This window comes from Pseudomonas sp. 86_A (assembly GCF_017491705.1).
Lineage (GTDB): Bacteria > Pseudomonadota > Gammaproteobacteria > Pseudomonadales > Pseudomonadaceae > Aquipseudomonas > Aquipseudomonas koreensis.
The window spans coordinates 1-57,671 of sequence record NZ_JAFGYS010000015.1 but is presented as its reverse complement, the minus strand read 5'-3'; the positions used below and the strand labels follow the sequence as shown (position 1 = coordinate 57,671).

The window sequence follows — 57,671 nt, the reverse complement described above, 5'->3', positions numbered from 1 at the left end:
ACCGAAGAAACGCGCTCGTTCAGGCCGAGCATGCGCTTGACCTCAGCCACTGGTTTTTCCAGCAGGTTGGCGATTTCTTCGGGTGAGGGTTCGTGATCGAGCTTTTGCGTCAGCTCCCGTGCAGCGCGCAGGTACACGTTGAGCTCCTTGACCACATGGATCGGCAACCGGATGGTCCGGGTCTGATTCATGATCGCGCGCTCGATGGTCTGACGAATCCACCAGGTCGCGTAGGTCGAGAAACGGAAGCCGCGCTCGGGGTCGAACTTTTCCACCGCGCGGATCAAGCCGAGGTTGCCCTCTTCGATCAGATCCAGCAGCGACAGCCCCCGATTGACATAACGCCGGGCGATCTTCACGACCAGCCGCAGGTTACTTTCAATCATGCGCTTGCGCCCGGCAGGGTCGCCACTTTGCGACAGACGCGCAAAATGAACTTCTTCCTCCGGGGAGAGCAGTGGGGAAAAGCCGATTTCGTTGAGGTACAGCTGCGTGGCATCGAGTGCCCGAGTGTAGTCGATGTACTTGTGTTGTTTAAGTGAAGCGGAGTGTTTGGATTTGGAACGAACGGAAGGTGGAGCAGCCCCTTCATCATTCGACATCGAAGATTCCGAATCGATGCCGGTCTCCATAAGGAGAACCTCATCGTCGATGTCAAACTCCGGCACTTCTTTACTGAGAGCCATTGTTATAGTCCTTTGGTGAGTTCGACCCCAAGCTCAAGCGACGCCTTTATCCTTGGCAGCGCTGGAGCCTGTCCCCTCTACGCGACGGAACAGGCTGGCCTCAAATCAACGTTTGGGCAGGAACTGCAGCGGATCTACAGGTTTACCTTGGCGGCGAATCTCAAAATGCAGTTTCACCCGGTCTGTACCCGTTGACCCCATTTCGGCAATTGTCTGTCCGACCTTGACCTGCTGCCCCTCCCGTACCAACAGCCTGCGGTTATGTCCGTAGGCACTGACGTAGGTTTCGCTGTGTTTGATGATGACTAATTCGCCGTAGCCCCTTAAGCCACTCCCGGCGTAAACCACCGTCCCATCAGACGCAGCTAAAACAGGCTGTCCCAAATCTCCGGCGATATCAATTCCTTTATTCAAACTACCGTTTGAAGAGAATTTTCCAATCAGAATGCCATTAGATGGCCATCCCCAGCCGGTCGGGGCTGGCCCCGGTGGAGGCAGTGGAGCCGCGGTCGATTTGTTGGCGACGGACGGTGCAGCCCCCGCAGAACCGGCACCGGAACCGGTCACCGTGGTGGTCGTCGTGCCATTTGCCTGGCGCCGGATTACCGTGGTTTTGCTCGACGAAGACGGCGAAGAGCTGCTGCCGCTGGCTACTGTTGCGGGTGTTGAACCGCTGCGACCATCGAAGCGAATTGTCTGACCCGGATGGATCGTATACGGCGTAGGAATATTGTTCCGCGCCGCGAGGGCTTTGTAGTCCCAGCCGTAGCGAAAAGCGATGGAAAACAGCGTATCGCCCGGACGGACTACATACTGCCCGGTCGTGACGGCCGGACGCTGGGCCGCCGCGTTGTTGCGATCGACCACGCGCACGTTACTCGACTTGGTGCTGGAGCAACCGACCAGCAAGGTGCTCAATACAAGGCCAGTCACCAGGCGCTGAAAGCTCGTGTTACCCATACGCTGCGCAATGACTGTGAGACTCACCCGCCGCTCCCTTTGTGGTGGCTGAAATATGTGGAATGCCGTATTGCGGCACGTAGTGTCGCAAGTATAACGGGCCGAACAGGCTTTACCGTTAAAGATGCGAAAACGCTTCACGCACACGTTTGCCCTTGGACAATCCGCTACGTTTAAACCCTCGCTGCCGGTGTAAGACCGAGTCCTGCGAAAGGAATTCAGCGCCGCTTAACAAATGCTCAGGCCAGTGGGCCATTGAGCAGTGGCACGAAGCGAACCGCTCCCAGAACGTGACGGGAAAAGCCATGTTCTTCACGCACGATCAGCATCAGTTGTTGCACTTCCCCCGAGCCGACCGGAATCACCATCCGCCCACCCGGTGCCAGTTGATCGAGCAACGCCTGCGGCACATCCGTCGCGACCGCAGTGACGATGATGCCGTTGTAAGGCGCCAGTGCCGGCCAGCCTTCCCAGCCATCGCCCCAGCGGAACACCACGTTGCGCAGGTTCAGCTCAACCAGGCGTTCCTTGGCGCGGTCCTGCAAGACCTTGATCCGCTCGACCGAAAATACCCGCTCAACCAGTTGCGACAGCACCGCCGTCTGATAGCCCGAACCGGTACCGATCTCCAGCACCTTGTCCAAAGGCCCGGCCTCCAGCAGCAGCTCGCTCATGCGCGCCACCATATAAGGCTGGGAGATGGTCTGGTTGTGGCCGATCGGCAGCGCAGTATCTTCGTAGGCGCGGTGCGCCAGCGCTTCATCGACAAACAGATGACGCGGCGTACGGCGGATCACTTCCAGCACCTTGGCGTTGGACAGGCCTTCTTCATAGAGACGCTGGATCAGACGTTCGCGCGTGCGCTGCGACGTCATGCCGATGCCGCTGCGCATTCTGTCTTCGTGTTCACGAGCCATCAGCGCAGTCCCTCCAGCCAGCCGTCCAGACTTCTGAAGGCGTCGTTGAAGGTGCGATCGAGCAGCAACGGCGTAATCGACACATAGCCCTGCATCACCGCATGAAAGTCAGTACCCGGGCCACCATCTTCAGCATCGCCGGCGGCGGCAATCCAGTAACCGGCCTTGCCACGCGGGTCGACCACTTTCATCGGCGCTGCCGCGCGGGCGCGATGGCCCAGACGCGTCAGTTGAATGCCACGGATGTGATCGATCGGCAGATTGGGGATGTTCACGTTCAGCACCGTGCGCGGCGGCAGGTCCAGCCCGGCGTGGGCCTCGACCAGTTTGCGCGCGAAATGGGCCGCTGTCGCCAGATTGTCCACCTGCCGCGAACACAGCGAGAACGCAAACGACGGACGTTCAAGGAAGCGCCCTTCAAGAGCGGCCGCCACGGTGCCGGAATACAGCACGTCATCGCCCAGATTGGCGCCGAGGTTGATCCCGGAAACCACCATGTCCGGCTCGCGCTCCAACAGGCCATTAAGGCCCAGATGCACGCAGTCGGTCGGCGTACCGTTGAGGCTGATGAAACCGTTGGCCAGGTATTGCGGGTGCAACGGACGGTCGAGCGTCAGCGAACTGCTGGCGCCGCTTTTGTCCTGCTCCGGGGCGATAACCACGCATTCGGTGTAATCCGCCAGCGCAGCATAAAGCGCGGCGAGACCGGGTGCTGTTACCCCATCGTCGTTAGAAATCAGAATACGCATGGGCTGTCCGTCTGCCCCACCGGCACCAGATCAACGAGTTCGCGCACCAATACAGTGGCGAAGCATCCGGCCGGGAGGACGAATTCCAGTTGCAGAATGTCAGGCTGGGGATAATGCCACGACAACCCGCCAATGGGCAGCCGCAGGATGCGACGTTCGTGGTTCATTCCGGCATTGATCAACCAATCGCGCAGATCCGCTTCACGCTCGGCGATCCCCTGCTCCAGTTCATGGACAGCCCCGGCGGCCGGTGAGTCACCTTCGCCCCACTGCGGTCCGGTCGGGTGCAGGTCGAGAATCGCCAGGCGCGGATCGCTGCATTCGGCTTCACCGGCCGGGAAAAAACTGCGGCTGTCGGTGAACGCCAGCAGATCGCCGACCTGCGCCTGCTGCCAGGTGCCGTCGGCAACCCGCGCGGCCAAGACCTGATTGAACAGAAAGCTGCGCGCTGTCGAGAGCAAGCGCGAGCGTACATTGCGCTGCTCCGGCAACGCCTTGCGCGCCGCCCAGGCACGCGCATCAACGACGTTGCCGCCGTCATGGCCGAAACGCTGGGCGCCGAAATAATTGGGAATGCCTTGTTTGGCGATCAACTGCAGCCGCTGTTCGATCGCCTCCTTGTCGCCGGCGAACTGGGTCAGACGCAACGTAAAGCCATTGGCCGAATGCGCACCGCGTTGCAGCTTGCGCTTATGGCGCGTGGTCCTGAGGATCTTCAGCGTGTCGTTTTCCGCCGCCGATAAATCCGGATCAGCCTTGCCCGGCAGCTGCACGCTGAACCACTGGCGGGTCAGCGCCTGACGATCCTTGAGCCCGGCATAACTGACGGTACGCAGCGACACGCCGGCGGCCTTGGCAATCCGCCGCGCCGCTTCTTCGGTGTTCAGGCCACGCTTTTCGACCCAGATCCACAGGTGTTCGCCATCGCCACTGAACGGGATATCGAGCACTTCATCGACCTGAAAATCTTCGGCGATGGCTTTCAGTACCGCGGTACCAAGGGGTTCGCCATAGGCGCGCGGGCCGAGCAATTGCAGTTCGTTCATGCGCGCAGCAACAAGGCAACGGAATGCACGGCAATACCTTCTTCGCGACCGACAAAGCCCAGCTTTTCGGTGGTGGTAGCTTTCACGTTCACTTGGTCCAATTCAACTTGAAGATCGGCGGCGATCAGCGCACGCATCGATTCGATATGCGGCGCCATTTTCGGTGCCTGGGCGACGATGGTGTTGTCGACGTTGCCGACTTTCCAGCCCTTGGCGTGGATCAGCGCGACCACATGCCGCAGCAGCACGCGGCTGTCGGCGCCCTTGAATTGCGGGTCGGTGTCCGGAAAGTGTTTGCCGATATCGCCCAGCGCCGCGGCGCCGAGCAAGGCATCGCTCAAGGCGTGCAGCAGGACGTCACCGTCGGAGTGAGCGAGCAGCCCGAAGCCGTGTGCAATACGCACGCCGCCCAGAGTAATGAAATCGCCTTCAGCGAAACGGTGCACATCGTAGCCGTGGCCAATACGCATAAAAAAAACGCCCCGATTTTTGTCAGGGCGTGATTCTACCCGCTTTGTCAGGCATTAGGCGCCTAGAGCGCGTGCGTGATGCTGCAAGTGGTCGTCAATGAAGCTCGCGATGAAGAAATAGCTGTGGTCGTAACCCGGTTGCAGACGCAGCGTCAGCGGATGCCCCGCTTGTTTTGCCGCTTGTTGCAGGGCTTGCGGTTTGAGCTGGTTTTCCAGGAAATCATCGCGATCGCCCTGATCGACCAACAACGGCAGTTTCTCGTCGGCTTCCGCGATCAGTGCGCAGGCATCCCATTCTCTCCATTTCGAACGGTCTTCGCCCAGGTAACGGGAAAAGGCTTTCTGGCCCCACGGGCAATCCATCGGATTGTTGATCGGCGAAAACGCCGACACCGACTGGTAACGCCCCGGATTGCGCAGCGCACAGACCAACGCTCCGTGGCCGCCCATGGAATGGCCGCTGATGCTGCGTTTGTCCGACGCGGGGAAATGTGCTTCAACCAGTGAAGGCAATTCCTGCACGACATAGTCATGCATCCGATAGTGCCGCGACCACGGCTCCTGCGTGGCATTCAGGTAGAACCCGGCGCCGAGGCCGAAGTCCCAGGCGCCGTCCGGATCACCCGGCACGTCCGGGCCACGTGGGCTGGTGTCCGGTGCCACGATGATCAGGCCAAGTTCGGCCGCCATGCGCATCGCCCCGGCCTTCTGCATGAAGTTCTCGTCCGTGCAGGTCAGGCCCGACAACCAGTAAAGCACCGGCAACTTGCCGCCCTGCTCTGCCTGCGGCGGCAGGTACACGGCAAACACCATGTCGCAGCCGAGCACCTCGGAGCGATGGCGATAACGCTTGTGCCAACCGCCGAAACTTTTCTGACAGGAGATGTTTTCCAGACTCATGGGGATACTCCCAGCTGCAAGCGGCAAGCTCCGAGCTTCGAGACAAGGCAAAAGCGCACTTGCTTGCAGCTTGAAGCTTGTAACTTGCCGCTGCTTTTAGAAATGAATGACGGTACGGATGCTCTTGCCTTCGTGCATCAGGTCAAAAGCCTTGTTGATGTCTTCCAGGCCCATAGTGTGAGTGATGAAAGTATCCAGCGGAATCTCGCCGCTCTGCGCCATGTCGACGTAGCTTGGCAGCTCGGTGCGACCACGCACGCCGCCGAACGCCGAACCGCGCCAGACACGACCGGTCACTAACTGGAACGGACGGGTCGCGATTTCCTGACCGGCACCGGCCACGCCGATGATCACCGATTCGCCCCAACCCTTGTGGCAGCATTCCAGCGCGGCGCGCATCAGTTGCACGTTGCCGATGCATTCGAAGGAGAAGTCGACGCCGCCGTCGGTCATGTCGACGATCACTTCCTGGATCGGACGATCAAAGTCTTTCGGGTTGACGCAATCGGTAGCGCCCAGTTGCCTGGCGATTTCGAACTTGGCCGGGTTGATGTCGATGGCAATAATCCGCGCAGCCTTGGCTTTCACCGCACCGATGACAGCCGACAGACCGATGCCGCCCAGACCGAAGATCGCCACGGTGTCGCCCGGCTTGACCTTGGCAGTGTTGAGTACCGCACCGATACCGGTGGTTACGCCGCAACCGAGCAGACAGACCTTTTCCAGCGGCGCATCCTTGGAGATTTTCGCCACGGAGATTTCCGGCAGCACGGTGTACTCGGAGAAGGTCGAGGTGCCCATGTAATGGAAAATCGTTTCACCCTTGTAGGAAAAGCGCGAAGTGCCGTCCGGCATCAGGCCTTTGCCCTGGGTGGAGCGAATCGCCTGACACAAGTTGGTCTTGCCCGACTTACAGAATTTGCACTGGCCGCATTCCGGGGTGTACAGCGGGATCACGTGATCACCGACGGCGACCGAGGTCACGCCTTCGCCGATGGCTTCAACGATCGCCCCACCTTCGTGACCGAGGATCGACGGGAAGATACCTTCCGGGTCAGCACCGGACAGGGTGTAGGCGTCAGTGTGGCAAACCCCGGAAGCCACCACGCGCAGCAACACTTCACCGGCCTTGGGCATGGCGACATCGACTTCTACGATTTCCAGCGGCTTCTTGGCCTCGAAGGCAACGGCGGCGCGCGACTTGATCATGCTGACTCTCCAGTGAATCCATTGAATAAAAAACCAGACAGGCAGTGTAGTACAGCGCGTTCTGATGAATAATCCGGACAAAAGCAAAACATTATTGCCATACAGGGATAATCCCGATGTCCGAAAACCGCTGGGAAGGTATCGACGAATTCGTCGCCGTTGCCGAATGCAGCCAGTTCACCGCCGCGGCGGAACGTCTTGGGGTGTCTTCATCCCACATCAGTCGACAAATCGCACGGCTGGAAGAGCGTTTGCAGACACGTTTGCTCTACCGCAGTACCCGCCGCGTCACCCTGACCGAAGCCGGACAGACCTTTCTGCAGCATTGCCAACGTCTGCAGGACGGTCGCGAAGAAGCCCTGCGCGCGGTCGGCGACCTGACCAGCGAGCCCAAAGGCATGCTGCGCATGACCTGCGCCGTGGCGTATGGCGAGCGGTTCATCGTGCCGCTGGTGACGCGTTTCATGGGGCAATATCCGCAATTGCGCGTCGACATCGAACTGAGCAACCGCCAGCTCGATCTGGTGCATGAGGGGCTCGACCTGGCGATCCGGCTCGGCCGACTGCAGGATTCGCGACTGGTCGCCACGCGGCTGGCGCCCCGGCGCATGTACCTGTGTGCGTCACCGTCCTACCTGGAACGGTACGGTCGCCCACACAGTTTGTCGGAACTGAGTCGACACAATTGCCTGATCGGCAGCTCGGACCTGTGGCAACTGGAACAGAACGGGCGGGAATTTTCCCAGCGGGTACAGGGCAACTGGCGCTGCAACAGTGGGCAAGCGGTGCTGGATGCGGCGCTGCAAGGGGTCGGTTTGTGTCAGTTGCCGGACTATTACGTGCTCGAGCATTTGCACAATGGCGCGTTGATCTCGTTGCTGGAGGCGCATCAGCCGCCGAACACCGCGGTGTGGGCGTTGTATCCACAGCAGCGGCATTTGTCGCCGAAGGTGCGCAAGCTGGTGGATTTTTTGAAGGAAGGGTTGGCTGTGCGACCGGAGTATCAGGAATGAGTATTGGGTTGGCTGTAAATGCGCTATCGCGAGCAGGCTCACTTCTACAGGGGAACGCATTTCAAAATGTAGGAGTGAGCCTGCTCGCGATGGCGATTCAACAGGCGCCACAAAAATTCAGCGGCGGTTAGCCCAGCGCTGACGCAACCACTCCAGGTCTTCCGGCCGGGTGACCTTGAGGTTGTCCGCCCGCCCTTCGATCAGACGCGGCGCCAGACCGGCCCATTCCATCGCCGAGGCTTCATCGGTAATCACCGCATCCGCCACCAGACTGTCAGCCAAGGCCCGATGCAAGGCACCGAGGCGAAACATCTGCGGCGTATAGGCCTGCCAGATCACACTGCGATCCACGGTTTCAACCACACGACCGTGCTTGTCGACGCGCTTGAGCGTGTCGCGTGCCGGCACAGCGAGCAGACCGCCTACCGGATCATTCGCCAGCTCAGCCAGCAGCTTATCGAGATCATCGCGACTCAGGTTAGGCCGTGCCGCATCGTGCACCAGCACCCAGTCTTCGTCATCGGCACCTTGCGCATGCAGATGCAGCAAGGCGTTGAGCACCGACCCGGACCGCTCCGAGCCGCCCTCGACGCGCTGAATCCGCGAATCGCTGGCGCACGCCAGGCTCGGCCAATAAGGATCATCAACAGCCAGACTGACCACCAACCCCTTGAGGCTCGGGTGATCGAGGAAACAGCCGAGGCTGTGTTCGAGAATTGTGCGCCCGCCCAGTTGCAGATATTGCTTGGGACGGTCCGCGGCCATTCGGGCACCGACGCCCGCGGCAGGAATCACGGCCCAGAAGGCCGGCAGGGAATCGATCATTGGGCCAACTGGTAAAGGGTTTCACCGTCCTTGACCATGCCCAGCTCGTGACGAGCCCGTTCTTCAACGGTCTCCATGCCTTTCTTCAGCTCGCTGACTTCGGCGTCCATCACCCGATTGCGCTCCAGCAGGCCTTCGTTCTCGGCGTGCTGATCAGCAATCTGCTGCTTCAGCTCGGCGACCTGCGCCAGACTGCCATTGCCCACCCACAGGCGGTACTGCAGACCGGCCAGCAGCAAGAGCAAAACGAGAAACAACCAGTAAGGACTGCGCATCGAATATCAGGTATCCAGTGAAAAAAGACAGCCACGCCAAAACTTTGAAACGTCTGATAGCACGAAGCCTGGAAGATCCAGGCTTGTGCATATAAGGCATCAGATTAGTGGCAAATCCATCGCTGTCACGACTTTTCCGACACAATCCGGTGTCTTTTTACCATCTACAACTTAACCGCGAAACTCGGAGCGACCGTTGTACTTGGCTTTGCCATTCAACTGCTCTTCGATACGCAGCAGTTGGTTGTACTTGGAAACGCGGTCGGAACGGCACAGCGAACCGGTCTTGATCTGGCCAGCCGAGGTGCCCACGGCCAGGTCGGCGATGGTCGAATCTTCGGTTTCGCCCGAACGGTGCGAGATCACCGCGGTGTAACCGGCAGCCTTGGCCATCTGGATGGCTTCCAGGGTTTCGGTCAGGGTGCCGATCTGGTTGAACTTGATCAGGATCGAGTTGGCGATCTTTTTATCGATGCCTTCTTTCAGGATCTTGGTGTTGGTCACGAACAGGTCGTCACCGACCAGTTGGGTCTTCTCGCCGATCTTGTCGGTGAGGATCTTCCAGCCAGCCCAGTCGGACTCGTCCAGACCGTCTTCGATCGAGATGATCGGATAACGTTCGGTCAGGCCTTTCAGATAGTCGGCGAAACCTTCAGCGGTGAACACCTGGCCTTCGCCGGAGAGGTTGTACTTGCCGTCTTCGTAGAACTCGCTCGCTGCGCAGTCCAGCGCCAGGGTCACGTCGGTGCCCAGCTTGTAACCGGCGTTGGCCACGGCTTCGGAGATCACTTTCAGCGCGTCTTCGTTGGACGCCAGGTTCGGTGCGAAACCGCCTTCGTCGCCAACGGCGGTGCTCAGGCCACGGGCCTTCAGCACAGCTTTGAGGTGATGGAAAATCTCGGTGCCCATGCGCAGACCTTCCGAGAAGGTTTTGGCGCCAACCGGCTGCACCATGAATTCCTGGATGTCGACGTTGTTATCGGCGTGCTCGCCACCGTTGATGATGTTCATCATCGGAACCGGCATCGAGTACTCGCCCGGGGTGCCGTTCAGGTTGGCGATGTGTGCGTACAGAGGCAGGTCCTGATCCTGTGCAGCCGCCTTGGCCGCAGCCAGGGACACCGCGAGGATGGCGTTGGCGCCCAGGGTTGCCTTGTTTTCAGTACCGTCGAGCTTGATCATCGCGTGATCCAAGGCTTTCTGGTCGCTTGGGTCGGTGCCCAGCAGCAGATCGCGGATCGGACCGTTGATGTTGGCTACCGCCTTGAGCACGCCCTTGCCCAGGTAACGGCTCTTGTCGCCATCACGCAGCTCGAGCGCTTCACGCGAGCCAGTGGATGCACCGGACGGCGCGCAAGCGCTGCCGATGATGCCGTTGTCGAGAAGCACGTCCGCTTCCACGGTGGGATTGCCACGGGAGTCGAGAACTTCACGACCTTTGATGTCGACGATTTTTGCCATTGTTGTAAACACTCCAAAGTTGACGAAAACGACGCAGCTAGAGGAAATCTTTTTACCGTCGGCAAGTGGTGTGCAGCGGGCAGCTTGCAGACGACAACGCACCCGCCCGAGGGCAGGTGCGACAAATCGTGCGGTACTTTACCGGAGAAATGAGGTTTACGCGGTTTCTACCGTCGGAAAACTCTTCACCAGTTCGTCCAAAGCTTTGAGCTGGGCCAGGAATGGCTCCAGTTTGTCCAGACGCAAGGCGCAAGGGCCGTCGCATTTGGCGTTGTCCGGATCCGGATGCGCTTCGAGGAACAGACCCGCCAGCGACTGGCTCATGCCCGCCTTGGCCAGATCGGTGACCTGTGCACGGCGACCGCCGGCGGAGTCGGAACGACCGCCAGGCATTTGCAGCGAATGGGTCACGTCGAAGAATACCGGGTACTCGAACTGCTTCATGATGCCGAAGCCGAGCATGTCCACCACGAGGTTGTTGTAGCCGAAGCTCGAACCACGTTCGCAGAGGATCAGTTGATCGTTACCCGCTTCCACGCACTTGTTCAGGATGTGTTTCATTTCCTGAGGCGCGAGGAACTGGGCTTTCTTGATGTTGATCACAGCGTTGGTCTTGGCCATCGCGACGACCAGGTCGGTCTGGCGCGACAGAAAGGCCGGCAGCTGGATGATGTCGCAGACTTCAGCGACGACCGCAGCCTGGTCAGGCTCGTGGACGTCGGTGATGATCGGCACGCCGAAGGCCTGTTTGATGTCCTGGAAGATGCGCATGCCCTCTTCCAGGCCAGGACCGCGATAAGAGGTCACAGAAGATCGGTTGGCCTTGTCGAAACTGGCCTTGAACACGTAAGGGATACCGAGTTTCTCGGTGACCTTCACATACTCTTCGCAAACCTGCATGGCCATGTCGCGGCTTTCCAGCACGTTCATGCCGCCGAACAGCACCATGGGTTTGTCGTTGGCAATCTCGATGTCGCCAACGCGGATGATCTTCTGTGCCATCGGGGATTACGCCTTCTTCTGGTGTTGTGCCAACGCTGCCTTGACGAAACCGCTGAACAGCGGGTGACCGTCACGTGGCGTCGAGGTGAACTCAGGGTGGAACTGGCAAGCGACGAACCATGGATGATCCGGGGCTTCGACGACTTCAACCAGCGCGGCGTCAGCGGAGCGACCGGAGATCTTCAGGCCGGCTTCGATGATTTGTGGCAGCAGGTTGTTGTTCACTTCATAGCGGTGACGGTGACGCTCGACAATCACATCCTTGCCATAGCAATCGTGCACCTTGGAACCGGCTTCCAGCAGGCATTCCTGAGCGCCCAGACGCATGGTGCCGCCCAGATCGGAGGATTCGGTACGCACTTCAACCGCGCCGGTGGCGTCTTCCCACTCGGTGATCAGACCCACGACCGGATGGCCGCTGGCGCGATCGAACTCGGTGGAGTTGGCGTCTTTCCAGCCCAGCACGTTACGGGCGAACTCGATGACCGCCACTTGCATGCCGAGGCAGATACCCAGGTACGGCACCTTGTTTTCACGAGCGTACTGAACAGCAGTGATCTTGCCTTCAACGCCACGCAGACCGAAGCCGCCCGGTACCAGAATCGCGTCGACACCTTCGAGCAGCGCAGTGCCCTGGTTCTCGATGTCTTCGGAATCGATGTAACGCAGGTTGACCTTGGTACGGTTGGTGATGCCGGCGTGACTCATCGCTTCGATCAGCGACTTGTAGGCGTCCAGCAGCTCCATGTACTTGCCGACCATCGCGATGGTGACTTCGTGCTCTGGATTGAGCTTGGCATCGACGACCTTTTCCCACTCGGACAGGTCGGCGCCGTTGCATTGCAGGCCGAAACGCTCGACGACGAAATCGTCCAGACCCTGAGCGTGCAGCACGGCCGGGATCTTGTAGATGGTGTCGACGTCTTCCAGGGAGATCACCGCACGCTCTTCAACGTTGGTGAACAGGGCGATCTTGCGACGCGAAGACACATCCACCGGATGGTCGGAGCGGCAGATCAGCACGTCTGGCTGCAGGCCGATCGAACGCAGCTCTTTCACCGAGTGCTGGGTTGGCTTGGTCTTGGTCTCGCCAGCGGTGGCGATGTACGGAACCAGCGTCAGGTGCATCAGCATCGCGCGCTTGGAACCGACTTCCACGCGCAGTTGGCGGATGGCTTCGAGGAACGGTTGCGATTCGATGTCGCCAACGGTGCCGCCGATTTCGACCAGGGCCACGTCGGCATCGCCGGCACCCTTGATGATGCGACGCTTGATTTCGTCGGTGATGTGCGGAATCACCTGGATGGTTGCACCCAGGTAGTCACCACGGCGCTCTTTGCGCAGCACGTGCTCGTAGACACGGCCGGTGGTGAAGTTGTTGTTCTGGGTCATGGTCGTGCGGATGAACCGCTCGTAGTGGCCCAGGTCCAGGTCGGTCTCGGCGCCGTCGTGGGTGACGAACACTTCACCGTGCTGGAACGGGCTCATGGTGCCCGGGTCGACGTTGATGTACGGATCCAGCTTAAGCATGGTGACCTTAAGCCCCCGCGCCTCCAGGATGGCCGCCAATGAAGCCGAGGCAATGCCTTTCCCCAATGAAGAAACAACACCGCCCGTGACGAATATGTAGCGCGTCATGAAAAACCCTAGAAGTCTGCGTTAAAGCGGTACGAGCCGCCGGGGAAAGCGAAGGAAGGCCGAAGCCCCCGATCACCTGCATTAATCACAGTGCACCTTTCAAAAAAACCGCCGCGTTGGGACAGACCGGCAGGTGAAACACCGGTACGTTGCTCGCTACACATTTTTTGGAATCGCCCAGCAAAGACTGCTTGGTAATCGGCAACTCCTGCAATTCAGGCGAATCCACAGAAGTTGTATCAAGAAGGGAGCGTAGTCTACCGGAATGCCCCTTTCATCTCAAACCTTGATCTTCGTCTGTTGGCTGCCAATGCAATTTCCAGCCGTGTGGCCCATGCCAGTCAAGGCCCGGCAGGTTCGCCACGGCGAGCAATTCGGCGCCGCGAAACAGCAGCGGCAATCTGCCACGGACGAAGGCCGGCACCGCGCGCTCATTGAGCAGGCGCTTGAGATCGCGGTGGCCGCGCTCTGCCAGATACATCACTTCGCCGCCCTGCCGATAGCGAATCTGCAACGGCCCGACGGGAGTCTGCCCGCTGAACATGACACGCCCGTTATTCGGCAGGCGTAGCGCTGTCGACGGGTCATGCCACTCGGCGCCGGACGCTGGCGCGTGCAGCCAGTCGCCGCTCAGCCACCATATCCGGCCGGCGCTGCGATGCAACTCGCCATCGGCCAGACGCCAGACCGGGGACGCATCGTTGGCGGCGTCGCACAGGCTTGTCCAACCCGACCAATGGTCAGTGTCCGGCAGTCGGGTCAGGGGTTCGAGCCAATGGCTGAGCGCATTGCGCTGACGAGCGGCGGACAGGGTGGCCAGCGGCGCCAGTTCCAGTGACGGCAGGCCCAGCCATTGGAACTCGCCAGGCGTGGCGGCTTGCGCCAGATCGATTTGCGCCAGCTCGTCGAGCAAGCCTTGCGCCTCGCGCAGATGCGCCGCGCTACGGGCCATGCTCGCCTGCGCTTGCGGCCAGCGCTCGGCCAACCGAGGCAGCACCTGATGACGCAGGTAATTGCGCGAGAACTGCCGATCTTCATTCGATGGGTCTTCGATCCAGCGCAACTGATGCGCGCCAGCGTAAGCCTCAAGTTCGGCACGCGTGACGTCGAGCAATGGCCGCAGCAGCGTGCCCTGCCCCAACGGGCGCTGCGCTGGCATCGCCGAAAGTCCGCGAACGCCGGCACCGCGCATCAAGCGAAACAGCAGGGTTTCGGCCTGATCATCACGGTGCTGCCCGGTCAGCAGCAGGTCACCCGCCCCGGTCAGCGAGGTGAACGCCGCATAACGCGCCTCCCGCGCCGCCCGCTCCAGGCTGGCGCCGGGTTGCACCGTCACCCGAACGACCTGCAATGGGACGCCCAGCGCATCGCAGAACAACTGACAATGCTCCGGCCACGCATCAGCCGCAGCCTGGAGGCCGTGATGGATATGGATGGCGCTGAGCGCAGGGAGTGATTCGGTTTTTGCCAGATCGGCAAGCAAGTGCAGCAGGACGGTGGAATCGAGACCACCGGAAAACGCGATGCGCCAATGAGCGGCGTCGCGCCAAGGCTCAAGGTTGCGCAAAAGCCGTGAGGGCAAATCAATCATGGACTGACCCATACCTTTCTCTTGCCCCAAACAAATGTAGGAGTGAGCCTGCTCGCGATCGCGGTGTAACAGCCAACTCATCCGTTGAATGTTACGCCCTCATCGCGAGCAGGCTCACTCCTACAGGGTATTGCGTGTTTCGGTTAGAGACCGTAGCTCATCAGTCGATCGTAACGGCGCTTGAGCAGCGCTTCGTTGTCGAACTTCTTCAGCATCGCCAGTTGCGAGCTCAGTTCGGCACGGATCGAAGCTGCGGCAGCGGCCGGGTCACGGTGGGCGCCGCCCAGTGGCTCGCCAATCACCTTGTCGACAATACCCAGGCCTTTCAGGCGCTCGGCGGTGATGCCCATTGCCTCGGCAGCGTCCGGCGCCTTCTCGGCGGTTTTCCACAGAATCGACGCACAACCTTCTGGCGAGATCACCGCGTAGGTCGAGTATTGCAGCATGTTCAGCTGGTCGCAGACGCCGATGGCCAGTGCACCACCGGAACCACCCTCACCGATAACGGTGGCGATGATCGGGGTCTTCAGGCGCGACATCACGCGCAGGTTCCAGGCGATGGCTTCGCTCTGGTTGCGCTCTTCAGCGTCAATCCCAGGGTAGGCACCCGGGGTGTCGATGAAGGTCAGGATCGGCATTTTGAAGCGCTCGGCCATCTCCATCAGACGGCAGGCCTTGCGGTAGCCTTCCGGACGCGGCATGCCGAAGTTGCGGCGCACCTTCTCGCGTACTTCACGGCCTTTCTGGTGACCGATGATCATCACTGGCTGGTCTTCCAGACGTGCCACGCCGCCAACAATGGCCGCGTCGTCGGAGAAGTGACGGTCGCCGTGCAGTTCGTCGAACTCGGTGAAGATGTGCTCGATGTAGTCCAGGGTGTACGGGCGTTTCGGGTGACGCGCCAGACGAGCGATCTGCCAGCTGGTCAGCTTGCCGAAGATGTCTTCGGTCAGCGTGCGGCTCTTGTCCTGCAGGCGGGAGATCTCATCGCCGATATTCAGCGAATTGTCATTACCGACCAAGCGCAACTCTTCGATCTTGGCTTGCAGGTCGGCGATCGGCTGTTCGAAATCTAGAAAATTCGGGTTCATAGGCGTCCGTCTTGGGTCGTGTCCCAAATGAGCTTGGGCCGGCCGGTTGTCTATTCGCGCCCTACCTTAAGGGAGAGGCGCGCTGAGGTCGAGATTAAAAATTCAGGTTGCGGGCAAGCGCAATGATGGCACCTGCCGGTCAACGGTATTGGAGGAAGACGTTGTCTCGCCCGAACTGGTCACGCAGGGCTTGAATCAAGGCATCCGCCGGGTCGATTCGCCAAGTCTCGCCAAACTGCAGCAAGGTCTTCGCATCGGGGCTGGTGTACTCCATGGTGATCGGGCACGCCCCGCGGTGACGCTTGAGCAACTCACCCAACCAGCGTAGCTGATCGCCCTTCAGGTCTTGAGTCTGCAGCTTCAAACGCAGGCTCTCGGCCAGATTGGTGCGCGCATCCTCCATGCTCATCACACGCTTGACCCGCAGGCGCAGGCCGCCGGAGAAGTCGTCGTTGCTGACCTCGCCTTCGACCACCACCATCGCATCGGTCTGCAACAGCGACTGCGCGGAGTGGAACGCATCGGCGAACAGCGACGCTTCGATCCGCCCCGAGCGGTCATCGAGGGTGATGAAGCCCATCTTGTCGCCCTTCTTGTTCTTCATCACCCGCAGGGCAATGATCATCCCCGCCACGGTTTGCGTATCGCGAGCCGGTTTCAGGTCGATGATGCGCTGACGGGCGAAACGGCGGATTTCGCCTTCGTATTCGTCGATCGGATGACCGGTCAGGTACAGGCCCAAGGTGTCTTTCTCACCCTTGAGGCGTTCCTTGAGGGTCAGCTCCTTGGCCTTGCGGTGGCTTGCATACACGTCGGCATCGGCTTCGACGAACAATCCGCCAAACAGGTCGGCATGGCCGCTGTCATGGGTGCGAGCGGTCTGTTCGGCAGCCTTGATCGCCTCTTCCATTGCCGCCAGCAGCACGGCGCGGTTGCGGTCGATGTTGGCCTGATAAGCCTTTTGCTCGTCATGGAAGTACGGCCCCAGACGATCCAGCGCGCCACTGCGGATCAAGCCGTCCAGCGTCCGCTTGTTGATGCGCTTGAGGTCGACCCGGGCGCAGAAATCGAACAGATCCTTGAACGGACCTTCCTGACGCGCCTCGGTGATGGCTTCCACCGGACCTTCACCGACGCCTTTGATCGCGCCAAGGCCATAGACGATGCGGCCGTCGTCGTTCACCGTGAACTTGAACTCCGAAGTGTTCACGTCCGGCGCGTCGAGGCGCAGTTTCATCGTGCGCACTTCCTCGATCAAGGTCACGACCTTGTCGGTGTTGTGCATATCCGCCGAGAGTACCGCGGCCATGAACGGCGCCGGGTAGTGGGCTTTCAGCCAGGCGGTCTGGTAGGACACCAGGCCGTAGGCGGCGGAGTGGGATTTGTTGAAGCCGTAACCGGCGAATTTCTCTACCAGGTCGAAAATGTTACCGGCCAGGTCGGCGTCGATATTGTTGGTCGCGCAACCCTCAATGAAACCGCCGCGTTGCTTGGCCATTTCCTCGGGTTTCTTCTTACCCATGGCTCGCCGCAGCATGTCCGCACCACCGAGGGTATAACCGGCCATGACCTGGGCAATCTGCATCACCTGTTCCTGATACAGGATGATGCCATACGTCGGCGCCAATACCGGCTTGAGGCCTTCGTACTGGTAGTCCGAGTGCGGGTACGCCAGTTCGGCGCGACCGTGCTTACGGTTGATGAAGTCGTCCACCATCCCGGACTGCAGCGGGCCCGGGCGGAACAGCGCTACCAGTGCGATCAAGTCTTCCAGGCAGTCGGGCTTGAGCTTTTTGATCAGCTCTTTCATGCCGCGCGATTCAAGCTGGAACACCGCCGTGGTTTCGGCTTTTTGCAGCAGCTTGTAGGTCGGCTTGTCGTCGAGCGGGATAAACGCGATGTCCAGCGGCTCTTCGCCGACCTTGGCGCGGTCGCGGTTAATGGTTTTCAGCGCCCAGTCGATGATCGTCAGGGTCCGCAGGCCAAGGAAGTCGAACTTCACCAGACCGGCCGCTTCCACGTCGTCCTTGTCGAACTGGGTTACCAGGCCGTCACCGGCCTCATCGCAATAAATCGGCGAGAAGTCGGTCAGTTTGGTCGGCGCGATCACCACACCACCAGCGTGCTTGCCGACGTTACGCACCACGCCTTCAAGCTTGCGCGCCATCTCCCAGATTTCCGCCGCTTCTTCATCGACCTTGATGAAATCGCGCAGGATCTCTTCCTGTTCGTAGGCTTTTTCCAGGGTCATGCCGACTTCGAACGGAATCATCTTCGACAGACGATCCGCCAGGCCGTAGGACTTGCCCTGCACCCGCGCCACGTCACGCACCACAGCCTTGGCGGCCATGGAACCGAAGGTGATGATCTGGCTTACCGCGTTGCGGCCGTATTTCTCGGCCACGTAGTCGATCACCCGGTCACGACCGTCCATGCAGAAGTCGACGTCGAAGTCGGGCATCGAGACCCGTTCCGGGTTAAGGAAACGTTCGAACAGCAGGTCGTATTCCAGCGGATCGAGGTCGGTGATCTTCTGCACATAAGCCACCAGCGAGCCGGCACCCGACCCCCGACCTGGCCCCACCGGCACGCCGTTGTTCTTGGCCCACTGGATAAAGTCCATCACGATCAGGAAGTAACCGGGGAACCCCATCTGGATGATGATATCCAGCTCGAAATTCAGCCGGTCGACGTAGACCTGACGCTTGGCTTCGTAGTCTTCGGTGGTGTCCTTGGGCAGCAGCACCGCGAGGCGCTCTTCGAGACCTTCGAAAGACACTTTGCGGAAGTATTCGTCGATGGTCATGCCATCGGGAATCGGGAAGTTGGGCAGGAAGTGCGTACCCAGCTTTACTTCGATGTTGCAGCGCTTGGCAATCTCAACGGTGTTTTCGATCGCGTCGGGAATGTCGCTGAACAGCTCGGCCATTTCCTCGGCGCTTTTGAGGTATTGCTGATCGCTGTAATTCTTCGAACGCCGCGGATCGTCGAGGGCGCGGCCTTCGCCGATGCACACGCGGGTTTCGTGGGCCGCGAAGTCTTCCTGCTTGATGAAACGCACATCGTTGGTTGCCACCAGCGGCGCGCCGAGCTTGTCGGCCAGCGCCACGGCGCCGTGCAGTTGCTCTTCATCGTTGGGGCGATTGGTGCGCTGGATTTCCAGGTAGAACCGATCCGGGAACACCGCCATCCAGTCACGCGCCAGAGCCTCGGCCTCGGCCGGGTTACCGCCGATCAGGGCCATGCCGATCTCGCCTTCTTTGGCGGCGGACAACATGATCAGGCCCTCGTTGGCCTCGGCAACCCACTCGCGCTCGACGATGACCATGCCGTTGCGCTGGCCCTCGATGAAACCGCGGGAAATCAACTCAGTGAGATTTCGATAGCCCTTGGCGTTCATCACCAACAGGCTGAGCCGGCTCAGCGGTGCGTCCGGATCCTTGTTCGACAGCCACAGGTCGGCGCCGCAGATCGGCTTGATGCCTGCGCCCATGGCGTTTTTATAGAATTTGACCAGGGAACACATGTTGTTCTGATCGGTGACCGCCACGGCCGGCATGTTCATGCCGGTCAGCGCCTTGACCAGTGGCTTGATCCGCACCAGCCCGTCGACCAGGGAGTATTCAGTGTGCAGGCGTAGATGAACGAATGAAGCCGGCATAGTGATCCTGTCCAGTTACATAGAGACAACAAGGCCCGGATTGTACCGGGCCTCGAACAAAACATCAGCCTTGCGACTAAACCTGCGTCAGGCCTTCGAGCGCCTCGTAAGCCTGACGCACCGGGGCGAACGAGCGCCGGTGAATCGGCGTCGGCCCCAGCCGTGCCAACGCTTCCAGATGAACGGGCGTCGGGTAGCCTTTATGGCCGCCGATGCCGTAACCCGGATAGATCAATTCGAACGCCGCCATCTCGCGGTCGCGGCTGACCTTGGCCAGAATCGACGCCGCGGCAATTGCCGGGACCTTGCCGTCGCCCTGCACCACCGCTTCGGCGCGCATTGGCAATTTCGGGCAGCGGTTACCGTCGATCATCGCCAGTTTCGGCTGCACATGCAGCCCGGCCACCGCACGCTGCATGGCGAGCATGGTGGCGTGGAGGATGTTCAGCTCATCGATTTCTTCGACTTCGGCGCGGGCGATGCACCAGCTCAGGGACTTCTCGATGATCTCGTCGTAGAGCTTCTCGCGCTTGGCTTCGGTGAGTTTCTTCGAGTCGTTGAGACCGAGGATCGGCCGGTTCGGATCGAGGATCACCGCCGCCGTCACCACCGCACCGCACAACGGGCCGCGACCGACTTCGTCGACACCGGCCACCAGATCTTCAACTTCGGCGACCAGGGTGAAATCCAGGCCCATTTGCATCGTCTTGCTCATTATTTCTGACCGACCAGGTTGAGGACGGCATCCGCCGCCTGATTGGAAGCGTCCAGCCGCAACGTGCGGTGAATTTCGTCGAAGCCACGGGTCTGCTCTTCGCCACCGTCGATCAGCGGTGACAGGGTCTGTGCCAGAGCCTCGACTGTCGCATCATCCTGCAACAATTCCGGCACCAGCAGGCGCTGGGCCAACAGGTTCGGCAGCGACACGTAAGGGCTCTTGACCATGCGCTTGAGAATCCAGAACGTCAGTGGCGCCAAGCGATACGCGACGACCATCGGCCGCTTGTACAGCAACGCCTCAAGCGTGGCAGTGCCCGAAGCGATCAATACCGCGTTGCACGCCGCCAGGGCCAGATGGGATTTGCCGTCGAGCAAGGTTACCGGCAAGTCACGACCCGCGAGCAGTTCTTCGAGCTGCACGCGACGTTCGGCATTGGCACACGGTATGACAAAGCGCAGCCCCGGACGCATGGCCCGCAGGCGCTCGGCCGTGTCGAGGAACAACGCGCCCAGACGCCCGACTTCACCGCCGCGACTGCCCGGCATCAAGGCGACCAGCGGCCCATCCGGCAAGCCCAGTTCGGCCCGCGCAGCGGCACGATCGGCCTCAAGCGGAATGGTGTCGGCCAACGTGTGACCGACGAACCGTACCGGCACGCCTTTCTCTTCGTAGAATTTTGCTTCGAACGGCAACAGCGTCAACATCAGGTCGCAGCCTTCGCGAATCTTCAGCACGCGCTTCTGCCGCCACGCCCACACTGACGGGCTGACGTAGTGCACGGTCTTGATCCCGGCCTGACGCAACTTGAGTTCGATATTGAGGTTGAAATCCGGGGCATCGATGCCGATGAACACATCCGGTTTCTCGGCAATCAACGTGGCGATCAGGTCCTTGCGGCGCTTGAGCAACTCGCGCAGCCGCCCGAGCACTTCCACCAGCCCCATGACCGACAGGCGCTCCATGGGGAAGTAGGACGTCAGCCCCTCAGCCTGCATCAACGGGCCGCCGACGCCGATGAACTCGGCTGTCGGGTGTTGCGCCTTGAGCGCGCGCATGAGGCCGGCGCCCAAAATATCACCGGAAGCTTCGCCCGCTACCAGCGCAATACGCAGACTGGCCATGATCAGCGGGTGATGCCGCGGGTCGACGACTGGATCGAGTCACGGAACACCGCGACTTCCGGGAACTGCGCAGAAGGTTCGGCGAGTTCGGCCAGCGCCTGCTCGACGGTCAGCCCTTGGCGATAAACGGTTTTGTACGCACGGCGCAGGGCGTGAATGGCGTCTTCACTGAAACCGCGACGACGCATGCCTTCGAAGTTCATGCTGCGCGCTTCAGCCGGGTTGCCGAACACGGTCACGAACGCCGGAACGTCCTTGCCGATGGCGGTGCCCATGCCGGAGAAGCTGTGAGCACCGATATGGCAATACTGGTGAACCAGAGTGAACCCGGAAAGGATCGCCCAGTCATCGACGTGCACATGCCCGGCCAACGCTGTGTTGTTGACCAGAATGCAGTGGTTGCCAATGACACTGTCATGCCCGATATGGGCGTAAGCCATGATCAGGTTGTGATCGCCCAGGGTGGTTTCCGAACGATCCTGCACCGTGCCACGGTGAATGGTCACGCCTTCGCGAATGACGTTGTGGTCGCCAATCACCAGACGGGTTTCTTCGCCTTTGTACTTCAGATCGGGCGTGTCTTCGCCTACCGAGGAAAACTGGTAGATGCGGTTGTGCTTGCCGATTCGGGTCGGGCCTTTGAGGACCACATGCGGCCCAATCACGGTACCCTCGCCGATTTCCACACCTGCGCCGACGATCGACCACGGGCCGACCTCGACGCCGTCAGCCAGAACGGCCGACGGATCGATGATTGCGCGAGGGTCAATCAAACTCATAGTTTGCGTTCCGCACAGATGATTTCAGCCGAGCAGACTGGCTTGCCGTCAACCGAAGCCTGGCACTCGAACTTCCAGATCTGACGCTTGCAGCTGATGAACTTGGCTTCGAGGATCAACTGGTCACCTGGCAGAACCGGCTGACGGAAGCGCAGCTTGTCGGAACCGACGAAGTAATACAGGGTGCCGTCTGCAGGCTTCACATCGAGCATTTTGAAACCGAGGATCCCGGCAGCCTGGGCCATCGCTTCGATGATCAGCACGCCCGGCATGATCGGATGCGCCGGGAAGTGGCCGTTGAAGAATGGCTCATTGATGCTGACATTCTTGTAGGCGCGAATGCGCTTGCCTTCAGTGTCCAGTTCCACCACCCGGTCCACCAGCAGGAACGGGTAACGGTGAGGCAGGTATTCGCGAATCTCGTTGATGTCCATCATTTCGGGGGGAAGCCTATGTAAAGATTGGGAGCGCGACTGACGCGCACTCCTCTAGCAAATCAAGGAGGCAGTCTAGAGGCTGTGCACACTTGATATGGAAATGGTATCAGCCATCAGATGAAGCATTGCCGCCGGGGGTCACTTCCCCAACGCGCTTTTCCAACTGCTTCAAACGTCGCGCGAGGTCATCGAGCTGACGGATGCGTGCCGCGCTTTTGCGCCATTCGGCCGCTGGTTGCATGGCTGTGCCGGAAGAATAGGCACCCGGCTCGGTAATCGAGTGGGTCACCATGGTCATCCCGGTCAGGAAAACGTTGTCGCAAATATCGATATGCCCCACCAGGCCAACGCCACCGGCGAGCATGCAGTGCTTGCCGATTTTGGTGCTGCCGGAGATACCCACGCACGCCGCCATGGCGGTGTGATCACCGACCTGGACGTTGTGGGCGATCTGGATCTGGTTGTCGAGCTTCACGCCATTGCCGATCACGGTATCGGCCAGCGCACCACGGTCGATGGCGGTATTCACGCCAATTTCCACATCGTCGCCGATGGTGACACCGCCAATCTGGGCGATCTTCTGCCAGACACCTTTCTCGTTGGCGAAGCCGAAGCCTTCACCGCCGAGCACGGCACCGGACTGGATCACCACACGCTTGCCGATGCGCACGTCGTGGTACAGCGTTACCCGCGGCGCGAGCCAGCCGCCCTCACCGATTTCACTGCGGGCACCGATGACGCAATGCGCCCCCAGGGTAACCTGCGCGCCGATTCGCACACCGGCCTCGATCACCACGAACGGGCCGATGCTGGCGCTTGGATCAACCACCGCATCCGGCGCAATCACCGCTGTGGGATGAACACCCGCAGTGGCTTTTGGCTTGGGATCGAACAGGTGCGAGATGCGTGCGTAAGCCAGGTAAGGATCCGGCACTAGCAGCGCATTGCCGGCAAAACCGTCGGCATCCGCCTCCTTGAGCAATAGCGCAGCCGCCTGGGAACTTGCCAGGTATTTGCGATATTGAGGATTTGCCAGAAAGCTCAACTGAGCTGGGCCAGCCTCCTGCAAGGTGGCTAGCCCAGTAATTTGCGTCTCGGGGTCGCCACGCAGGGTGGCGCCGAGGAACTCGGCCAACTGGCCGAGCTTGATGGTCACGGTCATGGGTTACTTCAGCTGATTCATGCGCTCGATAACCTGGCGCGTGATGTCGTACTGAGGTTTGACATCGATCACTGCGCCACGCTCGAACACCAGGTCAAAACCACCTTTCTTGATGACTTCTTCCACTGCGCTATCCAGCTTCGGCTTCAGTTGCTTGAGCATTTCGCGGTCGGCAACAGCCTTGGCTTCGTTCAGCTCCTTGGACTGGAACTGGAAGTCACGGGCCTTTTGCTTGAATTCAAGCTCCAGACGCTCACGCTCGCCCTGCTGCATCTTGTCGCCACCGGCCATCAGACGGTCCTGAATACCCTTGGCGCTGCTTTCCAGCGTCTTGAGCTTGGTCAGTTGCGGACCGAACTTCTTCTCGGCATCCACGGCGTATTTCTTGGCCGCGTCGGATTCCAGCAGCGCCATCTGATAGTTCAGAACAGCGATTTTCATGTCGGCGAACGCCGGGCCTGCCACCAGTACGGAGGCCAGGAGAACCAATTGAGTCAACTTACGCACGATGCACTCCTACAAAATCCATTGTCGTTATCTTGGGTCAGACGCTTAGAACGTCTGGCCGAGGGAGAATTGGAACACTTGAGTTTCAGCGTTATCCGGTTTCTTGACCGGCATCGCCAGAGCAAAACTCAGAGGACCCAGTGCGGTGACCCAGGTCACACCCACACCAACGGAACTGGCCATGTTGCTCAGGCTGATGTCGTTGCACTTGGTGTTGGACGTCGAACCATTTGCGTTGGTGGTGTCCTTGCACTGCGAATCGAAAACGTTACCCACATCCCAGAATACCGAAGTACGCAGGGAGCGCTGATCCTTCACGAACGGCAGCGGGAACAGAACCTCGGCACCACCCTGGATCAGCACGTTGCCACCAAACGGCAGCGGATCCTGATCCGGGTCAATCGATGTGCCTGGGTTGGTACCACGACTCGGGGTACTGCGAGGACCCAGGGTGCTGTCCTTGAAGCCGCGAACCGAGTTGAAACCACCAGCATAGTAGTTTTCATAGAACGGCAAGCCGTCGGTCGAACCATAACCGTCGCCATAACCCAGCTCGGTGTGCAGACGCAGGGTGTAGTTTTCGGTGATCGGCTGGAACAACTGACCACGGTAGTCGAGCTTGTAGAACGACAGGTCGCTGCCCGGAATCGTGGTTTCCAGCGTCAGGCTCTGGGAACGACCACGGGTCGGCAATACGCCTTTGTTCAGAGTCGACTCGGACCAGCCGGCCGACGCCTTGAAGTTCAGATACTGGTCGCCTTCCTTGTTAACGAAGTCGAAGATCTCGTCAACGGTGTACTGGCCCGTCTTGATCTTGTCCTGTTGAGCGGACAGACCGAAGGTCAAACGCGAAGTCTCGCTGATCGGGTAGCCAACGTTGACGCCGGCACCCAGGCTGTCTACCGCGTAGCTGGCTACGTCGATATTGAGATCTTTGTAGTCGGTGGTGCGATAGAACGCGTTGTAACCCAGGCTCACGCCATCGGCGGTCCAGTAGGGGTCAACGTAGCCGAAGTTGTAGCGGCTCTGGTATTCGCTGCGAGTCAGGCCGACGCTGACGCGGTTACCGGTACCGAGGAAGTTGTTCTGGGTGATCGAACCACCGAGGATCAGACCGGCACTCTGGGCGAAACCGACGCTCGCGGTGATCGAACCGGACGCCTGTTCTTCAACGGCGTAGTTCACGTCCACCTGGTCGTCGACACCCGGAACAGCCGGAGTCTCGACGTTTACCTCTTTAAAGAAGCCCAGACGCTCAAGACGGGTCTTGGACTGATCGATCAGGTAAGTCGAAGCCCAGCCACCTTCCATCTGACGCATTTCGCGACGCAGCACTTCGTCTTCGGACTTGGTGTTGCCACGGAAGTTGATCCGGTTGACGTAGGCACGCTTGCCCGGATCCACAGCAAACAGGATGTCCACGGTGTGATCGTCGTCGTGCGGCTGAGGTACGCCGTTGACGTTGGCGAAGGTGTAACCCTCGTTACCCAGGCGACGGGTGATCAGCTCGGACGTGGTGGTCATCAGCTTGCGCGAGAACACCTGGCCTTTCTGCACCAGCAGCAGGGACTTGATCTGGTCTTCAGGGACTTTCAGGTCACCGCTGAGTTTGACGTCACGGACGGTGTACTTCTCGCCTTCGGTGATGTTGACGGTGATGTAGACGTGCTTCTTGTCCGGGGTGATGGACACCTGAGTCGAAGCGATGTCCATGTTGATGTAGCCACGGTCCAGGTAGTAGGAACGCAGACGCTCCAGGTCACCGGACAGCTTTTCACGGGCGTACTTGTCGTCGTTCTTGAAGAACGACAGCCAGTTGGTGGTCTTCAGCTCGAACAGGTCGATCAGGTCGTCATCAGGGAAGACCGTGTTACCGACCACGTTGATGTGCTGGATCGCAGCCACGGTGCCTTCGTTGATCTTCACTTTCAGCGCAACGCGGTTGCGCGGCTGCGATACCACTTCGGTATCGACCGTAGCCGAGTAGCGACCCTGTGCAACGTACTGGCGTTGCAGCTCGTTACGAACACCTTCGAGGGTGGCGCGCTGGAAGATTTCACCTTCAGACAGACCGGACTGTTTGAGGCCCTTCATCAGGTCCTCGGTGGAGATCGCCTTGTTGCCCTCGATCTCGATACTGGCGACGGACGGGCGCTCGACGACCGTGATCACCAGAACGTTGCCTTCGCGGCCCAGCTGGATATCTTGAAAGAAACCGGTTTTGAACAACGCACGAGTGGATTCCACCAGGCGACGATCATCCGCCTGCTCGCCGACGTTCAACGGCAAGGCACCAAACACGCTACCCGCGGAGACCCGCTGGAGGCCGTTGACGCGAATATCAGAGATAGTGAAGGACTCGGCGTGAACTTCGGCGATCATCAATACGGTGAGAACCGCAGTTAGCAGCAGACGTTTCATGAAGTCCTTTCTTATTCCAACTGGCAATAAACAAACTGCCGCAAAATGCGGCAGATTCGCAATTCAGCGAAGCTTTACAGTCGACCCAGATCATTGACCAGAGCAAGCAACATCACTCCGACCACCAAACTGATACCGATCTGCACCCCCCAACCTTGCACCCGATCCGACAAGGGACGACCACGCGCCCACTCAATCAGATAAAACAACAAATGCCCCCCATCCAGTACAGGAATGGGCAGCAAATTCAGAACGCCCAGGCTAATACTCAGATAAGCAAGGAAATTCAGGAAATCAGCAACGCCCGACTGGGCAGAAGCGCCCGCCACTTTAGCAATGGTTATCGGTCCACTCAAGTTTTTTACCGAGAGCTCGCCGAACAGCATTTTCTTCAGTGAGTCCAGCGTCAGCACGCTCATGGTCCAGGTACGACGGGCACCCTCGCCAATCGCGGCCAGCGGACCATAACTGACCTCGCGGATCATTTCCGGCGGCCAGTCTACGGCCTTTACCCCTGCCCCGAGATAACCGCTTGGCGACTTGCTTTCGCCGCGCGCTGCCAAGGTCACCGGGATGTCGATTTGAGCACCGTCGCGCTCGATGCGCAGCATGATTTTGGTATCAGGACGCGTACGAACGGTATCCACCACCTGCTGCCAGTCATTCAGCGCCTGGCCGTCAAGCGACAGCAGACGGTCACCGGTTTTCAGACCAGCGGCTTGCGCCGGGCCTTTCGGATCAAGTTCAGCCAGCACCGGCGGCAGGGCCGGGCGCCATGGGCGAATACCCAGCGAGCGGATCGGATCGGGCTCGTCAGCGCCTTTGAGCCAATGGTCCAGCGCCAACTCACGAGGCGTGTCTGCGGTCGAACCCTGCTCGCGCACGAGCAATTGCAGGGAACCGCTTTCCCCCAGACGACGCACCAGCTGCAGATTGACGGCGGCCCAGCCGGAGGTCGGTTCACCATCGATAGCGACGATTTCCTGGCCGGCACTCAAACCGGACCTGGCCGCGATGCTGCCGGACTCGACAGCCCCGATAACCGGACGAATCTGCTCGCTGCCGAGCATCGCCAACACCCAGAAGAACACCAGGGCCAGCAGGAAATTGGCGATCGGACCCGCCGCGACAATGGCGATACGCTGGCGAACCGATTTGCGATTGAAAGACTGATGAAGCTGATCAGCCGGTACTTCGCCTTCACGCTCATCGAGCATTTTGACGTAGCCACCCAGCGGAATCGCGGCGACGACAAACTCAGTGCCCTGCTTGTCGTACCAGCGCAACAGGGGCATGCCGAAGCCCACGGAAAAACGTAAAACCTTGACGCCACAGCGACGCGCGACCCAGAAGTGGCCGAATTCGTGAAAGGTGACCAGCACACCCAAAGCGATCAGGGTGCCGGCAATCATATAGAGCGCGCTCATCTACTTTCTCCGCAATCCTGTTCAGTGCCGCGTGACGCCATGGTTCTGTAAAGGCTATCGGTCGTGCCGACTCAGCCATTGTCCGGCCAGAATCCGCGCTTTCGCGTCTGCGGTAAACACCGCATCCAGATCCTCAAGCGCAACCACCGGCTCGAGATTCAACACATCCTCGATGATACTCGCGATTTCCAGATAACCCACACGCCCGTCGAGAAACGCTGCAACAGCCACTTCGTTGGCCGCATTGAGCATGGCCGGCGCGCTGTTACCCGCCTCAGCTGCCTGTCGCGCTAGGCGCAGACAAGGGAAGCGCTCTTCATCCGGCGCTTCGAAATCCAGACGCGCAATGGCAAACAGGTCCAGCGGTGCCACGCCCGAATCAATACGCTCGGGCCACGCCAGTGCATTGGCAATCGGCGTGCGCATGTCAGGGTTGCCCAACTGCGCCAACACCGAACCATCGACATAATCGACCAACGAGTGAATCACACTCTGCGGATGAATCACCACCTCAACCTGCGAAGGCTTGGCGTCGAACAACCAGCAAGCCTCGATCAACTCCAGGCCCTTGTTCATCATGCTGGCCGAATCCACCGAAATCTTGCGACCCATGGACCAGTTCGGGTGCGCACAGGCCTGATCCGGCGAAACGTGCGCCAACTCGCTCAGCGGCGTCTGGCGGAAAGGCCCGCCCGAAGCCGTGAGCAAGATCCGCCGCACGCCGACGGCGCCCAGCCCACGCGCAAAATCCTGCGGCATGCACTGGAAGATCGCATTGTGCTCGCTGTCGATCGGCAGCAGCACCGAGCCGCTCTTGTGCACCGCCTGCATGAACAGCGCGCCGGACATCACCAGCGCTTCTTTATTGGCCAGGAGGATTTTTTTGCCAGCCTCCACCGCCGCCAGCGTCGGGCGCAAGCCCGCCGCACCGACGATGGCCGCCATCACCGCATCGACTTCAGGAGCGGACGCGACCTGGCACAGGCCCTCCTCCCCTACCAGCACGCGCGTGGACAGGCCGGCAGCCCGCAAGTCATCCTGCAAACCACGCGCCGCCGCCACTTCCGGCACCACCGCAAACTGCGGCACATGCCGAACGCACAAGGCCAGCAACTCGCTCAGGCGCGTGAACCCGCTCAAGGCAAAGACCTGATAGCGCTCAGGATGACGAGCAATCACATCCAGGGTGCTCAGACCGATCGAGCCGGTGGCCCCCAGAACGGTAATCTGTTGCGGGCGGCTCACGGCGCAGCCATCCACAGCAATACGGCGAAAATCGGGATCGCCGCAGTCAGGCTGTCGATACGATCAAGCACGCCGCCATGACCGGGCAGCAGATTACTGCTGTCCTTGATGCCGGACTGACGCTTGAACATGCTTTCGGTGAGGTCGCCCACCACCGAAATGAAGACGATCAACGCCGCACCGATCAAGCCCTTGAGCAGTTCGCCCACGGTCCAGTCACGCACCAGGCCGACGATAGCGGTAATGACCAGACTCAGCGCCAGACCACCGTAAACGCCTTCCCAGCTTTTGCCCGGGCTGACTTGCGGCGCCAGCTTGCGCTTGCCGAAGGCCCGACCGGAAAAATAGGCACCGATGTCGGCCCCCCAGACCAGCACCATCACCGCCATGATCAGCCAGTTACCCAGCGGATATTGCTTGATCTGCACCAGCCCTTGCCAGGCCGGCAGCAGGATCAGCAAGCCGATCACGAGCTTGGTGGCCGCCGTGGACCAGTGCTCGCTCGAACGCGGATACGTCAGCACCAGGTAAGTCGCCACCGCCCACCACAGTACCGAAGCCCCCAATACCCAAGGGGCGAGGCCCGGCAGCACGTACATGACGAACAACATCAGCGCAACGACAGCGGCATAGCCGACACGGAACGACTGTGCGGTAAAGCCAGCCAGACGCGCCCATTCCCAGGCACCCAGGCTCACGACCAGACCGATGAACAGCGCAAAACCGGAACCCTCGAGCAGGAAAAACCCGCACAGGGCGATCGGCAGCAGGATCAGCGCAGTGATGATTCGTTGTTTAAGCATTAAACCCGGGCTCCAGCTTCAACCTGCTCGCTCGTTTTACCGAAGCGGCGCTGGCGTGAAGCGAAATCGGCCAGCGCTGTGCGCATGGCTTCGTGTTTGAAGTCCGGCCAGAACAGGTCGGAGAAGTACAACTCGGCGTACGCCAGTTGCCACAAGAGGAAGTTGCTGATGCGGTGCTCGCCACCGGTGCGGATGCACAAGTCCGGTAGCGGCAAGTCGCCGGTCGCCAGACAGGTTTGCAGCAGATCCGGGGTGATGTCCTCCGGGCGCAAGTGCCCGGCCTGGACTTCACGCGCCAGACGCTGTGCCGCTTGCGCAATATCCCACTGACCGCCGTAGTTGGCGGCGATCTGCAGGATAAAGCGGTTGGCACCGGCCGTCATCGCTTCAGCCTCGCGCATCGCTGCCTGAAGTTCAGGATGGAAGCGCGAGCGATCGCCGATGATGCGCAAGCTGATGTTGTTGTCGTTGAGACGCTTGGCCTCACGACGCAGCGCCTTGAAGAACAGGTCCATCAAGGCACTGACTTCATCGGCCGGGCGCTGCCAGTTTTCACTGGAAAAGGCGAACAGGGTGAGCACTTCGACCTTGGCCTCGGCGCACACCTCGATCACGGCCCGCACAGCATCCACGCCGGCTTTATGCCCGGCGACACCCGGCATGAAGCGCTTCTTCGCCCAGCGATTGTTGCCATCCATGATGATCGCGACATGGCGCGGCACCGCGGACGGCGCAGACTGCTTGGTCTTTTCCATTGAAACGCGACCCTTATACGGCCATCAGGTCTTTTTCTTTCTCTGCCAGCTTCGCGTCGATTTCGGCCACGAACTTCTTGGTCAGGTCGTCAATTTCACCAGTAGCGCGACGCTCTTCGTCTTCACTGATCTCTTTTTCCTTGACCAGATCCTTCAGCGAGCTGTTCGCGTCACGACGAATGTTGCGCACTGCAACACGGGCGTCTTCAGCCACGTCACGCGCCTGCTTGGTGAAGCCGCGGCGGGTTTCTTCGGTCAGGGCGGGCATGCTGATCAGCAGCAGTTCACCCAGGTTGGTCGGGTTCAGGTTCAGACCTGCACTGCCGATCGCCTTGTCGACAGCGCCCAGCATGTTGCGTTCGAACGCAACGACTTGCAGGGTACGGGCATCTTTGACAGTGATGTTGGCCACTTGCTTGATCGGGGTGTCAGCGCCGTAGTACGGCACCATCACGCCTTCCAGGATGCTTGGGTGCGCCTGACCGGTACGGATGCGACCGAAATTGTGGGACAGCGATTCCACCGACTTCTGCATGCGCTCTTTAGCGTCTTTCTTGATTTCGTTGATCATTGTTGACCTTCCTCGATCAGGGTTCCTTCAGCGCCGCCATGTACGATGTTCAGCAGGGCGCCGGGTTTGTTCATGTTGAATACGCGCAGCGGCATCTTATGGTCGCGGCACAGGCAAATTGCTGTCAGATCCATTACACCCAGCTTGCGATCCAGTACTTCATCATAAGTCAGATGATCGAACTTCTCGGCATGCGGGTCCTTGAACGGGTCTGCGGTGTAGACGCCATCAACTTTGGTCGCCTTCAGCACGACGTCGGCATCGATTTCGATGGCACGCAGGCAGGCTGCCGAATCCGTGGTAAAGAACGGATTGCCGGTACCGGCGGCGAAAATCACGACGTCCTTGGAGTTCAGGTGGCGCATGGCTTTGCGGCGATCATAGTGATCAGTAACGCCAACCATGGAAATGGCCGACATCACGATGGCCGAGATATTGGCACGTTCCAGCGCGTCGCGCATGGCCAGGGCGTTCATCACAGTGGCCAGCATGCCCATGTGGTCGCCTGTTACCCGATCCATGCCAGCCTTGCTCAAGGCTTCGCCACGGAACAGGTTGCCACCGCCGATCACCAGACCGACCTGTACGCCGATACCGACCAGCTGGCCGACTTCCAGCGCCATCCGATCCAGCACTTTTGGATCGATCCCGAACTCTTCCGAGCCCATCAGGGCCTCGCCGCTAAGCTTGAGTAGAATGCGTTTATAGCGAGCCTGATAACCACTGCCCTGCTGAGCCATTGCGAATCTCTCCTGCGGCGTATTTAAAAATTCTTTGCGAGCTGTTTACAGCTGGCGTTCACTCTAGCTTGGCGCTGCTTCAGCGCCATCGGAACATGGCTTTGTAAGTCAGTTCCAAGTGGAAACCAATTAAAAATTGGTAACCCCATCTGAAAAGAGGCTGCGCGCGTGAGCGGGCAGCCTCTTTCGGGCGACAGTTGAAAAACCGTCTTATTGCTTGGCGGCAGCCAGCTGGGCAGCAACTTCTTCAGCGAAGTTGTCGACCGGCTTCTCGATGCCTTCGCCTACTTTGAAGTAGGTGAAGGAAACGATTTCTGCGCCGCCTTTCTTGGCCAGCTCGCCAACCTTGATTTCAGGGTTCTTGACGAACGCCTGCTCAACCAGGCTCGCTTCTGCCAGGAACTTGCTGATACGGCCTTTGACCATGTTCTCAACAATGTTTTCTGGCTTGCCTTTGATCTTCTCTTCGTTCAGCTGCAGGAACACAGCTTTTTCACGCTCGATCGCTTCAGCCGAAACTTGCGAAGGCAGCAGGAACTCAGGGTTGCTTGCAGCGACGTGCATCGCGATGTCTTTGGCCAGCTCGACGTCGCCGCCTTTCAGAGCCACAACAACACCGATCTTGTTGCCGTGCAGGTACGAACCTACAACGTCACCTTCGACACGGGTCAGACGACGGATGTTGACGTTCTCGCCCACTTTGGCAACCAGCGCTTCGCGAGCGGCTTCTTGAGCAGCGATCAGCGGAGCAGCGTCGGTCAGCTTGTCAGCGAACGCTTTTTCAACGCTGGCAGCAACGAAGTTTTTGAAGTCGTCTTGCAGAGCCAGGAAGTCGGTCTGCGAGTTCACTTCCAGGATAACGGCAGCTTTACCGTCGTCCTTGATTGCGATTGCGCCTTCAGCGGCAACGTTGCCAGCCTTTTTCGCAGCCTTGATCGCGCCCGAAGCACGCATGTCATCAATGGCTTTTTCGATGTCGCCGTCAGCCTTTTCCAGGGCTTTCTTGCAGTCCATCATGCCTTCGCCGGTACGCTCGCGCAGTTCTTTAACCAACGCTGCAGTAATTGCTGCCATTTTCAAATTCCTCTTGGATAGGTTTTCAACCATTCCACCCGATCGAACGGGCGTTCAATTCTTCCCGAATCACCTTGTACCCGCCGCACGTTACAGATGCAGGGGCTGCGCCACCAAAAACGGGCGCCAACAAACGGTTTTCGAGGTGGCAAAAAGGGGGCCAAGCCCCCTTTTTGCTTACTGAGTCAACGCCAGGGCGTCGATTACTCAGCTGCAGCCTGAGTTTCTTCAGCTGCGAATTCAACAGTGCCGCCAGCAACATTGTTGCGACCACGGATCACTGCGTCAGCCATCGAACCCATGTACAGCTGGATAGCGCGGATTGCGTCATCGTTGCCTGGGATGATGTAGTCAACGCCTTCCGGGCTGCTGTTGGTATCGACAACGCCGATAACCGGGATGCCCAGCTTGTTGGCTTCGGTGATCGCGATGCGCTCGTGGTCAACGTCGATCACGAACAGTGCGTCTGGCAGACCGCCCATGTCCTTGATGCCGCCCAGGGAGCGATCCAGCTTTTCCAGGTCACGGGAGCGCATCAGCGCTTCTTTCTTGGTCAGCTTGGCGAAAGTACCGTCTTCGGCTTGAACTTCAAGGTCACGCAGACGCTTGATGGAAGCACGAATGGTCTTGAAGTTGGTCAGCATGCCGCCCAACCAGCGGTGATCGACGTACGGCGAACCGCAACGTGCTGCTTCTTCAGCAACGATCTTGCCAGCGGAACGCTTGGTGCCGACGAACAGAATCTTGTTTTTGCCCTGGGCCAGACGCTCTACGAAAGTCAGAGCTTCGTTGAACATTGGCAGGGTTTTTTCAAGGTTGATGATGTGAATCTTGTTACGCGCGCCGAAAATGTACTTACCCATTTTCGGATTCCAGTAACGGGTTTGGTGACCGAAGTGCACACCGGCCTTCAGCATATCGCGCATGTTGACTTGGGACATGATAGTTCCTTAATAAGTCGGGTTTGGCCTCCACGTATCCCAATGACCAACCAGTGGCATAAAGCCAAAAGCACCCAGGTCATCGTGTCGACACGTGTGTGGATTTAAGCTTTTCGGGGTATCCCCGGAAAGCGGCGCATTTTATACCACAGGGTGCACAGAAACGGAACCCGGAATCTTTAATCGCACCAAGGACATGGGCGCAGCCCCCTTGGAATCGCCTTCAGGCACACCATTGTATAGAGAGAGACGAAGCACGCAGGCGCGGATTTGCGCCTTTCGTCTGTTAGAATCGGGTTTTTCAGGGTCGCAAAACGCATACCTGCCGCCCTATCCGTATCAGCAAGCGCCGTCGAGCGCAGAGAGAGCCTGTATGACCGTCAACCTCAAAACCCCCGAGGACATCGCTGGCATGCGTGTCGCCGGCAAACTGGCCGCCGATGTGCTGGAAATGATTGCCGAACACGTCAAACCGGGCGTTACCACCGACCAACTGAACCAGATCTGCCATGACTACATCGTCAACGTGCAGCAGGCCATCCCTGCCCCGCTCAATTACAAGGGCTACCCGAAGTCGATCTGCACCTCGATCAACCATGTGGTGTGCCACGGCATCCCGAATGACAAGCCGCTGAAAAACGGCGACACCCTGAACATCGACGTCACCGTGATCAAGGACGGCTACCACGGCGACACCAGCCGCATGTTCCACGTCGGCGAAGTGCCGGTCTGGGCCGAGCGTCTGTCGCAGGTCACCCAGGAATGCATGTACAAGGCCATTGAAATCGTCAAACCAGGCTGCCGCCTTGGCGATATCGGCGAAGTCATCCAGAAGCACGCGGAAAAGAATGGTTTCTCGGTGGTTCGCGAGTTCTGCGGCCACGGCATCGGCAAGGTGTTCCATGAAGAACCGCAGATCCTGCACTACGGTCGCGCGGGCACCGGCATGGAACTGAAGGCCGGCATGACCTTCACCATCGAACCGATGATCAACCAGGGCAAGGCCGATACCAAGGTGCTGGGCGATGGCTGGACCGCAATCACCAAGGACCGCAAGCTTTCGGCACAGTGGGAACACACCCTGCTGGTGACCGACACCGGCTACGAGATCTTCACCCTGCGCGCCGACGACACCATCCCGCGCGTCTCGGCCTGATTCCCGGAACGCTCCCAGCCTTATAGAAGGAAAGCCAATCGATGCCGCAGGTGGATCCCGAACTCTTCGACCGTGGCCAGTTCCAGGCTGAACTGGCCCTGAAAGCGAGCCCTATCGCCGCGTTCAAGAAGGCGATCCGCCAGGCCCGCGAGGTGCTCGACAGCCGTTTTCGCAGCGGCCGCGACATCCGCCGCCTGATCGAAGACCGTGCCTGGTTCGTCGATAACATCCTGCAAAAGGCCTGGGAGCAGTTCAACTGGAGTGAAGACGCCGACATCGCGCTGGTCGCGGTCGGTGGCTACGGCCGGGGTGAGTTGCACCCGTATTCCGACATCGACCTGCTGATCCTGCTAGACAGCGCCGATCACGAAGTTTTCCGCGACTCCATCGAGCGTTTTCTGACGCTGCTGTGGGACATCGGCCTGGAAGTCGGTCAGAGCGTGCGCTCGGTCGATGAATGCGCCGAGGAAGCACGGGCCGACTTGACGGTGGTCACCAACCTGATGGAAAGCCGCACCATCTGCGGCCCCGAGCGCCTGCGCCAGCGCATGCTCGATGTCACCAGCACTGCACACATGTGGCCGGCCAAGGAATTCTTTCTGGCCAAACGCGCCGAGCAGAAGGCCCGCCACCACAAGTACAACGATACCGAATACAACCTGGAACCCAATGTCAAAGGCTCGCCTGGCGGACTGCGGGATATCCAGACCATTTTGTGGGTGGCCCGTCGGCAGTACGGCACCCTGAACCTGCGCGCTCTCGCCGGTGAAGGTTTTCTGGTCGAGAGCGAAAACGCGCTGCTGGCCTCCTCCCAGGAATTCCTGTGGAAAGTGCGCTACGCCCTGCACATGCTCGCCGGTCGCTCCGAAGACCGCCTGCTGTTCGACCATCAACGCACCATCGCCGGCCTGCTCGGCTTTGAAGGTGACGACGCCAAACAGGCTGTCGAAAACTTCATGCAGCAGTATTTCCGCGTGGTGATGAGCATCGCCCAGCTCAGTGACCTGATCATCCAGCATTTCGAGGAAGTCATCCTCGCCCCGGAAGACGAAGCGCCGCCGCAGCCGATCAATTCGCGCTTCCAGTTGCACGACGGCTACATCGAGGCCCGCAACGACAACGTGTTCCGCCGCACGCCGTTCGCCATGCTCGAGATCTTCGTGCTGATGGCTCAGCAACCGGAAATCAAAGGTGTGCGCGCCGACACCATTCGCCTGCTGCGCGAGAACCGTCACCTGATCGACGACAATTTCCGCAACGACATTCGCAACACCAGCCTGTTCATCGAGCTCTTCAAGTGCAAGATCGGCATCCATCGCAACCTGCGACGGATGAACCGTTACGGCATCCTCGGGCGTTACCTGCCGGAGTTCGGCTTCATTGTCGGACAGATGCAGCACGACCTGTTCCACATCTATACGGTCGATGCGCACACTCTCAATCTGATCAAGCACCTGCGTAAGTTGCAGTACACCCAGGTGTCGGAAAAATTCCCGTTGGCCGCCAAGCTGATGGCCAAGCTGCCCAAACCAGAACTCATCTACATGGCGGGGCTGTACCACGACATCGGCAAGGGGCGGCATGGCGATCACTCGGACATCGGCGCGGTCGATGCCGAAGCGTTCTGCCAGCGCCATCAACTGCCAACGTGGGACAGCCGACTGATCGTCTGGCTGGTGCAGAACCATCTGGTGATGTCGACCACTGCGCAGCGCAAGGACTTGTCCGACCCGCAAGTAATCCACGATTTCGCACAGATCGTCGGCGACGAAACCCGTCTGGACTACCTCTACGTGCTGACCGTGGCCGACATCAACGCCACCAACCCGACGCTGTGGAACTCGTGGCGCGCCAGCCTGTTGCGCCAGCTCTACACCGAAACCAAGCGTGCCCTGCGCCGAGGCCTGGAAAACCCGGTGGATCGCGAAGAGCAGATCCGCCAGACCCAGAGCGCAGCACTGGACATTCTGGTGCGTGGCGGCACCGACCCGGACGACGTCGAGCAGTTGTGGGCACAGTTGGGCGATGACTACTTCCTGCGCCACACCGCCGGCGACGTCGCCTGGCACAGTGACGCGATCCTGCAGCAGCCGGCCGATGGCGGCCCGCTGGTGCTGATCAAGGAAACCACCCAGCGCGAATTCGAGGGCGGTACGCAGATCTTCATTTATGCCCCGGATCAACACGATTTCTTCGCCGTGACTGTGGCCGCAATGGACCAGCTCAACCTGAACATTCACGACGCCCGGGTCATCACCTCAAGCAGCCAGTTCACCCTCGACACCTACATCGTGCTCGATACCGACGGTGACTCGATCGGCGACAACCCGGCACGGGTCAAACAGATTCGCGACGGCCTGACCGAAGCGCTGCGCAACCCCGACGACTACCCGACGATCATCCAGCGCCGGGTGCCGCGCCAGCTCAAGCACTTCGCTTTTGCGCCGCAGGTGACGATCCACAACGACGCCCAGCGTCCGGTGACGGTTCTGGAACTCACGGCACCGGATCGCCCGGGCCTGCTGGCGCGCATTGGCGGGATTTTCCTCGAGTTCGACCTGTCGCTGCAGAACGCCAAGATCGCGACCTTGGGCGAGCGGGTGGAAGACGTGTTCTTCATCACCGACGCCCACAATCAGCCGCTCTCCGACCCGCTGCTGTGCAGCCGCTTGCAGGATGCAATCGTTGAACAACTGAGCGTCAATCAGGAACCGGATATCAAGCTTTCACGTATCAGTATCTGAATTGAATTAATCCATTACCCAGGTGGGAAGGATCACTCCGTTACCGGCGTGTTAGACCAAACCTCTGTAGGAGCGAGCCTGCTCGCGATAGCGGCACATCAGCTTGCATGGATGTTGGATGTGCAGCCCTCATCGCGAGCAGGTTCACTCCTACAGGTTTTGTGCATTGGTCAGTAACAGAGTTTTCTTTCCACATTGAACGAGGCATCCATGAACAACGCTCTGAACCAGCTGCAGCCTTACCCGTTCGAAAAGCTCCGCGCCCTGCTCGGCACCGTGACCCCGAACCCGGACAAACGTCCGATCGCGCTGTCGATCGGCGAGCCGAAACATCGCTCGCCGAGCTTTGTCGCCGAAGCGCTGGCGCACAATCTGGATCAGATGGCGGTGTACCCGACCACCCTCGGCATCCCGGCCCTGCGCGAAGCCATCGCCGGCTGGTGCGAACGTCGTTTCGGCGTGCCGAGTGGCTGGATTGACCCGGCGCGCAACGTGCTGCCGGTCAACGGTACGCGTGAAGCGCTGTTCGCCTTTACCCAGACCGTGGTCAACCGTGGCGACGACGCGCTGGTGGTCAGCCCGAACCCGTTCTATCAGATCTACGAGGGCGCAGCGTTCCTCGCCGGTGCCAAGCCGCATTACCTGCCGTGCCTGGACGAGAATGGCTTCAACCCGGACTTCGACGCGGTATCGCCAGAGATCTGGAAACGCTGCCAGATCCTGTTCCTGTGCTCGCCGGGCAACCCGACCGGCGCGCTGATTCCGGTGGATGTGCTGAAAAAGCTGATCGCCCTGGCTGACGAGCACGACTTCGTGATCGCCGCCGACGAGTGCTACAGCGAGCTGTACTTCGACGAACAGACCCCGCCGCCAGGCCTGCTCAGCGCCTGCGTCGAACTGGGCCGCAAGGACTTCAAGCGCTGCGTGGTGTTCCACAGCCTGTCCAAGCGCTCGAACCTGCCGGGCCTGCGTTCCGGTTTCGTCGCCGGTGACGCCGATATCCTCAAGGGCTTTCTGCTGTACCGCACCTACCATGGCTGCGCGATGCCGGTGCAAACCCAACTGGCCAGCGTTGCCGCCTGGAACGACGAAGTGCATGTGCGCGCCAACCGTGCGCTGTACCGTGAGAAGTTCGACGCGGTGCTGGAAATCCTCAGCCCGGTGATGGACGTGCAACGCCCGGACGGCAGCTTCTACCTGTGGCCGAATGTACAAGGCGACGACGCGGCATTCTGCCGGGATCTGTTCGCCGAAGAGCATGTGACCGTGGTGCCCGGCTCGTACCTGTCCCGCGATGTTGACGGGGTCAATCCAGGGGCAGGTCGTGTGCGCATGGCACTGGTCGCGCCACTGGCGGAATGTGTAGAAGCGGCCGAACGCATTCGCGATTTCGTCCTGCGCCACCAGTAAGGGCTGAACGTCCGTGCCGGGCAATCCGGCATGGGCGCTTCATACATCGGGTTACAGATCCTCCAACTATTTACCTCACTTGCCGGCCGGCCAGACGTTAGTCTCGAGTCGCGCATAACGCTGCGCCCGAAAAAACTCAAAATCTTAACTTCAAGGAAGAAGTGAACATGAACAACCTGCTGGATTGCCAACTCATTCAATGGCCCGACGATCAAGCCGCTTACATGGCAGCCATCGATGAAAACCCCGCCAACGCAGATAAAACTACCGGCACACGACGCAAACGCTCAGTCTTTCACTATTCAAAGTTATGGGCCAACGGCCGAACCTTGAGAATCACTTTCATGGACTCACCCCAAGCCGACCACAAGAACAGGATTATCGCGGCGGCGAACCAATGGTTGCCTTACATCAACCTGAAGTTCGAATTCGTCGACGATTTGAAAGGCGACATCCGGATTGCGACCAAGAGCAATGACAACAGCTCAATGCTGGGCACCGATGCACTGTTGATCCACCCCGACCATCCCACCATGACCCTGGGGGTCAAACCGGAACATGAAGACTTTGAAGCGATCGTGATCCACGAGTTCGGCCACGCACTGGGTGCGATGCACGAACATCAGCATCCAAAGGCTAATATTCCGTGGGATAAACCAAAGGTGTACGAATTCTACAAGAACCGTGAAATGAACCCGCTGACCGAGGAGCAGGTCGACATGAACCTGTTCGCCTCCTTCGACACGCTGGACGCGATCTATACCGCCTACGACCGAAAATCAATCATGCATCACCCGGTGGCAAACTCACTGACAGTGGGCAACTGGGAGGTGCCGATCAACCGCCGGATCAGTAGAAAAGACAAACGACTGATGCGATTGCTTTATCCGAAATAAATAACCTACACCGACACACAAAGTTCGCCAGGCGCAACACCTCGCGAACTTTCAATATCACGCAACACAACCCGACTGTGTTCAGTCCGCACTTTCCTTTAACTTCCACCCATCTGTTATCCGGTGCAACTCGCCCGGAATAAACAACAGCCTATTGGATCAACATCAGTACGGACACTCAGCATGAACTCCGCAACACTTTGCCTTACAGAAAAAATGGTTTCGCTACAACATTCCTATGAAGTCGCTATCGCCGAAAACCCGGCAAATGAAAAAACCTCGTCATCCGCTCGTAAAAAACGAGCCGTCGGAAAACACGGTTACTTCTGGGCGCCAGGCCGAACCTTGCGCATCGCGTTCCTGAGTGGCGATCAAGCGTTCAAGGACGCCGTTAAAACCGCGGCCAGCCACTGGCTGCCCCATATCAACCTGACGTTCGATTTTCTCGAAGGCGAGTCAGGTGATATCCGCATCAGCAGCGAACCCGGCATTTACTGGTCGATGATCGGTACCAACGCGCTGTTGGTCGAGGCAGAAGAGCCCACCATGAGGCTGTCTCCGGATCATATGCTCGCCCCGGCATTGTTCACCGCCAATGTCATCCATGAGTTCGGACATGCACTGGGTGCCGAACATGAACATCTGCACCCCGAGTCGAATATCCCCTGGAACAAGCCCGCGGTTTATGCGGCACACGGGGTGGCCGAAGACGCCGACGAGGACGATTACGCGCGCCGATCTATCGATGAACGTTTCTTCAATCTGCTCGACGCCAGCGATTTCGACTATTCGCCTTACGATCCAAAATCGATCATGCATTACGCCGTGCGTCAGAGCTGGACCGTGGGTGAATTCAAGATTGATCTGAATCTGGTGCTCAGTGAAAAGGACAAGGCGTTCATGAGAAAGGCCTACCCCTATCCCGCAGCACAAACGGCGTAACCAGTACGTTGCAGGATTACTTGACCTGCCCCAGATTCGCCTCACTCAAGTCCAGTTCGCCCAGCACTTCCCGCAGCACGTCATCGCCGATCTGGTGCTGACGGCTGAGGCTATACAGCTCCAGGCGCTGCGCCCGCAGTGCCTTCAAACGCAAACGGCGTTCCAGCAGATCCATCTGGAACGCCAGCGCCTGGGCTTCGGCCGAATCGTTGAAGACGTCGAGCTGATGCCGGTACTCGGACATGATCCGCGCCTTCAGTTCCGCCGAAAGCGCGGCCTGCGCAGCGTCCTGCGGGCCGACCTCTTCGGTTTCCAATGCATGAATGGCCGCCTCGGCGGTCTTGCGCCAGGCGTCGCGCACTTCCTGACGGCGCTTGTCGTCCGGACTTTTCTCGATACCGCGCAGCAACAACGGCAAGGCGATGCAGGCGCAGATCAGCGACAGCAGAATCACTCCCGCAGCGATGAAAATCAGCAGATCACGCTCGGGGAACGCCTCGCTGCCCATCAACATCGGCACCGACATCACACCGGCCAGCGTCACCGCCCCGCGCACACCGCCGACGGTCAGCAGCCAGCAGGAGCGGGCCGTGGGCACTTGGGTGAGGGCGCCCTTGCCGCGCCAACGCCGCAGCAACACTGATAGACGCCAGATGCTCTGCACCCAGACAAAGCGCAACAGCACCAACGCCAGGAAAATCGCCACCACGTCGAGGCCGCGATACAACAGCGTCGGCCACAGCGTCGGTTCATGACTGACCACGGCTTTGATGATGTCCGGCAATTGCAGGCCGAGCAGCAGGAAGATCAGACCGTTGAAAGCAAACTCCAGCAATGACCAGACGCTGCGATTGAGCAGGCGGGTGCTGGTCTGCCGGGGCAACAGATCGAGCCAGCTCTGCATCATCCCCGCCGCCACCGCCGAAAGAATGCCTGAAGCCCCCAGGCGCTCGGCCAGCACGTAGGCGGCGAACGGCAGCAGCAACATGAACACCACGTGGGTGGCCGGATCGTCCCAGCCGCGGGCGATCATCCACGCGCGCAAGCGTCCGACCAGCCAGCTCAGCGCCACGCCGACCGCCAGCCCGCCGACCGCCACCAGCACGAACGTCAGGCTCGCATTGGCCAGCGAGAACACCCCGGTCACCGCCGCCACCAAGGCGAACTTGAACGTCACCAGGCCCGACGCATCGTTCATCAGCGCCTCGCCTTGCAGGATGTGCATCAGCGGCGTCGGCAAGCGGTTTTGCGAAATGGCCGAGACCGCCACGGCGTCGGTCGGCGACAGCACGGCAGCGAGTGCGAAGGCCACCGGCAGCGGAATGCTCGGCAACAGCCAGTGAATGAAATACCCGGCGCCGACCACGGTGAACAGTACCAGCCCGACCGCCAGCGTCAGGATCGGGCCGCGCAAATGCCAGAACTCACGCTTGGGCATGCGCCAACCGTCGGAAAACAGCAGCGGCGGCAAGAACAGAAACAGGAACAGTTCGGGGTCCAGCGCCACGTGCAGGCCCAGCGTTGGCCAGGCCAGCAGCGCACCGGCGGCGATTTGCACGAGGGGCAGCGGCAGCGGGATGACCCGGCCGACCAGCCGCGAGACGCTGACCAGCATCAGCAGGATCAGGACGGTATAGGCGGTTTGCATAAAGCGGAAATCTCAGACAATCGACAGCGTTGAACTGCCATATTAGCGGCTTAGGATGCGTCTGGCCGTTGCACCTATGTCGCAGCCCTGTCGCAAATCCCCTTGTAGGAGTGAGCCTGCTCGCGATAACGGTTTAACATTCAACAATGACAGTGGCAGGTAAATCGCCATCGCGAGCAGGCTCACTCCTACAGGGTTTTGCGGTGGGAAATCGACCTCAGGCGCCGCGAAACCGTTTGGTCATGGCATAATCCGACACCATTTTTTTCCAGCACCTGTAAAGGGGGCGATTCCTTGACCGTTTCAAGTAAAACGTTGCACCTTTTCGGCATCAAAGCCTGCGACACCATGAAGAAGGCGCGCACCTGGCTCGATGAACACGCTGTCAGCTACGACTTCCACGATTACAAAACCGCCGGTATCGACCGCGAGCACCTGACCCAATGGTGTGACGAGCACGGCTGGCAAACGGTGTTGAACCGTGCAGGCACGACCTTTCGCAAACTCGACGACGAACGTAAAGCCGATCTCGACCAGTCGAAAGCCATCGAACTGATGCTCGCTCAACCCTCGATGATCAAGCGTCCGGTGCTCGATCTCGGTGACCGAACCCTGATTGGCTTCAAGCCAGACATCTACGCGGCCGCACTCAAGTAAAGCAGCCCGTCACTTATTGCTAGAGGTATTCACATGTCCAAATCCCTGTTCAGCATCGCCTTTGGTGTCGGCACTCAGAACCGTCAAGGCGCGTGGCTGGAAGTGTTCTACGCCCAGCCGCTGCTTAACCCGTCGGACGAACTGGTCGCCGCCGTTGCGCCGATCCTCGGCTACACCGAAGGCAACCAGGCCATCACCTTCACCACCGCGCAGGCTGCGCAACTGGCTGAAGCGGTCAAAGGCATCGACGCCGTTCAAGGCAAGCTGCTGACCCGTCTGGCCGAGAGCCACAAGCCGCTGGTCGCCACCCTGCTGGCAGAAGACGCACAGCTGACCTCGACACCTGAGGCCTACCTCAAGCTGCACCTGCTGTCCCATCGTCTGGTCAAGCCGCACGGCGTGAGCCTGGCCGGGATCTTCCCGCTGCTGCCGAACGTCGCCTGGACCAGCCAGGGCGCGATCGACCTGAGCGAACTGGCCGAACTGCAACTGGAAGCCCGTCTGCGCGGCGAGTTGCTGGAAGTGTTCTCGGTGGACAAGTTCCCGAAAATGACCGACTACGTGGTGCCGGCCGGCGTGCGTATTGCTGACGCTGCACGTCTGCGTCTGGGTGCCTACGTGGGCGAAGGCACCACCGTGATGCACGAAGGCTTCATCAACTTCAACGCCGGCACCGAAGGCCCGGGCATGATCGAAGGCCGCGTTTCCGCTGGCGTATTCGTTGGCAAGGGTTCGGACCTGGGCGGCGGCTGCTCGACCATGGGCACCCTGTCGGGTGGCGGTAACATCGTGATCAAGGTTGGCGAAGGCTGCCTGATCGGCGCCAACGCCGGTATCGGTATTCCGTTGGGCGACCGCAACACCGTCGAGTCGGGCCTGTACGTGACCGCCGGCACCAAGGTGGCGCTGCTGGACGAGCACAACAATCTGGTCAAGGTGGTGAAGGCCCGCGAGCTGGCCGGTCAGACTGACCTGCTGTTCCGTCGCAATTCGGAAACCGGTGCCGTGGAGTGCAAAACCCACAAATCGGCGATCGAGCTGAACGAAGCGCTGCACGCTCACAACTAAGCGTTAAACGATTTACTGTAGGAGCGAGCCTGCTCGCGATGCTTTTTGGCGTCCTCACGGGCGCCATCGCGAGCGGGCTCACTCCTACAGGGTTTGGCGTACATCCCGCCCCTCTTCACCAGGGCTAAAAACTGTGATGATTCCCTCCCCCTGGCGCGCCGATTTTCCGGCCATCGCCGCTCTGCAACGGCAAGACCAGACCTATCTGGACAACGCCGCCACCACGCAAAAACCGCAAGCCCTGCTTGACGCACTGACCCATTACTACGCCAACGGCGCGGCCAATGTGCATCGTGCGCAACACCTGCCCGGGGCTCACGCGACACAGGCGTTCGAAGACAGTCGGCTCAAGGTTGCCCAGTGGCTCAATGCCGGTGACAGCGGGCAAATCATCTTCACCCACGGCGCCACCAGTGCGCTGAATCTCCTGGCGTATGGCCTGGAACATCTTTTCCATCCGGGCGATGAAATTGTCATCAGCGCCCTGGAGCATCACGCCAACCTGCTGCCGTGGCAGCAACTGGCGCAACGTCGCGACCTGAAACTGGTGATCCTGCCGCTGGACGCCGACGGCGTGATCGACCTCGGCGCCGCCGCAGGCCTGATCGGTCCACGCACCCGCTTGCTGGCGGTCAGTCAGTTGTCCAACGTGCTCGGTGCTTGGCAACCGCTGCCGGCGCTGCTGGCGATGGCCAAGGCGCAGAACGCGCTGACCGTGGTCGATGGCGCGCAAGGTGTGGTGCACGGTCGCCACGATGTGCAGGCGCTGAGTTGCGACTTCTATGTATTTTCCAGCCACAAGCTGTACGGCCCCGATGGCCTCGGCGTGCTGTTCGGGCGCAACGAGGCGCTCGAGCAACTGAAACCGTGGCAGTTCGGCGGCGAAATGGTGCTGGAAGCCAATTATCACGATTCACGCTTCCGCCCTGCCCCGCTGGGTTTCGAGGCGGGTACGCCGCCGATTGCCAGCGTAATCGGCCTCGGGGCGACCCTCGACTATCTGGCCGGGCTGGATCAGGACGCGGTGTCGGCCCATGAAGCGGCACTGCACGACTATCTGCTGCAAGGCCTCGCCGCCCGCAATGGCATTCGCCTGCTGGGCAAGCCGCAACTGGCGCTGGCGAGTTTTGTCGTCGAGGGTGTGCACAACGCCGACCTGGCGCACCTGCTGACCGAGCAAGGCATCGCCGTGCGCGCCGGGCACCACTGCGCCATGCCGTTGCTGAAAAGCTTCGAACTGGCCGGGGCGATTCGGGTGTCGCTGGCGCTGTACAACGATTCCGAGGATCTGGAGCGTTTCTTTGAAGCGCTGGATCAGGCCTTGGAGTTGTTGCGATGAGCCTGCCGCTGGCCGCTGCCGAAGCGCTGCAGACCTTTCAGAACGCTGCCGGTTGGGAACAACGGGCGCGATTGCTGATGCAGTTCGGTGATCGTCTGCCGCCGCTGGACGATGCGGATAAAAACGACGCCAACCGCGTGCATGGTTGTGAAAGCCAAGTGTGGCTGGTGGGCTCGCTGAATGACGGCCACTGGCAGTTTTCGGCAAGCAGTGATGCACGGATGATTCGCGGGTTGGTGGCGCTGCTGTTGCTGCGGGTTAATGGCCTGAGCGCTGCTGAATTGCAGCAAGTGGATCTGCCGGACTGGTTCAATCAGCTGGGGCTGTCGCGGCAGTTGTCGCCGTCGCGCAGCAATGGCTTGAATGCCGTGCTCAAGCGGATGAATGAGCTGGCAGGTTAACCCTGTGGCGAGGGGATTTATCCCCGATGGCTGCAAGGCGGCCCCAAAATCTACACATGCGGTCTGCCTGACACTCCGAGGAAGCAGATCTGGGGGCGCTTCGCACCCCATCGGGGATAAATCCCCTCGCCACAAGATTTGCTAGCTAGTCGGTTTAATGCGATCCGCCGGGCGCCGAACACCCGCCACAATCTTGTCCACCGCTTTGGTCGCCGCGACCATGCCGAACGTTGCCGTGACCATCATCACCGCGCCAAACCCGCCGGCGCAGTCGAGTTTCACGCCATCGCCGACAAAACTCTTCTGCAAACAGATGCTGCCGTCCGGTTTCGGATAGCGCAGCTGTTCGGTGGAGAACACGCACGGCACGCTGTAATGGCGAGTCACGGTGCGTGAGAAACCGTAGTCACGACGCAGGGTCGAACGCACTTTCGAGGCCAGTGGATCGTTGAAGGTACGGTTCAGATCGCACACTTGAATCAGCGTCGGATCGATCTGCCCGCCGGCGCCGCCGGTGGTGATGATCTGGATCTTGCGGCGCTTGCACCAGGCGATCAGCGCAGCCTTGGCGTTGACCGCGTCGATGCAGTCGATCACGCAGTCGATGTCTGGGGTGATGTATTCGGCCATCGTGTCGCGGGTGACGAAGTCGGCCACCGCGTGCACCGTGCAATCCGGGTTGATCCCGCGCAGGCGCTCGGCCATTACCTCGACCTTGGGTTTGCCGACGGTGCTGTCCAGCGCATGCAACTGGCGGTTGGCGTTGCTGACGCAGACGTCGTCCAGATCAAACAGCGAAATCTCGCCCACGCCGCAGCGGGCCATGGCTTCCGCCGCCCAGGAACCGACGCCACCGACGCCGACAATCGCCACATGGGCCGCACGCAGGCGCTCGAGGCCCTCGATGCCATACAAACGGGCGATGCCTGCAAACCGTGGATCTTCTGTACTCATGACCATTACCCCAAAAACCGGCGCGCATTATAGGGCCGTCGGCAGCCAAGAGCATCTTTGATGCTATGAACGGTGAACGCAGACGTTTTGCACAAACCTTGTGGCGAGGGAGCTTGCTCCCGCTGGGTCGCGAAGCGGCCCTCAAAAAGCGGCCTGCTTCGCAGTCCAGCGGGCGCAAGCTCCCTCGCCACAGGAAATTGATGCCACACTGAACAAAGTTTTCTCTTACAAGCTGTTACTAAAGAACTTAAATCAGGTTGGACTGCCCAACGTCCGGCATTTCCCTGTCTGGTGTACGAGCAGTGAACTGCCGGTGTAGGATTCGCGCCCTTTTGGCGTAAGCCGATCCGTTCCTTCGTTCCACAGCCTTTGGAACCCGAAATAGCTATGTCATCGCGTAAATTTGGTCTCAACCTGGTGGTGGTTCTGGCAATCGCCGCCCTGTTCACCGGTTTCTGGGCGCTGATCAACCGCCCGGTCTCCGCGCCCGACTGGCCGGAGCAGATCTCCGGTTTCTCCTATTCGCCATTCCAGCAGGGACAATTCCCACAGAAGGATCAGTATCCGACTGACGATGAAATGCGCCGCGACCTGGAGATCATGAGCAAGCTGACGGACAACATCCGCATCTACTCGGTCGACGGTTCGCTGCAGGACATCCCGAAACTGGCGGAAGAGTTCGGTCTTCGCGTAACCCTCGGGATCTGGATCAGCCCCGATCAGGAACGCAACGAGCGGGAAATCCAGCGCGCCATCGAATTGGCCAACACTTCGCGCAGCGTGGTTCGCGTAGTGGTCGGCAACGAGGCGATCTTCCGCAAGGAAATCACCGCCGAACAACTGAGCGTGCTGTTGGATCGGGTACGCGCAGCTGTGAAAGTGCCGGTGACCACCTCCGAGCAGTGGCACGTCTGGGAAGAACACCCGGAACTGGCCAAGCACGTCGACCTGATCGCTGCGCACGTGCTGCCTTACTGGGAATTCATCCCCGTCGACAAGGCCGGGCAGTTCGTCTTCGACCGTGCCCGCGACCTGAAAAAGATGTTCCCTAAAAAGCCGCTGCTGCTGTCCGAAGTCGGCTGGCCGAGCAACGGCCGCATGCGCGGTGGTGCCGATGCCTCACCGGCGGATCAGGCGATCTACCTGCGCACCCTGGTCAACAAACTCAACCGTCAGGGCTTCAACTACTTCGTGATCGAAGCCTTCGATCAGCCGTGGAAGGCCAGTGACGAAGGTTCGGTGGGCGCGTATTGGGGCGTGTTCAACGCCGCGCGCCAGCAGAAATTCAACTTCGAAGGCCCGGTGGTAGCGATCCCGCAATGGCGCGTGCTGGCCATCGGTTCGGTAGTGCTGGCGCTGCTGTCGCTGACCCTGCTGATGATCGACGGCTCGGCCCTGCGTCAGCGTGGCCGTACCTTCCTGACCTTTATCGCGTTCCTCTGCGGTTCGGTGCTGGTGTGGATCGGTTACGACTACAGTCAGCAATACAGCACGTGGTTCAGCTTGACGGTGGGTTTCCTCCTGGCGCTGGGTGCCCTCGGGGTGTTCATCGTGTTGCTGACCGAGGCGCATGAACTGGCCGAAGCGGTGTGGATTCACAAGCGTCGACGTGAATTCCTGCCGGTGATCGGCGATTCGGACTACCGGCCGAAAGTCTCGATTCACGTGCCCTGCTACAACGAGCCGCCGGACATGGTCAAACAGACCCTAGACGCCCTGGCTGCTCTCGATTACCCGGACTATGAAGTCCTGATCATCGACAACAACACCAAAGACCCGGCCGTGTGGGAGCCGGTGCGCGACTACTGCGCCACCCTCGGCCCGCGCTTCAAGTTCTTCCACGTTGCGCCATTGGCAGGGTTCAAGGGCGGCGCGCTGAACTACCTGATTCCGCACACCGCCAAGGACGCCGAAGTCATTGCCGTCATCGACTCTGACTATTGCGTGCACCCGAACTGGCTCAAGCACATGGTGCCGCACTTCGCCGATCCGAAAATCGCCGTGGTGCAGTCGCCGCAGGATTATCGCGACCAGAACGAAAGCACCTTCAAGAAGCTCTGCTACGCCGAATACAAAGGCTTCTTCCATATCGGCATGGTCACCCGCAACGACCGTGACGCGATCATCCAGCACGGCACCATGACCATGACCCGCCGTTCGGTTCTGGAAGAACTGGGCTGGGCCGACTGGTGCATCTGTGAAGACGCCGAACTGGGTCTGCGCGTGTTCGAAAAAGGTTTGTCGGCGGCGTATTACCACGACAGTTATGGCAAGGGTCTGATGCCGGACACCTTCATCGACTTCAAGAAACAGCGTTTCCGCTGGGCCTACGGCGCGATCCAGATCATCAAGCGTCACACCCGCAGCCTGCTGCGTGGCAAGGACACCGAGCTGACCCGTGGCCAGCGTTACCACTTCCTCGCGGGCTGGCTGCCGTGGGTCGCGGACGGCATGAACATCTTCTTCACCGTCGGCGCACTGTTGTGGTCGGCGGCGATGATCATCGTGCCGCAACGGGTCGATCCGCCACTGCTGATCTTCGCAATCCCGCCATTGGCGCTGTTCGTGTTCAAGGTCGGCAAGATCATCTTCCTGTACCGTCGCGCCGTCGGCGTGAACCTCAAGGATGCGTTCTGCGCGGCGCTGGCCGGCCTGGCGTTGTCGCACACCATCGCCAAAGCGGTGCTGTACGGCTTCTTCACCAGCAGCATTCCGTTCTTCCGCACGCCGAAAAACGCCGACAACCACGGCTTCTGGGTGGCGATTTCCGAAGCCCGGGAAGAGCTGTTCATCATGCTGCTGTTGTGGGGCGCGGCGCTGGGGATCTACCTGGTGCAAGGCATTCCGAGCAACGACATGCGCTTCTGGGTGGCGATGCTGCTGGTGCAATCGCTGCCGTACGTCGCGGCGCTGATCATGGCGTTTCTCTCGTCGCTGCCAAAACCGGCGCCGGAGCCTGAAGCGGCCGCCGCTTGATCAGTTATTGTTGAACGTCAAACGGCGGCCTTCGGGTCGCCGTTTTGCATTAGAATGGTTGCCTTTTTCAATGCCAACACATCCTGTAGGAGTTGCCGCAGGCTGCGATCTTTTGATCTTGCTGTAGATTCTAAAAAACAAAATCAAAAGATCGCAGCCTGCGGCAGCTCCTACAGGTTTACCGTGCGCACCCCGGAGTTATTACATGACGGCCCACGCCGACCTTTCGCCGACCCTCCAACTCGCCATCGACCTGATCCGCCGTCCGTCCGTGACGCCGGTCGACGCCGATTGCCAGAAGCAGATGATGCAGCGCCTGGGCGATGCCGGTTTCACCCTCGAGCCGATGCGCATCGAAGACGTGGACAACTTCTGGGCCACCCACGGTAACGGCGACGGCCCGGTGCTGTGCTTCGCCGGCCACACCGACGTGGTGCCGACCGGTCCGGTGACGGCCTGGCAGATCGACCCGTTCAACGCCGTCATCGACGAGCACGGCATGCTCTGCGGCCGTGGAGCGGCCGACATGAAAGGCAGCCTGGCGTCGATGACCGTGGCCGCCGAACGTTTCGTCGCCGACTACCCGAACCACAAAGGCAAGGTCGCCTTCCTGATCACCAGTGACGAAGAAGGCCCGGCGCACCACGGCACCAAGGCTGTGGTTGAACGTCTGGCGGCGCGCAACGAGCGTCTGGACTGGTGCATCGTTGGCGAACCGTCGAGCACCACGCTGGTCGGTGACGTGGTGAAGAACGGTCGGCGCGGCTCCCTCGGGGCCAAGCTCACCGTGCGCGGTATTCAGGGTCACGTGGCCTACCCGCACCTGGCGAAGAACCCGATCCACCTCGCCGCTCCGGCACTGGCCGAACTGGCCGCCGAGCACTGGGACCACGGCAACGATTTCTTCCCGCCGACCAGTTTCCAGATCTCCAACGTCAACTCCGGCACCGGCGCGACCAACGTGATTCCGGGGGATCTGGTGGCGGTGTTCAACTTCCGCTTCTCCACCGAATCCACCGTCGAAGGCCTGCAGAAGCGCGTGGCCGACATCCTCGACAAGCACGGCCTGGACTGGCACATCGACTGGGCGCTGTCCGGCCTGCCGTTCCTCACCGAGCCGGGCGCGCTGCTCGACGCGGTGTCGTCGAGCATCCGCGACATCACCGGCCGCGAGACCAAGGCGTCGACCAGCGGCGGCACGTCCGATGGCCGTTTCATCGCGACCATGGGCACCCAAGTGGTTGAACTGGGCCCGGTCAACGCGACCATTCACCAGGTCAACGAACGCGTACTGGCGGCCGATCTCGACGTGCTGACCGAGATCTACTACCAGACCCTGATCAAGTTGCTCGCCTGATGCTCGCGTGCCCGATCTGCAGTGAACCGCTGAACAGCGTGGACAACGGCGTGGTCTGCCCCGCCGGCCACCGCTTCGACCGTGCGCGCCAGGGTTACCTGAACCTGTTGCCGGTGCAGCACAAGAACAGCCGCGACCCTGGCGACAATCAGGCGATGGTCGAAGCGCGCCGCGACTTCCTGAATGCCGGGCATTACGCGCCGGTGGCCAAACGTCTGGCCGAGCTGGCGGCGGGTTATGCGCCGGCACGCTGGGTCGACATCGGCTGTGGCGAGGGTTACTACACCGCGCAAATCTCCGAGGCCTTGCCGGATGCCGATGGCTACGCGCTGGACATCTCCCGCGAGGCGGTCAAACGCGCGTGCAAGCGCAACCCGGCGCTGACCTGGTTGATTGCCAGCATGGCCCGCGTGCCGTTGGCATCGGGCAGTTGCCAGTTTCTCGCCAGCGTTTTCAGTCCGCTGGACTGGCAAGAAGCCAAGCGTCTGCTCAGCGTCGGCGGCGGCCTGATGAAGGTCGGCCCGACCAGCGGCCACCTGATGGAGCTGCGCGAACGCCTGTACGACGAAGTGCGCGAATACACCGACGACAAGCATCTGGCCCTGGTGCCCGAAGGCATGGCGCTGGCGCACAGCGAAACCCTGGAATTCAAGCTGACGCTGGACCAGCCCGAGGATCGCGCCAACCTGTTGGCGATGACCCCCCACGGCTGGCGCGCCAGTGCCGAACGCCGCGCCGCGGTGATCGAACAGGCCGAGCCGTTCGTGACCACCGTGTCGATGCGCTACGATTATTTCGTTCTTCAATAACTTATGGTCTCGGGCGAGTGCCCGGGGCCGGCTAAATCCGCGAATGGATTTTTCAGACCCGCAGTGAGGACATCCATGCGCCAACCGGATATCGAGATTTACCTGAAAGACGCCGACGTCGACCACAAGGCGATTTCCGCCTGGCTCGACGAAGCACTGGGCCCGTGCAGCGACTGGGTACAGAAAGGCCAGACCTGGAAGTGCAAGGCCGGCAACATCCCGGTGACCTGGCTGCCGAAAGCCGTGGGCAAGTGGAACAGCCTGTATCTGGAAAGCGATGCGACCCCATGGGACGACGACATCGCCTGCGCCCGCGCCGCGTTTGCCGCGCTGAACGTGGAAGTGCGCTGCGCACCGGGGACGTGGGTCGAGGAAGAAGGTGAAGAGACGGCGGATCGCTGGATTCGCATCAGCGCCGACGGTGAAGAAGAGATCACCTGGAAGACCGCCTAAAAGCAAAAGATCGCAGCCTCCGGCAGCTCCTACAGGGTCATATGTACACCTGTAGGAGCTGCCGAAGGCTGCGATCTTTTGATCTTCAAGGTTACAGGCCTACAACATCCTCAGCCTGCAAACCCTTCTCGCCGGTAATCACCGCGTACTCGACCTGCTGCCCCTCGGTCAGCGACCGATGCCCTTCACCGCGAATCGCGCGGTAGTGCACGAACACGTCCACCCCGTCCTCGCGCTGAATGAAGCCGTAGCCCTTGGCGTCGTTGAACCACTTCACATTGCCGGTTTCACGTGTTGCCATCTGTTCATACTCCTTTTTTATTATTGAACAGGCTTTTCGCAGGAAAGCCTTTGCGGAACGTCAGACTGCGTCCGACGTCCATAAAGGGCCCCGGCGACAGATTGCCGAGTATATGACAGGCACGAAAACTCTCAACAGGAGTTTACTTCGCCGCTTTTTTGCCGATTTTCGGCGAATACGGCAAACTGTCGACCGCCCGAGCAGTTGCTCGGTTTTATTCACTCACGCAGAAGCCGTATGACCCGTTCCCCGTTCCGCCGTCTTGTGTTTGGCACCTTGCGCCGACTGTTGTACCTCTGGGTTCGCTCCGAGACGATCAACCAGTCGTCGCTCACCCTCAACCTCGACCGCAGTCGTCCGGTGTTCTACGTCCTGCAAAACCCCTCGCTCACCGATCTGGCGGTGGTCGACACCGAGTGCACCAAGGCCGGCCTGCCACGTCCGGTGCTGCCGGTGTCGGTGGGTTCGCTGATCGAGCCGGCGGCGTTCTTCTACCTGACGCCGGACCCGGACTGGCTCGGCCGTCAGGACAAGCGCGGTGCGCCGCCGACCCTGACCCGACTGGTCAGCGCCCTGACGCAAAACGCTGCCGAAGACGCGCAGATCATTCCGGTCAGCGTGTTCTGGGGCCAGTCGCCGGACAGCGAAAACAGCCCATGGAAGCTGTTGTTCGCCGACAGTTGGGCGGTCACCGGGCGCCTGCGCCGGCTGCTGAGCATCATTGTCCTCGGGCGTAAAACCCGTGTGCAGTTCTCGGCACCGATCCACCTGCGCGAACTGATCGAGCACAACAAGGGCCACGAACGCACGGTGCGCATGGCCCAGCGCATCCTGCGTGTGCACTTCCGCAACCTGAAGGCGGCGGTCATCGGCCCGGACATCTCGCACCGACGCAATCTGGTCAAGGGCCTGCTCAACCAGCCACTGGTCAAGCAAGCGATCCTCGAGGAAGCCGAGCGCGAGAACATCTCCCCGGAAAAAGCCAAGGCCCAGGCGTTGCGCTACGGCAACGAGATCGCCTCGGACTACACCTACACCGCGATCCGCTTTCTTGAAGTGGTGCTGAGCTGGTTCTGGAATAAAATCTACGACGGAATCAAGGTCAACCACATCGAAGGCGTGCAGCAGGTCACCCAGGGTCACGAAGTGATCTACGTGCCGTGCCACCGCAGCCACATCGACTACCTGCTGCTCTCGTACTTGCTGTTCCGCAACGGCCTGACCCCGCCGCACATCGCCGCCGGGATCAACCTGAACATGCCGGTGATCGGCAGCCTGCTGCGCCGTGGCGGCGCGTTCTTCATGCGTCGCACGTTCAAGGGCAATCCGCTGTACACCTCGGTGTTCAACGAATACCTGCACACGCTGTTCACCAAAGGTTTCCCGGTCGAGTACTTCGTCGAGGGCGGCCGCTCGCGCACCGGGCGCATGCTGCAACCGAAAACCGGCATGCTCGCCATCACGATGCGCAGCTTCCTGCGTTCGTCGCGGATGCCGATCGTCTTTGTACCGGTGTACATCGGTTATGAGCGCGTGCTGGAAGGTCGCACCTACCTCGGCGAACTGCGCGGCGCGAGCAAGAAGAAAGAGTCGATCTTCGACATCTTCAAAGTCATCGGCGCGCTCAAGCAGCGTTTCGGCCAGGTCGCGGTGAACTTCGGCGAGCCAATCAAACTCGCAGAATTCCTCGACAGCGAACAGCCGGGCTGGCGCCAGCAGGAACTCGGCCCGCAGTACAAACCGGCATGGCTCAACGAGACCACCAACCGCCTCGGCGAGAAAGTCGCGCAGCACCTGAACGAAGCGGCGGCGATCAACCCGGTCAACCTGGTGGCGCTGGCGCTGCTCTCGACCACCCGCCTGGCGCTGGACGACCGCGCCATGGCGCGAGTACTGGATCTGTACCTGGCGCTGCTGCGCAAAGTCCCGTATTCGCCGCACACCACATTGCCGGAAGGCGATGGCCGCGCGCTGATCGAGCATGTGAAGGACATGGACCTGCTCGCCGAGCAGAACGATGCGCTGGGCAAGATTCTCTATCTGGACGAGCAGAACGCCGTCCTGATGACCTACTACCGCAACAACGTGCTGCACATCTTCGCGTTGCCGGCACTGCTGGCGAGCTTCTTCCAGAGCACCTCGCGCATGAGCCGCGAACAGATCCTGCGCTACACCCGCGCGTTGTATCCGTACCTGCAGGCGGAGCTGTTCATTCGCTGGAGCCTGGACGAACTCGACGCGGTGGTCGATCAATGGCTGGAAGCCTTCGTCGAGCAAGGCCTGCTGCGGTTCGAGAAGGAGGTGTACCTGCGCCCCGCGCCGAGTTCGCGACACTTTGTGCTGCTGACCCTGCTGTCGAAAAGCATCGCGCAGACCCTGCAGCGCTTCTACATGACCGTCTCGCTGCTGCTCAACGCCGGGCAGAACAGCATCAGCGCCGAAGAACTGGAAGACCTGTGCACGGTCATGGCCCAGCGCCTGTCGATCCTGCACGGCCTGAATGCCCCGGAGTTCTTCGACAAGAGCCTGTTCCGCCACTTCATCCAGACCCTGCTCGACCTCGACGTGCTGCGTCGCGACGAAGCCGGCAAGCTGAGCTACCACGAACTGCTCGGCGAACTGGCCGAGGGCGCGGCCAAACGCGTGTTGCCGGCGGATATTCGCTTGTCGATTCGACAGGTGGCGTTGCATCGCAGTGAAGATGCGGCGGATCAACCGGCCATACAGCCCCAAGCCTGATGAAAACCTAGAGGGAGCGAGCTTGCTCGCGAAAGCGTCGTGTCAGTCGGCATCACTGTCGTCTGACACACTGCTATCGCGAGCAGGCTCGCTCCTACAATTGAATGGAGAACACTATGAAAAAACTGACTCTGCTTGCCGCCGCCACGCTGCTCAGCGCCTGCCAGTCGACCCCCCCCGCCGGCAAAGTCGGCCTCGACGGCGAAGTGTTCTACCTGCAGCGCATTGCCCTGCCACCAAGCGCAACCCTCAGCGTGAGCCTGCAGGACGTCTCGCTGGCCGACGCCCCGGCCGTGGTGCTCGACGAACAGAAAGGCCCGGTCAAAGGCCAGGTGCCGCTGCCGTTCCATTTGAGCTACGATCCGGCGCAGGTCAAACCCGGCCACCGCTACTCGGTCAGCGCGCGCATCGAAGTCAACGGCGAGCTGATGTTCATCACCACCGAAAACCACGCCGTGCAACTGGACGGCAACGATCCGCAGCCGCTGAAAATCCGCGTCGACGCGATTCGCTAATTGTCTATCAAGGAAGCCGCCATGTTCCGCCCTACCCTTCGCTTCGCCGGCCTGTGCGCGGGCTTGCTGATCTCCGCCAACGTGCTCGCGCTGTCGCTCAGCGACCTGTCGCAACAAGACGCTACCGGCGGTCTCAAGGACGCCCTGACCCAAGGCGCGCAACTGGCCGTCAAACAACTGGGCACCCCGGGTGGCTTCAGCAACAACCCGGAGGTGAAAATCGAACTGCCGGGCAAACTCGGTAAAGCCGCCAGCAAAATGAAAGCCTTCGGCATGGGCGCCCAGGTCGAAGAACTGGAAACCGCGATGAACAAGGCTGCGGAAAACGCCGTGACCCAGGCCCAGCCAATCCTCGTCGACGCCGTGAAAAAAATGACCGTGGCCGACGCCAAAGGCATCCTTAGCGGCGGCAACGACTCGGCCACCCAATACCTGGACAAAACCAGCCGCGAACAGATCCGCGCCAAGTTCCTGCCGATCGTCAAACAAGCCACCGACAAGATTGGCGTAGCACAAAAGTACAACAGCTTCGCCGGCCAGGCCGCGACCTTTGGCGTGGTGGACGCAAAGAGCGCCAACGTCGAAAACTACGTCACCGAACAAGCGCTGAACGGCCTGTTCGAAATGATCGGCAAACAAGAAGAAACCCTTCGCAAGAACCCGGCCGCAGCGGCGACTGGCCTTGCCAAGAAAGTGTTCGGCACATTGTAATTTTTGCCGCTGCACGCAAAAGCCCGCTGAACCTGTGAAGGTCAGCGGGCTTTTTATTGCTTGTCAGCCTTGCGGATCGACTTGATCGAGGACGCGATTCACCGACAGCTCAGCGAGCGAAATCATCTGCTGGATGCCAAGCAACTGACTGCACGTCGGACCGCTCAAGGTAAACGCCAACTCAGCGGCCATGACATTGGCTGAGGCGAGTGTTTCACAGGCATGGGCCAGCAGGGTTTCGGAATCGACTTCAGGGATGACGGTGAAGATTGTGCTGGGATGGCCGACGGGTTTTGTCGGTTTATCCGCAGGCTTCAGGTAGTGATCAAGGGCACGCAGGGCCGCATCGTGAAGCTTTCTTGAATCGAGGAAGGCATAGGGGGAAACGGGGTCGGTG

The 57,671-nt window shown here is 60.1% G+C and carries 52 protein-coding genes (1 of these 52 running past the window's edge); 17 read left to right on the top strand and 35 right to left on the bottom strand.

Going from position 1 to position 57,671, the window contains the following annotated elements; all coding sequences use genetic code 11:
* From rpoS to J5M57_RS22300, 8 genes are all read right to left on the bottom strand, one after another.
* Nucleotides 1-686: the 5' portion of an RNA polymerase sigma factor RpoS gene (rpoS, locus tag J5M57_RS22335; RefSeq protein ID WP_169841205.1), read on the bottom strand. 325 nt of this gene lie to the left of the window's left edge; the window shows 686 of its 1,011 coding nt (coding positions 1-686); its start codon is at nucleotides 684-686; its stop codon lies beyond the left edge, outside the window.
* Nucleotides 687-791: 105 nt separating this feature from the next.
* A complete protein-coding gene (locus J5M57_RS22330) occupies nucleotides 792-1,673 on the bottom strand; it encodes a peptidoglycan DD-metalloendopeptidase family protein (RefSeq protein ID WP_169841206.1) in 882 nt (293 codons plus the stop codon).
* Between the two features lie 212 nt (nucleotides 1,674-1,885).
* Nucleotides 1,886-2,521 carry a protein-L-isoaspartate(D-aspartate) O-methyltransferase gene (locus J5M57_RS22325; protein ID WP_169841266.1) on the bottom strand — a complete coding sequence of 212 codons (636 nt, stop codon included), beginning with the start codon at nucleotides 2,519-2,521 and terminating at the stop codon, nucleotides 1,886-1,888.
* Nucleotides 2,522-2,562: 41 nt separating this feature from the next.
* Nucleotides 2,563-3,312 (bottom strand): 5'/3'-nucleotidase SurE, encoded by a 750-nt coding sequence (gene surE / locus J5M57_RS22320; RefSeq protein ID WP_083366864.1) that lies wholly within the window; start codon nucleotides 3,310-3,312, stop codon nucleotides 2,563-2,565.
* Nucleotides 3,300-4,358, bottom strand: a complete 1,059-nt coding sequence (truD, locus tag J5M57_RS22315) for a tRNA pseudouridine(13) synthase TruD (RefSeq protein WP_207847279.1) — start codon at nucleotides 4,356-4,358, stop codon at nucleotides 3,300-3,302. The genes surE and truD overlap by 13 nt, the downstream gene beginning before the upstream one ends.
* The gene (gene ispF / locus J5M57_RS22310; RefSeq protein WP_007907189.1) at nucleotides 4,355-4,828 is read right to left on the bottom strand and encodes a 2-C-methyl-D-erythritol 2,4-cyclodiphosphate synthase; all 474 of its coding nucleotides are present in this window, start codon (nucleotides 4,826-4,828) and stop codon (nucleotides 4,355-4,357) included. The genes truD and ispF overlap by 4 nt, the downstream gene beginning before the upstream one ends.
* A 54-nt stretch (nucleotides 4,829-4,882) precedes the next feature.
* Nucleotides 4,883-5,734: an S-formylglutathione hydrolase gene (gene fghA / locus J5M57_RS22305; protein WP_207847821.1), complete on the bottom strand. Its 852-nt coding sequence runs from the start codon at nucleotides 5,732-5,734 to the stop codon at nucleotides 4,883-4,885.
* Between the two features lie 90 nt (nucleotides 5,735-5,824).
* Entirely contained in the window at nucleotides 5,825-6,937 is a 1,113-nt protein-coding gene (locus tag J5M57_RS22300) for an S-(hydroxymethyl)glutathione dehydrogenase/class III alcohol dehydrogenase (protein ID WP_169841209.1), read from the bottom strand.
* 116 nt (nucleotides 6,938-7,053) lie between these two features.
* Between J5M57_RS22300 and J5M57_RS22295 the strand changes: the two genes are divergently transcribed.
* Nucleotides 7,054-7,950 carry a LysR substrate-binding domain-containing protein gene (locus J5M57_RS22295; protein WP_207847281.1) on the top strand — a complete coding sequence of 299 codons (897 nt, stop codon included), beginning with the start codon at nucleotides 7,054-7,056 and terminating at the stop codon, nucleotides 7,948-7,950.
* 117 nt (nucleotides 7,951-8,067) lie between these two features.
* Here J5M57_RS22295 and ispD read toward each other — a convergent pair whose 3' ends face one another.
* From ispD to rpsB, 23 genes are all read right to left on the bottom strand, one after another.
* Nucleotides 8,068-8,775: a 2-C-methyl-D-erythritol 4-phosphate cytidylyltransferase gene (gene ispD / locus J5M57_RS22290; protein WP_207847283.1), complete on the bottom strand. Its 708-nt coding sequence runs from the start codon at nucleotides 8,773-8,775 to the stop codon at nucleotides 8,068-8,070.
* Complete coding sequence (gene ftsB, locus J5M57_RS22285; RefSeq protein WP_007964293.1) at nucleotides 8,772-9,050, bottom strand: cell division protein FtsB; 279 nt, start codon at nucleotides 9,048-9,050, stop codon at nucleotides 8,772-8,774. The genes ispD and ftsB overlap by 4 nt, the downstream gene beginning before the upstream one ends.
* 171 nt (nucleotides 9,051-9,221) lie before the next feature.
* On the bottom strand, nucleotides 9,222-10,511 hold the full coding sequence (eno, locus tag J5M57_RS22280; protein ID WP_064586195.1) for a phosphopyruvate hydratase: 1,290 nt from the start codon (nucleotides 10,509-10,511) through the stop codon (nucleotides 9,222-9,224).
* 156 nt (nucleotides 10,512-10,667) lie between these two features.
* On the bottom strand, nucleotides 10,668-11,513 hold the full coding sequence (kdsA, locus tag J5M57_RS22275; RefSeq protein ID WP_007954807.1) for a 3-deoxy-8-phosphooctulonate synthase: 846 nt from the start codon (nucleotides 11,511-11,513) through the stop codon (nucleotides 10,668-10,670).
* A gap of 6 nt (nucleotides 11,514-11,519) precedes the next feature.
* Nucleotides 11,520-13,151, bottom strand: a complete 1,632-nt coding sequence (locus tag J5M57_RS22270) for a CTP synthase (protein ID WP_064586194.1) — start codon at nucleotides 13,149-13,151, stop codon at nucleotides 11,520-11,522.
* A 274-nt stretch (nucleotides 13,152-13,425) separates the two neighbouring features.
* The gene (gene tilS, locus J5M57_RS22265) at nucleotides 13,426-14,754 is read right to left on the bottom strand and encodes a tRNA lysidine(34) synthetase TilS (RefSeq protein ID WP_207847293.1); all 1,329 of its coding nucleotides are present in this window, start codon (nucleotides 14,752-14,754) and stop codon (nucleotides 13,426-13,428) included.
* Between the two features lie 131 nt (nucleotides 14,755-14,885).
* Complete coding sequence (locus J5M57_RS22260; RefSeq protein ID WP_064586192.1) at nucleotides 14,886-15,833, bottom strand: acetyl-CoA carboxylase carboxyltransferase subunit alpha; 948 nt, start codon at nucleotides 15,831-15,833, stop codon at nucleotides 14,886-14,888.
* A 139-nt stretch (nucleotides 15,834-15,972) separates the two neighbouring features.
* Nucleotides 15,973-19,494, bottom strand: coding sequence for a DNA polymerase III subunit alpha (gene dnaE, locus J5M57_RS22255; RefSeq protein ID WP_207847295.1), 3,522 nt, complete (start codon nucleotides 19,492-19,494; stop codon nucleotides 15,973-15,975).
* Nucleotides 19,495-19,570: 76 nt separating this feature from the next.
* The gene (gene rnhB / locus J5M57_RS22250) at nucleotides 19,571-20,197 is read right to left on the bottom strand and encodes a ribonuclease HII (RefSeq protein ID WP_169841268.1); all 627 of its coding nucleotides are present in this window, start codon (nucleotides 20,195-20,197) and stop codon (nucleotides 19,571-19,573) included.
* A gap of 11 nt (nucleotides 20,198-20,208) precedes the next feature.
* On the bottom strand, nucleotides 20,209-21,339 hold the full coding sequence (gene lpxB / locus J5M57_RS22245) for a lipid-A-disaccharide synthase (RefSeq protein ID WP_169841269.1): 1,131 nt from the start codon (nucleotides 21,337-21,339) through the stop codon (nucleotides 20,209-20,211).
* The gene (gene lpxA / locus J5M57_RS22240) at nucleotides 21,339-22,115 is read right to left on the bottom strand and encodes an acyl-ACP--UDP-N-acetylglucosamine O-acyltransferase (RefSeq protein WP_064586188.1); all 777 of its coding nucleotides are present in this window, start codon (nucleotides 22,113-22,115) and stop codon (nucleotides 21,339-21,341) included. The genes lpxB and lpxA overlap by 1 nt, the downstream gene beginning before the upstream one ends.
* Nucleotides 22,112-22,552 (bottom strand): 3-hydroxyacyl-ACP dehydratase FabZ, encoded by a 441-nt coding sequence (gene fabZ / locus J5M57_RS22235; protein WP_003222142.1) that lies wholly within the window; start codon nucleotides 22,550-22,552, stop codon nucleotides 22,112-22,114. The genes lpxA and fabZ overlap by 4 nt, the downstream gene beginning before the upstream one ends.
* Before the next feature lie 106 nt (nucleotides 22,553-22,658).
* Nucleotides 22,659-23,714, bottom strand: a complete 1,056-nt coding sequence (lpxD, locus tag J5M57_RS22230; protein ID WP_169841213.1) for a UDP-3-O-(3-hydroxymyristoyl)glucosamine N-acyltransferase — start codon at nucleotides 23,712-23,714, stop codon at nucleotides 22,659-22,661.
* Nucleotides 23,715-23,717: 3 nt separating this feature from the next.
* The gene (locus tag J5M57_RS22225) at nucleotides 23,718-24,221 is read right to left on the bottom strand and encodes an OmpH family outer membrane protein (RefSeq protein ID WP_003222140.1); all 504 of its coding nucleotides are present in this window, start codon (nucleotides 24,219-24,221) and stop codon (nucleotides 23,718-23,720) included.
* A gap of 45 nt (nucleotides 24,222-24,266) precedes the next feature.
* Nucleotides 24,267-26,642 (bottom strand): outer membrane protein assembly factor BamA, encoded by a 2,376-nt coding sequence (gene bamA / locus J5M57_RS22220; RefSeq protein ID WP_169841214.1) that lies wholly within the window; start codon nucleotides 26,640-26,642, stop codon nucleotides 24,267-24,269.
* Nucleotides 26,643-26,716: 74 nt separating this feature from the next.
* A complete protein-coding gene (gene rseP, locus J5M57_RS22215) occupies nucleotides 26,717-28,069 on the bottom strand; it encodes a sigma E protease regulator RseP (RefSeq protein ID WP_207847297.1) in 1,353 nt (450 codons plus the stop codon).
* A 54-nt stretch (nucleotides 28,070-28,123) separates the two neighbouring features.
* Complete coding sequence (gene ispC / locus J5M57_RS22210; RefSeq protein WP_083366874.1) at nucleotides 28,124-29,314, bottom strand: 1-deoxy-D-xylulose-5-phosphate reductoisomerase; 1,191 nt, start codon at nucleotides 29,312-29,314, stop codon at nucleotides 28,124-28,126.
* Entirely contained in the window at nucleotides 29,311-30,117 is an 807-nt protein-coding gene (locus tag J5M57_RS22205) for a phosphatidate cytidylyltransferase (RefSeq protein WP_025110886.1), read from the bottom strand. The genes ispC and J5M57_RS22205 overlap by 4 nt, the downstream gene beginning before the upstream one ends.
* Nucleotides 30,117-30,872, bottom strand: coding sequence for a polyprenyl diphosphate synthase (uppS, locus tag J5M57_RS22200; protein WP_064586183.1), 756 nt, complete (start codon nucleotides 30,870-30,872; stop codon nucleotides 30,117-30,119). Before uppS ends, J5M57_RS22205 begins: the two co-directional genes overlap by 1 nt.
* Nucleotides 30,873-30,885: 13 nt before the next feature.
* Nucleotides 30,886-31,443: a ribosome recycling factor gene (gene frr / locus J5M57_RS22195; RefSeq protein WP_008019552.1), complete on the bottom strand. Its 558-nt coding sequence runs from the start codon at nucleotides 31,441-31,443 to the stop codon at nucleotides 30,886-30,888.
* Complete coding sequence (gene pyrH, locus J5M57_RS22190; protein ID WP_003222124.1) at nucleotides 31,440-32,183, bottom strand: UMP kinase; 744 nt, start codon at nucleotides 32,181-32,183, stop codon at nucleotides 31,440-31,442. Before pyrH ends, frr begins: the two co-directional genes overlap by 4 nt.
* Before the next feature lie 210 nt (nucleotides 32,184-32,393).
* Nucleotides 32,394-33,257 (bottom strand): translation elongation factor Ts, encoded by an 864-nt coding sequence (tsf, locus tag J5M57_RS22185; RefSeq protein ID WP_064586182.1) that lies wholly within the window; start codon nucleotides 33,255-33,257, stop codon nucleotides 32,394-32,396.
* A gap of 203 nt (nucleotides 33,258-33,460) precedes the next feature.
* Entirely contained in the window at nucleotides 33,461-34,198 is a 738-nt protein-coding gene (gene rpsB / locus J5M57_RS22180; RefSeq protein WP_003222119.1) for a 30S ribosomal protein S2, read from the bottom strand.
* A 373-nt stretch (nucleotides 34,199-34,571) separates the two neighbouring features.
* Here rpsB and map point away from each other — a divergent pair, with 373 nt between their 5' ends.
* From map to J5M57_RS22155, 5 genes are all read left to right on the top strand, one after another.
* Complete coding sequence (gene map, locus J5M57_RS22175; RefSeq protein ID WP_169841216.1) at nucleotides 34,572-35,354, top strand: type I methionyl aminopeptidase; 783 nt, start codon at nucleotides 34,572-34,574, stop codon at nucleotides 35,352-35,354.
* 41 nt (nucleotides 35,355-35,395) lie between these two features.
* On the top strand, nucleotides 35,396-38,098 hold the full coding sequence (locus tag J5M57_RS22170) for a [protein-PII] uridylyltransferase (protein ID WP_064586180.1): 2,703 nt from the start codon (nucleotides 35,396-35,398) through the stop codon (nucleotides 38,096-38,098).
* A gap of 210 nt (nucleotides 38,099-38,308) precedes the next feature.
* Nucleotides 38,309-39,508 (top strand): succinyldiaminopimelate transaminase, encoded by a 1,200-nt coding sequence (gene dapC / locus J5M57_RS22165; RefSeq protein ID WP_169841217.1) that lies wholly within the window; start codon nucleotides 38,309-38,311, stop codon nucleotides 39,506-39,508.
* Between the two features lie 167 nt (nucleotides 39,509-39,675).
* Entirely contained in the window at nucleotides 39,676-40,404 is a 729-nt protein-coding gene (locus J5M57_RS22160) for a M12 family metallopeptidase (protein ID WP_207847299.1), read from the top strand.
* Nucleotides 40,405-40,587: 183 nt separating this feature from the next.
* Complete coding sequence (locus tag J5M57_RS22155; RefSeq protein WP_207847301.1) at nucleotides 40,588-41,346, top strand: hypothetical protein; 759 nt, start codon at nucleotides 40,588-40,590, stop codon at nucleotides 41,344-41,346.
* A 16-nt stretch (nucleotides 41,347-41,362) separates the two neighbouring features.
* Here J5M57_RS22155 and J5M57_RS22150 read toward each other — a convergent pair whose 3' ends face one another.
* Nucleotides 41,363-42,994 (bottom strand): Na+/H+ antiporter, encoded by a 1,632-nt coding sequence (locus J5M57_RS22150; protein ID WP_169841220.1) that lies wholly within the window; start codon nucleotides 42,992-42,994, stop codon nucleotides 41,363-41,365.
* A gap of 294 nt (nucleotides 42,995-43,288) precedes the next feature.
* Between J5M57_RS22150 and J5M57_RS22145 the strand changes: the two genes are divergently transcribed.
* The 4 genes from J5M57_RS22145 (at nucleotide 43,289) to J5M57_RS22130 (ending at nucleotide 46,459) form a co-directional block, all read left to right on the top strand.
* Complete coding sequence (locus tag J5M57_RS22145; RefSeq protein ID WP_003222107.1) at nucleotides 43,289-43,651, top strand: ArsC family reductase; 363 nt, start codon at nucleotides 43,289-43,291, stop codon at nucleotides 43,649-43,651.
* A gap of 33 nt (nucleotides 43,652-43,684) precedes the next feature.
* The gene (dapD, locus tag J5M57_RS22140) at nucleotides 43,685-44,719 is read left to right on the top strand and encodes a 2,3,4,5-tetrahydropyridine-2,6-dicarboxylate N-succinyltransferase (RefSeq protein ID WP_064586175.1); all 1,035 of its coding nucleotides are present in this window, start codon (nucleotides 43,685-43,687) and stop codon (nucleotides 44,717-44,719) included.
* A gap of 133 nt (nucleotides 44,720-44,852) precedes the next feature.
* The gene (locus J5M57_RS22135) at nucleotides 44,853-46,058 is read left to right on the top strand and encodes a cysteine desulfurase (RefSeq protein ID WP_207847303.1); all 1,206 of its coding nucleotides are present in this window, start codon (nucleotides 44,853-44,855) and stop codon (nucleotides 46,056-46,058) included.
* Nucleotides 46,055-46,459 carry a SufE family protein gene (locus J5M57_RS22130; protein ID WP_207847305.1) on the top strand — a complete coding sequence of 135 codons (405 nt, stop codon included), beginning with the start codon at nucleotides 46,055-46,057 and terminating at the stop codon, nucleotides 46,457-46,459. The genes J5M57_RS22135 and J5M57_RS22130 overlap by 4 nt, the downstream gene beginning before the upstream one ends.
* Before the next feature lie 141 nt (nucleotides 46,460-46,600).
* Here J5M57_RS22130 and tcdA read toward each other — a convergent pair whose 3' ends face one another.
* Entirely contained in the window at nucleotides 46,601-47,419 is an 819-nt protein-coding gene (gene tcdA, locus J5M57_RS22125) for a tRNA cyclic N6-threonylcarbamoyladenosine(37) synthase TcdA (protein ID WP_083366884.1), read from the bottom strand.
* Between the two features lie 381 nt (nucleotides 47,420-47,800).
* Here tcdA and J5M57_RS22120 point away from each other — a divergent pair, with 381 nt between their 5' ends.
* The 4 genes from J5M57_RS22120 (at nucleotide 47,801) to J5M57_RS22105 (ending at nucleotide 53,008) form a co-directional block, all read left to right on the top strand.
* Nucleotides 47,801-50,389 (top strand): glycosyltransferase, encoded by a 2,589-nt coding sequence (locus J5M57_RS22120; protein ID WP_083366885.1) that lies wholly within the window; start codon nucleotides 47,801-47,803, stop codon nucleotides 50,387-50,389.
* A gap of 205 nt (nucleotides 50,390-50,594) precedes the next feature.
* Nucleotides 50,595-51,746, top strand: a complete 1,152-nt coding sequence (gene dapE / locus J5M57_RS22115) for a succinyl-diaminopimelate desuccinylase (protein WP_207847314.1) — start codon at nucleotides 50,595-50,597, stop codon at nucleotides 51,744-51,746.
* Nucleotides 51,746-52,555: a putative RNA methyltransferase gene (locus tag J5M57_RS22110; protein ID WP_207847316.1), complete on the top strand. Its 810-nt coding sequence runs from the start codon at nucleotides 51,746-51,748 to the stop codon at nucleotides 52,553-52,555. The genes dapE and J5M57_RS22110 overlap by 1 nt, the downstream gene beginning before the upstream one ends.
* Nucleotides 52,556-52,630: 75 nt before the next feature.
* Nucleotides 52,631-53,008 (top strand): hypothetical protein, encoded by a 378-nt coding sequence (locus J5M57_RS22105; protein WP_207847318.1) that lies wholly within the window; start codon nucleotides 52,631-52,633, stop codon nucleotides 53,006-53,008.
* Nucleotides 53,009-53,099: 91 nt separating this feature from the next.
* On the opposite strand, the gene J5M57_RS22100 is transcribed toward J5M57_RS22105, so the two are convergent.
* Nucleotides 53,100-53,309, bottom strand: coding sequence for a cold-shock protein (locus J5M57_RS22100; RefSeq protein WP_007908870.1), 210 nt, complete (start codon nucleotides 53,307-53,309; stop codon nucleotides 53,100-53,102).
* 237 nt (nucleotides 53,310-53,546) lie between these two features.
* On the opposite strand from J5M57_RS22100, the gene plsB reads away from it, so the two are divergent.
* The 3 genes from plsB to J5M57_RS22085 all read left to right on the top strand — a co-directional run bounded on the left by plsB (nucleotide 53,547) and on the right by J5M57_RS22085 (nucleotide 57,274).
* Nucleotides 53,547-56,048 (top strand): glycerol-3-phosphate 1-O-acyltransferase PlsB, encoded by a 2,502-nt coding sequence (plsB, locus tag J5M57_RS22095; protein ID WP_207847327.1) that lies wholly within the window; start codon nucleotides 53,547-53,549, stop codon nucleotides 56,046-56,048.
* A 116-nt stretch (nucleotides 56,049-56,164) separates the two neighbouring features.
* Nucleotides 56,165-56,563, top strand: coding sequence for a YbaY family lipoprotein (locus tag J5M57_RS22090; protein ID WP_207847329.1), 399 nt, complete (start codon nucleotides 56,165-56,167; stop codon nucleotides 56,561-56,563).
* 21 nt (nucleotides 56,564-56,584) lie between these two features.
* Nucleotides 56,585-57,274 (top strand): DUF4197 domain-containing protein, encoded by a 690-nt coding sequence (locus J5M57_RS22085; protein WP_207847331.1) that lies wholly within the window; start codon nucleotides 56,585-56,587, stop codon nucleotides 57,272-57,274.
* Between the two features lie 63 nt (nucleotides 57,275-57,337).
* Here J5M57_RS22085 and J5M57_RS22080 read toward each other — a convergent pair.
* A partial coding sequence (locus tag J5M57_RS22080) for a DUF6124 family protein (protein ID WP_207872000.1) occupies nucleotides 57,338-57,671 on the bottom strand: 334 nt, incomplete at its 5' end.

Excerpts from the sequence above, each read along its gene's own strand:
- J5M57_RS22325 (WP_169841266.1), bottom strand. The coding sequence starts at position 2,521 with ATGACGTCGCAGCGCACGCGCGAACGTCTGATCCAGCGTCTCTATGAA.
- surE (WP_083366864.1), bottom strand. The coding sequence starts at position 3,312 with ATGCGTATTCTGATTTCTAACGACGATGGGGTAACAGCACCCGGTCTC.
- truD (WP_207847279.1), bottom strand. The coding sequence starts at position 4,358 with ATGAACGAACTGCAATTGCTCGGCCCGCGCGCCTATGGCGAACCCCTT.
- ispF (WP_007907189.1), bottom strand. The coding sequence starts at position 4,828 with ATGCGTATTGGCCACGGCTACGATGTGCACCGTTTCGCTGAAGGCGAT.
- J5M57_RS22300 (WP_169841209.1), bottom strand. The coding sequence starts at position 6,937 with ATGATCAAGTCGCGCGCCGCCGTTGCCTTCGAGGCCAAGAAGCCGCTG.
- J5M57_RS22295 (WP_207847281.1), top strand. The coding sequence starts at position 7,054 with ATGTCCGAAAACCGCTGGGAAGGTATCGACGAATTCGTCGCCGTTGCC.
- ispD (WP_207847283.1), bottom strand. The coding sequence starts at position 8,775 with ATGATCGATTCCCTGCCGGCCTTCTGGGCCGTGATTCCTGCCGCGGGC.
- ftsB (WP_007964293.1), bottom strand. The coding sequence starts at position 9,050 with ATGCGCAGTCCTTACTGGTTGTTTCTCGTTTTGCTCTTGCTGCTGGCC.
- eno (WP_064586195.1), bottom strand. The coding sequence starts at position 10,511 with ATGGCAAAAATCGTCGACATCAAAGGTCGTGAAGTTCTCGACTCCCGT.
- kdsA (WP_007954807.1), bottom strand. The coding sequence starts at position 11,513 with ATGGCACAGAAGATCATCCGCGTTGGCGACATCGAGATTGCCAACGAC.
- J5M57_RS22270 (WP_064586194.1), bottom strand. The coding sequence starts at position 13,151 with ATGACGCGCTACATATTCGTCACGGGCGGTGTTGTTTCTTCATTGGGG.
- tilS (WP_207847293.1), bottom strand. The coding sequence starts at position 14,754 with ATGGGTCAGTCCATGATTGATTTGCCCTCACGGCTTTTGCGCAACCTT.
- J5M57_RS22260 (WP_064586192.1), bottom strand. The coding sequence starts at position 15,833 with ATGAACCCGAATTTTCTAGATTTCGAACAGCCGATCGCCGACCTGCAA.
- dnaE (WP_207847295.1), bottom strand. The coding sequence starts at position 19,494 with ATGCCGGCTTCATTCGTTCATCTACGCCTGCACACTGAATACTCCCTG.
- rnhB (WP_169841268.1), bottom strand. The coding sequence starts at position 20,197 with ATGCAAATGGGCCTGGATTTCACCCTGGTCGCCGAAGTTGAAGATCTG.
- lpxA (WP_064586188.1), bottom strand. The coding sequence starts at position 22,115 with ATGAGTTTGATTGACCCTCGCGCAATCATCGATCCGTCGGCCGTTCTG.
- fabZ (WP_003222142.1), bottom strand. The coding sequence starts at position 22,552 with ATGATGGACATCAACGAGATTCGCGAATACCTGCCTCACCGTTACCCG.
- lpxD (WP_169841213.1), bottom strand. The coding sequence starts at position 23,714 with ATGACCGTGACCATCAAGCTCGGCCAGTTGGCCGAGTTCCTCGGCGCC.
- bamA (WP_169841214.1), bottom strand. The coding sequence starts at position 26,642 with ATGAAACGTCTGCTGCTAACTGCGGTTCTCACCGTATTGATGATCGCC.
- rseP (WP_207847297.1), bottom strand. The coding sequence starts at position 28,069 with ATGAGCGCGCTCTATATGATTGCCGGCACCCTGATCGCTTTGGGTGTG.
- J5M57_RS22205 (WP_025110886.1), bottom strand. The coding sequence starts at position 30,117 with ATGCTTAAACAACGAATCATCACTGCGCTGATCCTGCTGCCGATCGCC.
- uppS (WP_064586183.1), bottom strand. The coding sequence starts at position 30,872 with ATGGAAAAGACCAAGCAGTCTGCGCCGTCCGCGGTGCCGCGCCATGTC.
- frr (WP_008019552.1), bottom strand. The coding sequence starts at position 31,443 with ATGATCAACGAAATCAAGAAAGACGCTAAAGAGCGCATGCAGAAGTCG.
- pyrH (WP_003222124.1), bottom strand. The coding sequence starts at position 32,183 with ATGGCTCAGCAGGGCAGTGGTTATCAGGCTCGCTATAAACGCATTCTA.
- tsf (WP_064586182.1), bottom strand. The coding sequence starts at position 33,257 with ATGGCAGCAATTACTGCAGCGTTGGTTAAAGAACTGCGCGAGCGTACC.
- rpsB (WP_003222119.1), bottom strand. The coding sequence starts at position 34,198 with ATGTCCCAAGTCAACATGCGCGATATGCTGAAGGCCGGTGTGCACTTC.
- map (WP_169841216.1), top strand. The coding sequence starts at position 34,572 with ATGACCGTCAACCTCAAAACCCCCGAGGACATCGCTGGCATGCGTGTC.
- J5M57_RS22170 (WP_064586180.1), top strand. The coding sequence starts at position 35,396 with ATGCCGCAGGTGGATCCCGAACTCTTCGACCGTGGCCAGTTCCAGGCT.
- dapC (WP_169841217.1), top strand. The coding sequence starts at position 38,309 with ATGAACAACGCTCTGAACCAGCTGCAGCCTTACCCGTTCGAAAAGCTC.
- J5M57_RS22160 (WP_207847299.1), top strand. The coding sequence starts at position 39,676 with ATGAACAACCTGCTGGATTGCCAACTCATTCAATGGCCCGACGATCAA.
- J5M57_RS22155 (WP_207847301.1), top strand. The coding sequence starts at position 40,588 with ATGAACTCCGCAACACTTTGCCTTACAGAAAAAATGGTTTCGCTACAA.
- J5M57_RS22150 (WP_169841220.1), bottom strand. The coding sequence starts at position 42,994 with ATGCAAACCGCCTATACCGTCCTGATCCTGCTGATGCTGGTCAGCGTC.
- dapD (WP_064586175.1), top strand. The coding sequence starts at position 43,685 with ATGTCCAAATCCCTGTTCAGCATCGCCTTTGGTGTCGGCACTCAGAAC.
- J5M57_RS22130 (WP_207847305.1), top strand. The coding sequence starts at position 46,055 with ATGAGCCTGCCGCTGGCCGCTGCCGAAGCGCTGCAGACCTTTCAGAAC.
- tcdA (WP_083366884.1), bottom strand. The coding sequence starts at position 47,419 with ATGGTCATGAGTACAGAAGATCCACGGTTTGCAGGCATCGCCCGTTTG.
- J5M57_RS22120 (WP_083366885.1), top strand. The coding sequence starts at position 47,801 with ATGTCATCGCGTAAATTTGGTCTCAACCTGGTGGTGGTTCTGGCAATC.
- dapE (WP_207847314.1), top strand. The coding sequence starts at position 50,595 with ATGACGGCCCACGCCGACCTTTCGCCGACCCTCCAACTCGCCATCGAC.
- J5M57_RS22110 (WP_207847316.1), top strand. The coding sequence starts at position 51,746 with ATGCTCGCGTGCCCGATCTGCAGTGAACCGCTGAACAGCGTGGACAAC.
- J5M57_RS22105 (WP_207847318.1), top strand. The coding sequence starts at position 52,631 with ATGCGCCAACCGGATATCGAGATTTACCTGAAAGACGCCGACGTCGAC.
- J5M57_RS22100 (WP_007908870.1), bottom strand. The coding sequence starts at position 53,309 with ATGGCAACACGTGAAACCGGCAATGTGAAGTGGTTCAACGACGCCAAG.
- plsB (WP_207847327.1), top strand. The coding sequence starts at position 53,547 with ATGACCCGTTCCCCGTTCCGCCGTCTTGTGTTTGGCACCTTGCGCCGA.
- J5M57_RS22090 (WP_207847329.1), top strand. The coding sequence starts at position 56,165 with ATGAAAAAACTGACTCTGCTTGCCGCCGCCACGCTGCTCAGCGCCTGC.
- J5M57_RS22085 (WP_207847331.1), top strand. The coding sequence starts at position 56,585 with ATGTTCCGCCCTACCCTTCGCTTCGCCGGCCTGTGCGCGGGCTTGCTG.